The 56,701-nt window shown below is 60.9% G+C and carries 54 protein-coding genes and 2 pseudogenes (1 of these 56 cut by a window edge); 26 read left to right on the top strand and 30 right to left on the bottom strand.

Annotated features, from left to right (window positions below; translation table 11 throughout):
• Both VRS74_RS11505 and hpaH read right to left on the bottom strand, forming a co-directional pair.
• A protein-coding gene (locus tag VRS74_RS11505; protein ID WP_066762406.1) for an HpcH/HpaI aldolase family protein crosses the window boundary here: on the bottom strand, positions 1-460 show its 5' portion. The gene continues 329 nt to the left of window position 1, outside the view; 460 of the gene's 789 nt are visible here — the first part of the coding sequence; its start codon is at positions 458-460; its stop codon lies off the left edge, out of view.
• 9 nt (positions 461-469) lie between these two features.
• Positions 470-1,285, bottom strand: coding sequence for a 2-oxo-hept-4-ene-1,7-dioate hydratase (gene hpaH / locus VRS74_RS11500; protein ID WP_179406804.1), 816 nt, complete (start codon positions 1,283-1,285; stop codon positions 470-472).
• A gap of 139 nt (positions 1,286-1,424) precedes the next feature.
• Between hpaH and VRS74_RS11495 the strand changes: the two genes are divergently transcribed.
• Together VRS74_RS11495 and VRS74_RS11490 are read left to right on the top strand one after the other, a co-directional pair.
• Positions 1,425-2,285 (top strand): alpha/beta fold hydrolase, encoded by an 861-nt coding sequence (locus tag VRS74_RS11495; protein WP_354145388.1) that lies wholly within the window; start codon positions 1,425-1,427, stop codon positions 2,283-2,285.
• 115 nt (positions 2,286-2,400) lie between these two features.
• Positions 2,401-2,913, top strand: a complete 513-nt coding sequence (locus VRS74_RS11490) for a TIGR02444 family protein (RefSeq protein WP_354145387.1) — start codon at positions 2,401-2,403, stop codon at positions 2,911-2,913.
• 41 nt (positions 2,914-2,954) lie between these two features.
• Here the strand turns inward: VRS74_RS11490 and VRS74_RS11485 are convergent, their stop codons facing one another.
• The 17 genes from VRS74_RS11485 to bphC all read right to left on the bottom strand — a co-directional run bounded on the left by VRS74_RS11485 (position 2,955) and on the right by bphC (position 22,281).
• Positions 2,955-4,121, bottom strand: coding sequence for an MFS transporter (locus VRS74_RS11485; protein ID WP_354145386.1), 1,167 nt, complete (start codon positions 4,119-4,121; stop codon positions 2,955-2,957).
• A 126-nt stretch (positions 4,122-4,247) separates the two neighbouring features.
• On the bottom strand, positions 4,248-4,613 hold the full coding sequence (locus VRS74_RS11480) for a c-type cytochrome (protein ID WP_354145385.1): 366 nt from the start codon (positions 4,611-4,613) through the stop codon (positions 4,248-4,250).
• Between the two features lie 31 nt (positions 4,614-4,644).
• Positions 4,645-6,111, bottom strand: a complete 1,467-nt coding sequence (locus tag VRS74_RS11475) for an FAD-binding oxidoreductase (RefSeq protein ID WP_354145384.1) — start codon at positions 6,109-6,111, stop codon at positions 4,645-4,647.
• Between the two features lie 13 nt (positions 6,112-6,124).
• Positions 6,125-6,349 (bottom strand): non-oxidative hydroxyarylic acid decarboxylases subunit D, encoded by a 225-nt coding sequence (locus VRS74_RS11470; protein WP_354145383.1) that lies wholly within the window; start codon positions 6,347-6,349, stop codon positions 6,125-6,127.
• Positions 6,346-7,800: a non-oxidative hydroxyarylic acid decarboxylases subunit C gene (locus tag VRS74_RS11465; protein WP_354145382.1), complete on the bottom strand. Its 1,455-nt coding sequence runs from the start codon at positions 7,798-7,800 to the stop codon at positions 6,346-6,348. The genes VRS74_RS11470 and VRS74_RS11465 overlap by 4 nt, the downstream gene beginning before the upstream one ends.
• A 19-nt stretch (positions 7,801-7,819) precedes the next feature.
• A complete protein-coding gene (locus VRS74_RS11460; RefSeq protein WP_354145381.1) occupies positions 7,820-9,265 on the bottom strand; it encodes an aldehyde dehydrogenase family protein in 1,446 nt (481 codons plus the stop codon).
• A gap of 42 nt (positions 9,266-9,307) precedes the next feature.
• A complete protein-coding gene (locus VRS74_RS11455) occupies positions 9,308-10,867 on the bottom strand; it encodes an FAD-binding oxidoreductase (RefSeq protein ID WP_354145380.1) in 1,560 nt (519 codons plus the stop codon).
• On the bottom strand, positions 10,864-11,403 hold the full coding sequence (locus VRS74_RS11450) for a hypothetical protein (protein ID WP_354145379.1): 540 nt from the start codon (positions 11,401-11,403) through the stop codon (positions 10,864-10,866). The genes VRS74_RS11455 and VRS74_RS11450 overlap by 4 nt, the downstream gene beginning before the upstream one ends.
• A 32-nt stretch (positions 11,404-11,435) precedes the next feature.
• The gene (locus tag VRS74_RS11445) at positions 11,436-12,041 is read right to left on the bottom strand and encodes a UbiX family flavin prenyltransferase (protein ID WP_276306934.1); all 606 of its coding nucleotides are present in this window, start codon (positions 12,039-12,041) and stop codon (positions 11,436-11,438) included.
• A 166-nt stretch (positions 12,042-12,207) separates the two neighbouring features.
• Positions 12,208-13,680, bottom strand: a complete 1,473-nt coding sequence (locus tag VRS74_RS11440) for an NAD-dependent succinate-semialdehyde dehydrogenase (RefSeq protein WP_354145378.1) — start codon at positions 13,678-13,680, stop codon at positions 12,208-12,210.
• A gap of 132 nt (positions 13,681-13,812) precedes the next feature.
• Positions 13,813-16,299, bottom strand: coding sequence for a TonB-dependent receptor (locus VRS74_RS11435; RefSeq protein WP_354145358.1), 2,487 nt, complete (start codon positions 16,297-16,299; stop codon positions 13,813-13,815).
• A gap of 114 nt (positions 16,300-16,413) precedes the next feature.
• Positions 16,414-18,456 (bottom strand): TonB-dependent receptor, encoded by a 2,043-nt coding sequence (locus tag VRS74_RS11430; protein WP_354145377.1) that lies wholly within the window; start codon positions 18,454-18,456, stop codon positions 16,414-16,416.
• Between the two features lie 195 nt (positions 18,457-18,651).
• Entirely contained in the window at positions 18,652-19,239 is a 588-nt protein-coding gene (locus VRS74_RS11425; RefSeq protein ID WP_354145376.1) for a 2-hydroxychromene-2-carboxylate isomerase, read from the bottom strand.
• A complete protein-coding gene (locus tag VRS74_RS11420) occupies positions 19,236-20,498 on the bottom strand; it encodes an aromatic ring-hydroxylating dioxygenase subunit alpha (protein ID WP_354145375.1) in 1,263 nt (420 codons plus the stop codon). Before VRS74_RS11420 ends, VRS74_RS11425 begins: the two co-directional genes overlap by 4 nt.
• 24 nt (positions 20,499-20,522) lie before the next feature.
• Positions 20,523-21,011, bottom strand: a complete 489-nt coding sequence (locus VRS74_RS11415; protein WP_354145374.1) for an aromatic-ring-hydroxylating dioxygenase subunit beta — start codon at positions 21,009-21,011, stop codon at positions 20,523-20,525.
• Positions 21,011-21,337 carry a non-heme iron oxygenase ferredoxin subunit gene (locus tag VRS74_RS11410; protein WP_354145373.1) on the bottom strand — a complete coding sequence of 109 codons (327 nt, stop codon included), beginning with the start codon at positions 21,335-21,337 and terminating at the stop codon, positions 21,011-21,013. The genes VRS74_RS11415 and VRS74_RS11410 overlap by 1 nt, the downstream gene beginning before the upstream one ends.
• Before the next feature lie 44 nt (positions 21,338-21,381).
• Positions 21,382-22,281, bottom strand: a complete 900-nt coding sequence (gene bphC / locus VRS74_RS11405) for a biphenyl-2,3-diol 1,2-dioxygenase (RefSeq protein ID WP_354145372.1) — start codon at positions 22,279-22,281, stop codon at positions 21,382-21,384.
• Between the two features lie 230 nt (positions 22,282-22,511).
• Between bphC and VRS74_RS11400 the strand changes: the two genes are divergently transcribed.
• The 18 genes from VRS74_RS11400 to hcaB all read left to right on the top strand — a co-directional run bounded on the left by VRS74_RS11400 (position 22,512) and on the right by hcaB (position 38,159).
• On the top strand, positions 22,512-23,927 hold the full coding sequence (locus tag VRS74_RS11400) for an SRPBCC family protein (RefSeq protein ID WP_354145371.1): 1,416 nt from the start codon (positions 22,512-22,514) through the stop codon (positions 23,925-23,927).
• Positions 23,924-24,421, top strand: coding sequence for an aromatic-ring-hydroxylating dioxygenase subunit beta (locus VRS74_RS11395; RefSeq protein ID WP_354145370.1), 498 nt, complete (start codon positions 23,924-23,926; stop codon positions 24,419-24,421). Before VRS74_RS11400 ends, VRS74_RS11395 begins: the two co-directional genes overlap by 4 nt.
• Positions 24,405-25,397: a PdxA family dehydrogenase gene (locus VRS74_RS11390; protein ID WP_354145369.1), complete on the top strand. Its 993-nt coding sequence runs from the start codon at positions 24,405-24,407 to the stop codon at positions 25,395-25,397. Before VRS74_RS11395 ends, VRS74_RS11390 begins: the two co-directional genes overlap by 17 nt.
• A gap of 11 nt (positions 25,398-25,408) precedes the next feature.
• Positions 25,409-26,689, top strand: a complete 1,281-nt coding sequence (locus VRS74_RS11385; RefSeq protein WP_354145368.1) for an aromatic ring-hydroxylating dioxygenase subunit alpha — start codon at positions 25,409-25,411, stop codon at positions 26,687-26,689.
• Positions 26,686-27,165: an aromatic-ring-hydroxylating dioxygenase subunit beta gene (locus tag VRS74_RS11380; protein WP_354145367.1), complete on the top strand. Its 480-nt coding sequence runs from the start codon at positions 26,686-26,688 to the stop codon at positions 27,163-27,165. The genes VRS74_RS11385 and VRS74_RS11380 overlap by 4 nt, the downstream gene beginning before the upstream one ends.
• Before the next feature lie 42 nt (positions 27,166-27,207).
• The gene (gstA, locus tag VRS74_RS11375) at positions 27,208-27,813 is read left to right on the top strand and encodes a glutathione transferase GstA (protein ID WP_354145366.1); all 606 of its coding nucleotides are present in this window, start codon (positions 27,208-27,210) and stop codon (positions 27,811-27,813) included.
• Positions 27,814-27,981: 168 nt separating this feature from the next.
• Positions 27,982-28,833 carry an alpha/beta fold hydrolase gene (locus tag VRS74_RS11370; protein ID WP_066762510.1) on the top strand — a complete coding sequence of 284 codons (852 nt, stop codon included), beginning with the start codon at positions 27,982-27,984 and terminating at the stop codon, positions 28,831-28,833.
• A 19-nt stretch (positions 28,834-28,852) separates the two neighbouring features.
• Positions 28,853-29,776, top strand: a complete 924-nt coding sequence (locus VRS74_RS11365) for a catechol 2,3-dioxygenase (RefSeq protein ID WP_354145365.1) — start codon at positions 28,853-28,855, stop codon at positions 29,774-29,776.
• Between the two features lie 2 nt (positions 29,777-29,778).
• Positions 29,779-30,210, top strand: a complete 432-nt coding sequence (locus VRS74_RS11360; RefSeq protein ID WP_010891019.1) for a GlcG/HbpS family heme-binding protein — start codon at positions 29,779-29,781, stop codon at positions 30,208-30,210.
• A gap of 39 nt (positions 30,211-30,249) precedes the next feature.
• Positions 30,250-31,734, top strand: coding sequence for a 2-hydroxymuconic semialdehyde dehydrogenase (locus VRS74_RS11355; RefSeq protein ID WP_011906647.1), 1,485 nt, complete (start codon positions 30,250-30,252; stop codon positions 31,732-31,734).
• Positions 31,735-31,738: 4 nt separating this feature from the next.
• Positions 31,739-32,533: a fumarylacetoacetate hydrolase family protein gene (locus VRS74_RS11350; protein ID WP_354145364.1), complete on the top strand. Its 795-nt coding sequence runs from the start codon at positions 31,739-31,741 to the stop codon at positions 32,531-32,533.
• Positions 32,534-32,555: 22 nt separating this feature from the next.
• Positions 32,556-33,494 (top strand): acetaldehyde dehydrogenase (acetylating), encoded by a 939-nt coding sequence (locus VRS74_RS11345; RefSeq protein WP_066762514.1) that lies wholly within the window; start codon positions 32,556-32,558, stop codon positions 33,492-33,494.
• Complete coding sequence (dmpG, locus tag VRS74_RS11340; protein ID WP_010891015.1) at positions 33,491-34,522, top strand: 4-hydroxy-2-oxovalerate aldolase; 1,032 nt, start codon at positions 33,491-33,493, stop codon at positions 34,520-34,522. The genes VRS74_RS11345 and dmpG overlap by 4 nt, the downstream gene beginning before the upstream one ends.
• A 1-nt stretch (position 34,523) precedes the next feature.
• Positions 34,524-35,294: a 2-keto-4-pentenoate hydratase gene (locus tag VRS74_RS11335; RefSeq protein ID WP_354145363.1), complete on the top strand. Its 771-nt coding sequence runs from the start codon at positions 34,524-34,526 to the stop codon at positions 35,292-35,294.
• A 1-nt stretch (position 35,295) separates the two neighbouring features.
• Entirely contained in the window at positions 35,296-35,532 is a 237-nt protein-coding gene (gene thmT / locus VRS74_RS11330; RefSeq protein WP_066762519.1) for a 2-hydroxymuconate tautomerase, read from the top strand.
• A complete protein-coding gene (locus VRS74_RS11325; protein ID WP_082924270.1) occupies positions 35,522-35,803 on the top strand; it encodes a 2Fe-2S iron-sulfur cluster-binding protein in 282 nt (93 codons plus the stop codon). The genes thmT and VRS74_RS11325 overlap by 11 nt, the downstream gene beginning before the upstream one ends.
• An 18-nt stretch (positions 35,804-35,821) precedes the next feature.
• Entirely contained in the window at positions 35,822-37,327 is a 1,506-nt protein-coding gene (locus VRS74_RS11320; RefSeq protein WP_354145362.1) for an aldehyde dehydrogenase family protein, read from the top strand.
• A 31-nt stretch (positions 37,328-37,358) separates the two neighbouring features.
• Positions 37,359-38,159: a 3-(cis-5,6-dihydroxycyclohexa-1,3-dien-1-yl)propanoate dehydrogenase gene (gene hcaB / locus VRS74_RS11315; protein ID WP_354145361.1), complete on the top strand. Its 801-nt coding sequence runs from the start codon at positions 37,359-37,361 to the stop codon at positions 38,157-38,159.
• Positions 38,160-38,219: 60 nt separating this feature from the next.
• On the opposite strand, the gene VRS74_RS11310 is transcribed toward hcaB, so the two are convergent.
• The 7 genes from VRS74_RS11310 to VRS74_RS11280 all read right to left on the bottom strand — a co-directional run bounded on the left by VRS74_RS11310 (position 38,220) and on the right by VRS74_RS11280 (position 47,005).
• The gene (locus tag VRS74_RS11310; RefSeq protein WP_354145360.1) at positions 38,220-39,260 is read right to left on the bottom strand and encodes a 2Fe-2S iron-sulfur cluster-binding protein; all 1,041 of its coding nucleotides are present in this window, start codon (positions 39,258-39,260) and stop codon (positions 38,220-38,222) included.
• An 82-nt stretch (positions 39,261-39,342) separates the two neighbouring features.
• Positions 39,343-40,413 carry an alkane 1-monooxygenase gene (locus VRS74_RS11305; RefSeq protein WP_354145359.1) on the bottom strand — a complete coding sequence of 357 codons (1,071 nt, stop codon included), beginning with the start codon at positions 40,411-40,413 and terminating at the stop codon, positions 39,343-39,345.
• Positions 40,414-40,537: 124 nt separating this feature from the next.
• Complete coding sequence (locus VRS74_RS11300) at positions 40,538-43,024, bottom strand: TonB-dependent receptor (RefSeq protein ID WP_354145358.1); 2,487 nt, start codon at positions 43,022-43,024, stop codon at positions 40,538-40,540.
• 136 nt (positions 43,025-43,160) lie between these two features.
• Positions 43,161-43,712 (bottom strand): 3-phenylpropionate/cinnamic acid dioxygenase subunit beta, encoded by a 552-nt coding sequence (locus tag VRS74_RS11295; protein WP_179406839.1) that lies wholly within the window; start codon positions 43,710-43,712, stop codon positions 43,161-43,163.
• 14 nt (positions 43,713-43,726) lie between these two features.
• On the bottom strand, positions 43,727-45,094 hold the full coding sequence (locus VRS74_RS11290) for an aromatic ring-hydroxylating dioxygenase subunit alpha (protein ID WP_179406840.1): 1,368 nt from the start codon (positions 45,092-45,094) through the stop codon (positions 43,727-43,729).
• Between the two features lie 38 nt (positions 45,095-45,132).
• On the bottom strand, positions 45,133-45,660 hold the full coding sequence (locus tag VRS74_RS11285; RefSeq protein ID WP_179406841.1) for an aromatic-ring-hydroxylating dioxygenase subunit beta: 528 nt from the start codon (positions 45,658-45,660) through the stop codon (positions 45,133-45,135).
• Complete coding sequence (locus VRS74_RS11280; protein WP_179407403.1) at positions 45,653-47,005, bottom strand: aromatic ring-hydroxylating dioxygenase subunit alpha; 1,353 nt, start codon at positions 47,003-47,005, stop codon at positions 45,653-45,655. Before VRS74_RS11280 ends, VRS74_RS11285 begins: the two co-directional genes overlap by 8 nt.
• Positions 47,006-47,213: 208 nt before the next feature.
• On the opposite strand from VRS74_RS11280, the gene VRS74_RS11275 reads away from it, so the two are divergent.
• Both VRS74_RS11275 and VRS74_RS11270 read left to right on the top strand, forming a co-directional pair.
• Entirely contained in the window at positions 47,214-48,860 is a 1,647-nt protein-coding gene (locus VRS74_RS11275; protein WP_179407404.1) for a sigma-54-dependent Fis family transcriptional regulator, read from the top strand.
• A 107-nt stretch (positions 48,861-48,967) separates the two neighbouring features.
• Positions 48,968-50,191 (top strand): NAD(P)/FAD-dependent oxidoreductase, encoded by a 1,224-nt coding sequence (locus tag VRS74_RS11270; protein WP_179406842.1) that lies wholly within the window; start codon positions 48,968-48,970, stop codon positions 50,189-50,191.
• A 19-nt stretch (positions 50,192-50,210) separates the two neighbouring features.
• Here VRS74_RS11270 and VRS74_RS11265 read toward each other — a convergent pair whose 3' ends face one another.
• Positions 50,211-50,999: a 1,6-dihydroxycyclohexa-2,4-diene-1-carboxylate dehydrogenase gene (locus tag VRS74_RS11265; protein WP_066762559.1), complete on the bottom strand. Its 789-nt coding sequence runs from the start codon at positions 50,997-50,999 to the stop codon at positions 50,211-50,213.
• 151 nt (positions 51,000-51,150) lie between these two features.
• On the opposite strand from VRS74_RS11265, the gene VRS74_RS11260 reads away from it, so the two are divergent.
• From VRS74_RS11260 to VRS74_RS11250, 3 genes are read left to right on the top strand one after another with little or no spacing between them, the layout of a single operon-like run.
• On the top strand, positions 51,151-52,137 hold the full coding sequence (locus VRS74_RS11260) for a dihydrodipicolinate synthase family protein (protein ID WP_179406843.1): 987 nt from the start codon (positions 51,151-51,153) through the stop codon (positions 52,135-52,137).
• 42 nt (positions 52,138-52,179) lie between these two features.
• On the top strand, positions 52,180-53,355 hold the full coding sequence (locus VRS74_RS11255) for an aromatic ring-hydroxylating oxygenase subunit alpha (protein ID WP_179406844.1): 1,176 nt from the start codon (positions 52,180-52,182) through the stop codon (positions 53,353-53,355).
• A complete protein-coding gene (locus VRS74_RS11250) occupies positions 53,352-53,849 on the top strand; it encodes an aromatic-ring-hydroxylating dioxygenase subunit beta (RefSeq protein WP_179406845.1) in 498 nt (165 codons plus the stop codon). The genes VRS74_RS11255 and VRS74_RS11250 overlap by 4 nt, the downstream gene beginning before the upstream one ends.
• 227 nt (positions 53,850-54,076) lie before the next feature.
• On the opposite strand, the pseudogene VRS74_RS11245 reads toward VRS74_RS11250, so the two are convergent.
• The 3 genes and pseudogenes from VRS74_RS11245 to VRS74_RS11235 all read right to left on the bottom strand — a co-directional run.
• Positions 54,077-54,655: pseudogene (locus tag VRS74_RS11245) on the bottom strand (IS256 family transposase); the annotation flags it as partial.
• A 63-nt stretch (positions 54,656-54,718) separates the two neighbouring features.
• A pseudogene (locus VRS74_RS11240) lies at positions 54,719-54,916 on the bottom strand (transposase); the annotation flags it as partial.
• Positions 54,917-55,231: 315 nt separating this feature from the next.
• Complete coding sequence (locus VRS74_RS11235) at positions 55,232-56,263, bottom strand: IS110 family RNA-guided transposase (RefSeq protein ID WP_179406846.1); 1,032 nt, start codon at positions 56,261-56,263, stop codon at positions 55,232-55,234.
• A gap of 172 nt (positions 56,264-56,435) precedes the next feature.
• Between VRS74_RS11235 and VRS74_RS11230 the strand changes: the two genes are divergently transcribed.
• Positions 56,436-56,564, top strand: coding sequence for a hypothetical protein (locus tag VRS74_RS11230; RefSeq protein WP_268234555.1), 129 nt, complete (start codon positions 56,436-56,438; stop codon positions 56,562-56,564).
• Positions 56,565-56,701 lie beyond the last annotated feature (137 nt).

Here is a 56,701-nt window from a genome sequence, read left to right as displayed (position 1 = left end):
TCGCGGTCTCGATCTGGGCGATGATGCAAACCTGCGCATTGGCTTCTGCGACATAGGCAGGATAGCCACCCCAGCGCGCGGCACGGGCGCCACCGAGGCCGCGTTCGCCTGCAGGCGGATAGCGGGACGCAGTTACGATGGCCTGGGCCTGTTCGGCGGTTTCGACCATCGGAACCATCAGAGTCTGCGCTCCAAGATCGAGAACCTGCTTGATTGCTACCGGATCGTGGCCGGCAATCCGGACGATCGCCGAACACGGCGGCGTCGCCTCGATCGCACGCAGCTGCGCGACGATGCCGGGCAGGGTCTGCGGGCCATGTTCGCCATCGATCAGCAGCCAGTCATAGCCATGGCCCGCGCAGATTTCGGCAATGTCTGGATGGGCCAGGGCCAACCAGAAGCCAAGCTGGACCGGACCTTCGCGCAAGGCCGCCTTGAAGCGGTTGACGGGTGTTTGCATTTTCGCCCCCTAAACGAACCGGAACCCGATTGAACCAAACTCGCCGAAATCGGCATTGAAGACATCGCCCGGCGCCGCTTCGACCGGGCGCGTGAACGATCCGCCGAGCACGACTTCTCCGGCTTCTAGCCCTTGCCCCCAGGGCGCGAGCCGCCTTACCAGCCACGCGACGCCGTTGGCGGGATGGTTGAGCACCCCTGCCGCAAGGCCGGTCTCCTCGATCACCCCGTTGCGGCTGAGCAGGGCGCCGATGCGGCGCAGGTCGAGCCCGTCGGGTTTCGCCGGCAGACCGCCGACAATGATTCCGGCATTGGCGGCATTGTCGCTGATCGTGTCCAGGACCTTGCGCGCGGCCCCGGTTTCGGCATCCTTGGGATGCACCCGTGTGTCGATGATTTCGATTGCCGGAACCACATAGTCGGTGGCGCTCAGGACATCGAAAATCGTCGTCTGTGCTCCTTCCAGGCGGCGCCCGAGCACAAAGGCCAACTCGACCTCGACCTTGGGCGTGATGAACCGCGCGGCCGGAACGTCGCTGCCCTGTTCGAACACCATGTCATCCAGCAAGGTGCCGTAATCGGGTTCGGTGATCCCGGCTGCCTGTTGCATCGCGCGCGAGGTCAGGCCGATCTTGTGGCCATACACAGTCCGCCCCCGCGCCAGCTTGAGATCGACCCAGGCCTGGTTGATTCGGTAGGCATCCTCGATCCGCATGCCGGGGAAGCGCACGGAGAACGGCCGGATCCGTTCACGGGTCTGCTCGGCATGGTCGAGTTCCTGCGCCAATTGCGCGACCAGTCGACCGTCGAATGTCTCGCCTGTCATGTGTTCTGCTCCCAATGCGTAACACTTGAGAAAACTCATTGCACAATGTCAAACGATATCTTAGGCTCCGGCAAAATTGACTGTGAACTCCGGCGAGGAGTCGTGCGGATATTTCGTCAGGATCACATGGGAGAATGTAATGGCTGCTGAAGGGGTTATCAGGGAAGAAAAGATCACGGGCCGGGGCTTGACCTCGCACACCCTCTTGGCGGGCGATCCGTCCAAGCCGGCAATTCTGCTGCTTCACGGTGCGGGTCCGGGCGCACATGCCGCATCCAACTGGTATCACCTGATGCCGGACCTCGCCGAAAACTTCTTCGTGATCGCGCCCGACCTGATCGGTTTCGGCCAGTCGGTGATTCCCGATCCGTGGCCTGACAGCGTGATGGGCTGGATCGGCACCCGGGTCGACCAGTGCTTTGGCCTGCTTGAGGCGCTCGGTGTGAAGAAGGCCCACGTTGTCGGCAATTCGATGGGCGGCGCGCTGACCCTGCAGATGATGAGCGAGGAGCCCGACACGATCGACAAGGTGGTGCTGATGGGTTCGATCGGAGCCCCCGGCCCGCGCACCCCGGAACTGATCCGCCTGCTCTCGTTCTATTCCGATCCACGATATGCCCGCTATCGCCAGGTGATGCACAGCTTCGCCTACGATGCAGAGAAGTTCGAAGGCATGGAGGAAATCGTCGAGAACCGTTACAAGATCGCCACCGATCCAGACATCATGAAGACCGCGGTCAAGATGATCGATTCGATGAAGAACGGCATTGAGACGCTCAACATGCCGCCCGAACTGCTGGGCAAAATGCCGCACGAAGTGCTGATCTTCCATGGCCGCCAAGACCGGGTGGTGCCGCTCGACACCAGCCTCTACCTGATCCAGCATCTCAAGCATGCCGAGCTGTACGTTCTCGACCGTTCGGGCCACTGGTCGCAGCTGGAACGGTGGGATGTCATGCGCCCGATGATGGAAATCCACTTCGGTGCCCGAGCTTTCTGAGCGGGCTGGCCCCGGCCCGCCCTTGGGCGGTATTTCGGCGCTTCAGGCAGTTTCGTTTTCGAGCTGACCAAGCAGATGACTTGGCCAGCTCGAGCAGCTTGACGGAGAATGCGGGATGAAGCCGACCGACGCGGATCCAGCTGCGTTTTGGGACTACTCGCTTCGCATTTACGCCAATCCGGGGGTCGCCGATGCGTGCATATCATTGCAGGATCGGCATGGTTGCGATGTCAATGTCCTGCTCTTGTGTCTCTGGCTGGCTGAGACGCGACGTCTGGTCCTGCAGGTTTCGGACTTCGAAGCAATCCTACGTTCTGCTGCCGCACCGAATGAACGCCTCGTCCAACCGGTTCGCGAAGTTCGGCGCTGGTTCAAGCTGTGGAGCGAGGATGCCATCGCGGCCGAGCCCCACGCCTCGGCCTACAAGGCGCTGAAAGAGGCGGAGCTGCATGGCGAACGCATGGTCCAGTCGCAGTTGATTGCCGGTATGAACCTAGCTGCACTCGGCAGCGCCCCAACCGCCGAAGCTGCTGCTCGAGCAAGTTTCGACAATTATCGCAAGACGTTTCCAGAAACGGACGGAGCGGCCAGTGAACTGGATGGCCTGGTCGCCAAGGTTTGGCACTGACCCGAGCCGATGCGGCACCAAGGGGACATGGCTTTGCCCCATCACGCGCCCGCTGTGTCTTGGTTCCGCCCGTAACGCGCCGCGATCCGTCCAATGACGATGAAGACAAGCGCCGGCAACATGGCGAATACCGCCACCACCGGAAACAGCTCAGCCGGTTGGAATTGCAAGGCAAGCAAGGCACCGCCCAGAAGCGGGCCGATAATCGATCCGATCCGTCCCATGCTCAGGGCCCAACCCAACCCGCTGGCGCGCAGGGCCGTGGGATAGGCAAACATCGCGAAGGCGTTGCTCCCCATCTGGGCGCCCATTGTGCCGAACCCGGCCAGCAGGATCGCAAAAACCATGGGGATTGACGCTGCTGGAACCAATCCGATCGCCAGGATCGCCGTTGCGCTCAGTCCGAACACCAGCGGCATGACCTTGATCGCGCCGAAGCGATCGACCAGGGGGGTGACCGCGAGGCATCCGACGATTCCGCCAAGATTGAGCAAGACGCTGGTCATGGTGGATTTTCCCAGATCCGCGCCTCCGGCCGCGAAAAGGATCGGCAGCCAGTTGATCAGGAAGTACATGGCGAGCAGATTGGCGATGAATGCCAGCCACAACAGCGGTGTGATTATGGCCAGTTCCTGCCCAAAAAGACTGCGCAGGGGAATCAACCGACGGCTCTTTTGAACATCGCGTGCCTGCCATTCGGGCGATTCCACCAATAGCAAGAACAGTGGCACCACCATCGCCAACGGCAACACACCGCCCCAGAAGAACAGCCCTTGCCAGCCCGATTCTTCGATCACGCTGGGGGCTGCCAGTCCACCGAGCAAGGCGCCAAGGGGGAAGCCGCAAAACATCGCGCCCGCAGCAAAAGCCCGGCGGTTGCCGGGAGCATGTTCGGCGGTTAACGTCATCAGATTGGGGATCGCTGCGCCAAGGCCGATGCCGGTCAGAAATCGGAAACCAGCGAGTTCCAGGAGCGTTGTCGCCAACGGAGTCAGCAAGGCGAACAGCCCGAACACGAAGCACGCGGTGCAGATTATGGGTTTGCGGCCAAAGCGATCCGCAAGGGCGCCAAAGGCGATGCTGCCGAGCATGAGACCCACCAGGCCCGCGGCGAAGACCGGTCCGAATGCGCTCTTGTCAAGATTCCAAGCGGAACCCAGAACGGGCGCGACGAGGGCGATCACCTGCGTGTCATAGCCATCAAGCATGGCAACTATCACGCACAGGGCGAGGACCCGCCAGAATGCGGGACTACCCTTTCGATGGGTCGGAATGCCTGTAGTGCCAGCCACGATAGATCCTTGTCCGGCTCGGTTCCCTCGCCATGACCGATATTAGCGATTCTTGCTTTTGGAATGCTCGGCCGCGTTAGCAGGCAATTTCTGAGCCATAATATGATCGTAAATCTGCTTGATTTCCGCATCCGACAATTCGGTCGGGCGGAACGGCGGCATTTCGATCAGGCCCTGGCGAACGACCGAATGTAGGTAATCGTAATCTAAGTCCTTGCGACCGATGAGCGAAGGCACCGGAGCCCCTTTTTCGGCCAGCATCATGGTGCCACCGTGGCCCGGGCCGGGGTTGTGGCAACCTGCGCAGTAACGCTCATAATTCTCCGCGCCATCCGCGACCACTTCTCCTTGCTTGGACGAACAGGCGCCAAGAGTGGCGAGGAACGAAAGGACGAGGAGCTTGTTCATTGTACCTCCGCAGGCATGGCGACGCATCGGCTCAGACCGAGGCAAAGATCGAGTTGGGATCGAGCGCCTGCTTGACCCGCGCATGCAGGGCCGAGCGGCCACCCTTTTCATAGGTCTTGGCAACCGCCGCCCCCAGCCCGGGGTCGGTCAGGATCTGGCCGAAGCCGGCCTCGGCCTGCGCGGCGATCAGGGCTTCGGCGCAAGTCTTGGCCCGTGCCGCATCCTCGGCCTTCCCGGCGGCATGGGACAGCACTTGGCGATGGTTGGCCGAACGCCAGATCGCGGTGGTTTCGCCAACGAAGTCGAAGCCGTTCTTGGCACAGATATCGCGCGACAGTTCATAAAGCTTGACGGCTTCCTCGCCACCCACAGGGCTGACCGGGTTGACCGTAAGCGCCATGTCGCCGCTCCAGCCCGCGGTCCTGGCCGGGGGATCGGTCACGACGCCGGTCATCGAGCCCATCCGCCATGCCCACAGCTTGGGATCCACGCCCTTGCCATCGACGATGACCCTGGCGCCGCTGATCGACGAAAACGCGCCCTTGACCATGTCCCACAGGATCGCGACGTTGTCTGGCAACCCATAGAGCGAGCCGTAGAGGTTCCAGTAGCCAAGGCCGAGTGATTCGCCCGCGGCTTTGACCGCGCTCGCCGCCATCGGCCCCTGGCCTTCAAAGTCGGCGCGGCGCTTGCCGAGCAGGGCCGCTTCGTGAAGCGCATTGCCCACCGCGACGCCATTGGCCACCACCATGTTGAGCTTGAGTGGCCCGAGCACATCCAGCAATGCGCCAAGATCGTCCTCTTTGGGAACCGCGACCATGAAGGTCTGGTGCGCCGGGGGCTGCGGCATCATCCACGTGCCCACCTTGGTCACCACCCCGAAATCGGACTGGGTGAACAGCCCATCAACCCACGGGCCATAGCCGAACTTGAACAGCTGCCAGCAGGTGCTCTTGGGCATGGCACCCATGCCGGTTCGCACCATCTTGCCATCAGCCAGCATCACCTCGAGCCCGCACTGCATCAGGAAGTGATCGGAATAGGGGGTGTAGCCGGGGCGCCGGTTGATGAAACTGGCCGCCACGCTTTCATCGGGATTGCCGGGAAAATCCACCCACAGCTTAATCCCCTTTTCCTTGATATGGGCATCGAGCTGGCGAAAGGTCACGCCCGGTTCGACCAGGCAGGTCGCCAGTTGCTCGTTGACCTCGAGAACCTTGTTCATCTTCTGCAGGTCAAGCACGATCACATTGTCCTGTACGGCTTTTTCAAGTCCGTAGGCGCCGTTGCAGACCGTCTGGACCACACCGCCGCTGGTGCGCGCGGCTTCCAGCACCTTGGCGAGCTGGGCTTCATCGGCCGGAAGCACCACGCCTGCCGGTACCATCCCCGGGGCAGCATAGCGGGCCAGGGTCTGCGGGCTGGTATCGACGGTCTCCTTACCCAGTGCCTGGGCGAGGGTGCCGAGCGTGGCCGTCTGGCGGTCTTGATCTATCATGGCGTTGGGAGCCTTATTGCTGGAGAATCTTGGGATAACGCTGGAGATCGCCGGCATCGACGGCAAAATCGGGCGAGCGCGCAGCAGGGTCGATCGCGCGGGCCGGTTCGCTGTCGCGCCAGGAAAAGTTGCAGGTCGGGCAGCGCAGGATCGTCCACACGACCGCGCCGTCCTGCCTGCCCTGATGATCGGTGACAGCGCCGCTCGATTTGCAGCGCCCGCAGACGGTGGTGGTCATGACAGGGCTCCCAGCTGCATTTCGCGGATCCGCTTGCTCAGGGCGTCGATCTCGTCCCCGGTTGGCGGGGTGACAAGGTGCGCTTCACCCACCGGATCGGGCGGGAGATAGCTGGTCGCGTCGATGATAAGGCGGTGCCCCTTGCCTGGGATCACTGCCGAAGGATCGATCGGAACGGCAGGCATGTTGGGCAGCACGATGATATCGTCTGCACGGGTGCGGGTCGAAAGCGCCCACATCACCTGGTTCAGATCGAACGGATCGACATCGGCATCGACCATGATCAGGTTCTTGAGGTACATCACGCCGTGCGGCGTGCTCAGCGCGCGCAGCGCGACCGTCTTGGCAAAGCCGGCCATGCGGTTCTTGACCGAGATGATCCCGGTCAGGCCGTGCTGGTAAAGCGCGTTGACCGCAGTGACTTCGGGGAAGTTCTCGCGCAGCTGGGCATAGATCGGGGCGGAGGTGTGCAGGCCGATCAGGGTATCGTGCTCGGTCCAGCCGCGCCCGATGTAGATGTTCTCGAAGATTGGATCGCGCCGGTGGGACACCGCCGTGACCTTGAAGATCGGCGCCTTGCGCACGCCGCTGTAGGAACCGGGAAATTCGCCGAACGGCCCCTCCAGCGCGCGCTCGCCCAGTTGCAGCTCGGCCTCGATTACGATTTCGCTGTCGGCCAGGATGTCGATCCCGTTGCCCGATTTGGTCAGCCGGATCGGCGCGCCCATCATCGCCGAGGCATAGGAATATTCCGATTCCTCGTAGCCGATCGGGGTGGCAGCAAACACCGCAAGGCCGGGATGATTGCCCAGCATGACCGCAATCTTGAGCGGAACGCCTTCCCGTTCGGCCGCCATGATCTGACGTCCCATGTCGTGGGAGGGGATCGTCATCAGGGTGAAACTGTCCGGCCCCTGGATCTGCAGGCGATAGATGCCGACATTCTGCTTGCCGAAATTGTCTGGATCGAGCGGATCGCGCGAGGCGACCGAGGCCTTGCCGATGTAGAACCCGCCATCATATTCGTTGATCCGATAGACCGGGAGGACATCGTAAAGGTTGATGTCCTGTTCGATCCGGCATTCGTGCACCGGGGCCTGGGCTTCGGGAACAGAGCTGATCTGCGCTTCCTGATCGCCCCAGCGGCCGGCGATCTCGAAGAACAGCTCGCGGATGGTGGTACCTTTGGGTCGGCCCAGCAGCAGGGCGATGTTGTCCCACGAACCATGAACGCCCACCGCCAGGCGCTTGCCGGGATAGCCGGTGATGTTGTCGAACACGATCGCCGGCGCGCCGTTGGCATCGCGCGAGGCGGCAACCGCAATGTTGCGCACGCCGGGTTCGGGCATCACCGGATCGCTCCAGGTGATGGCCTGGCCCGAATCCTCGAGCAGTTCGAGGAAATCGCGCAGCGAGGAGATCGACCGGGCGCGGTTGGGAAGATCGTTCATTGCCGTTGCATCCCGCCTGTCAGTGTCCGCCCGCGCCCGCAGTCGCCGACTGCATCGTGACCCATTTCCATTCGGTCATGATTTCGAGATCGGCTTCGGTCCCTTCGCGGCCAAAACCCGATGCCTTGGTCCCGCCGAACGGAACGTGCGGCTCGTCGTGCAGGGTCGGCGCGTTGATGTGGACCATCCCCGCTTCGGCCCGCTGGGCAAAGGCCAGCGCCTTGTCGAGATCGCGGGTGAAGATCGAGGCGCTGAGGCCGTATTCGGTGTTGTTGGCAAGTTCGAGCGCTTCCTCGAGCGAATCGAACGGATAGAGCGAGGTCACCGGTCCGAAGGTCTCTTCTTCGAAGACCGTCATTTCCGACGTGACTCCACGCAGCACCGTGGCGGAACAGCAGTTCCCGTCCCATTCGCCGCCGGCAAGTACCTCGGCGCCCTTGGCGCGGGCATCGTCGATGTGGCGGCGGACGCGGTCGCGCTGGCGCTCCGAAATGATCGGCCCCAGCATGGTGGTCGGCTCGCGCAGTTCGCCGCTCTTGGCGCGGCTCGTCGCGGCGGCGAAAGCTTCAGCGAACTTATCGAAGATCGACCGTTCCACATAGATCCGCGAAGCCCCCATGCAGACCTGGCCCTGGTACATGAAGATGCTGAACAGCGCGGCGTTGACCGCCTTGTCCAGATCGGCATCGGCGCAGATCACCAGCGGGCTCTTGCCGCCCAGCTCCAGCGTGTACTTCTTGAGGTTGCGGGCCGCGATTTCGGCAATGTGCTTGCCGACGCGCGAGGACCCGGTGAAGGTTATCGATGCGACCTTGGGATGGCCGGTCAGCACGTCGCCGATCTCCGCGCCATTGCCGTAGACCACGTTGAACAAGCCGTCGGGAACGCCGGCCTCCTTCCACAATTTAGCGAGCAGATCGGCGATCATTGGCGCGGATTCCGAGGGTAGCAGCACGAAGGCGTTGCCTGTAGCCAGGGCCATGGCCGACTGTTTGATCCCCTTGATCAGCGGCACGTTGAACGGGGTAATCCCGGCGACCACACCGACCGGCTGGCGCAGGCTCATGCTGAACCGCCCAAGGGTGTCCGAAGGGATCGTTTCCCCCCGAATCCGGCGCGGCACGCCGATCGCCGCGCGCAGGAAGCTGACCGCGAAGCGGGTTTCGAACCCGGCCTTGGCGATCGGCGAACCGATTTCGTCGACCAGCACGTCGGCGAATTTGGCGGTATCGCGCTCCATGATTTCGGCGGCTTTCGCGATCCACCCTTCGCGCACTGCGGCGGGCAGATCGCGATGTTTCAGATAAGCCTGATAGGCGGTTTCGACCGCGCGGTTCACGTCATCGGCGGTGCCGGCCGGCACCCGCGAATAGACCGAATCGTCGACCGGATTGAGGTCGTCGAAGTAGGCACCGTTCGATGCGGCAACGGCGCCTCCGCCAATCCAGTGTTCAAGTTGGGTCATGGTCTCTCGATCCTTGTATTCGTCTTGCAGGCGGTCGTACGCTCACCCCTGCTTGCGCATCGCCTTGGGCCAGATCCCCTGCTTGCCCGGGGAAAGGATGCCGTTGGGGTCGAGCACATCCTTGAGGCGATGGTGCAAATCCCACAGCGCCCCATCGTTGTGCTTATAGGTCTTGGCGATCTGGTCCATGAAGGCGAGGTGCGTTCGATACTCGCCAAAGCCAGCATCCGCCGCTTCGTCGACCAGCTTGGCGAACAGATCGTAGGCTCCCTTGCGCATGACCTCGTCGGCGCGGTCGTACATGATCATCAGGATGTGGTGCATGTCGCGCCACCCCACGAGGAACTCGCCGATGTAGTCGAAACCGTAATCATGGCAGCGTTGCTTGATCAGGTTGTACTGGCTCAGCGCTTCCTTGCCGTCGGGTGCCGAGATCGGCGAGAAGTTGATATGCCCGCCGCCGCCGATCCAGTTCATGATGCTGAACTCGGTCATGTTCGGCTCGCCGCGCATGAGCTGAATTCGATAATCCCAGGCGGGATCGTTCTCGCGGCTGAGGTGCAGTTTTGCGCCGGGAATGCTCATCATCGCTTCCTCGACGAGCTTCCAGTTGTTCTCGATGATCGGAGGCGGGCCGTACAGCGCGGCATAGAAGTTCCACATGCCCAGGTCATGGTCCGAAGCGATCTTCTTGCGGATCGAGTCTGGGATAGGGCCCTTGCCGTCGAAGTAATGGCGGCGCGTGGTCTTGGCGGAGACTTCCCACAGGAGGTCGACCGCCACAGCGGCGTTGGGGATCACCTGGTTGATCTTCAGCGGCAGCACCGCGTCGAAGATCGCAGCAAGGTCTTCCTCGCGCTCGTAGGTGATCATGAACGGCTTGTAGCCCGGCGGTTCAGGCATCAGCCAGATGCCCATCTTGGTCACTACGCCGAAATTGGACTGGGTGAACATGCCATCAAAATGCGGGCCCGCTGCATGCTTGGTGGATTGCCAGTGCGGCGATCCCTCGATTGCGCCCTGGCCGGTGCGGACGACCTGGCCATCGGCCAGAACCACTTCCATGCCACATTGCATGATGAAGTGATCGCCATAAGGCGTGTAGCCGGCACCGTGTTCGAGCGCGTTGCCCATCACGCCGCCCCAGCCCGGAGCCGCCGGATCAACCCAAAGCTTGCTGCCGATCTGGCGCAAATGGCGGTGAAGCTGATAATAGGAAACGCCTGGTTCGACCAGCGCATAGCCGTATTTCTCGTTCACCTCAAGTATGCGGTCCATCCGCTTGAGGTCGAACATGATATAACCGGACTGGCGCGGGGCCGGGCCGCCATAGGCGAAATTGCGGCCGTTGCCGAACGTCCAGATCGGCAGCTGGTAAGCGTTGAATACCTTCAGCGCCTGCTGAATCTGTTCCATGTTGGCCGGTGCCACAGCAGCCGAGGGCAGCAGCTCGCCATCGGCTAGCGGTGAATAGGCATCGCGGTAGGTCGACAGCGGAAGCTCATCGACAAAGACCCATTCTTTGCCGACGATCGCGGCCAGTTCGTCAAGCGCCTTGCGAAAGGTCGGGGCATCGACGCCTTGGGGCATGCGCGTGCTCACGAGTGTTGTACTCCTGCTTCGAATGCCCATGAAACGAGCATGCCGGGGCTCTTGCCATCGAGGCCGCAATGTCCTGACTGGCACCGCATTTCGGCATCCTGGCGATCGCCGACGAGCGCATCCTGCATGTGGTGGGCAAGAACGCTGGGCCAGCCGACGCTGGCCCGCGCAAGCAGCGTCGGCGCGCCAACAGTCTGGTGTTCCCAGCGCAGCTTGCGGTATTGATGGGTCCACTGCAGTAGCGGGCGGGCGCCGCCAGCCACCAGGATCTGCTCGGCGATCATCGCCGCGGGATCGGAAGTAAGGCCGACCAGCACGCCTTCAATCGCTTCAAGTTCATGCAGCAGGCCGTTGAGCGAGCGGTCGATCCGGATCACTCTTGCGGCTCGCCCCGAGTTGACGAAAGTTTCGGCAAAGAGCCTGCTTTCGGGAACTTCCGTCTCCTCGATGACGATGATCTTGCGCGGCCGCTGCGCCAAAGCGCTGCGGCCGATTCCCAGACCGGCAACGATAGTACCCACGGCGCCACCGCTCATGACCGTGCGACGGCTGACATCCCACGCCATTCTCAATTCCCTTCCATTTGGCCAGCACCAGAAACAAGGCTTGCCGCCTCTTTGCTAAGGCCTTGCCAGCGTTTCTCCGACTTCGCATGAAGCCCGAACAGATCCAGTACCCGCATGCAGCTGTGATCGACCACGTCGGCCAGCGAGCTCGGCCGCGCATAGAAGGCCGGCACCGGAGGGAAGATCACCGCCCCCATTTCGGTGCAGGCCGTCATGTTGCGCAGGTGCGCCAGGTTGAGCGGCGCTTCGCGGGTGATCATCACCAGGCGGCGCCGTTCCTTCAGCATCACGTCGGCCGCGCGGGTGATGAGGTTGTCGGACAGGGCGTGCGCCACCGCGCCCAGCGTGCGCATCGAACATGGCGCGATCGCCATGCCTTCGCACACGAACGAACCGCTGGCGATCGAGGCGCCGACGTTGCGGACGTTGTGCACCACATCGGCCAGCGCTTCGAGCCGGGCTTTGCCTTCGGGCAGTTCCTCGCGAATGTTGAGCAGCGCCGCCGGAGACATCACCAGATGGGTTTCCCAACCGCCCGTCTCGCGCAGCAGCTCAAGCAGGCGAAGACCATAGACCGAGCCGGTTGCGCCGGTAATCCCCACGACCATGCGCTTCAAGGCAGGAGACCTTCCTGCGCGTTTTGGGCGGTCAAGGTCGCGTAAGGCCTAGCCTTGAAGGGCATGCTGAATTCCATCTCCCGATCTTTTTTCGACATCATACAATGCATTCCGCATTGAGCAACAACAATCTTGACTCCTTGGGACCGCATTCCGCTTACACCGGACTCTCGGGCCGGACCCCAGCACTTATAGTCTTCATCTCCAGGAATTCTTCAATACCGTGTCGCGAACCTTCTCGGCCCAGTCCCGATTCCTTGATGCCGCCAAACGGGGCGGTCTCGGTCGAGACGATGCCGCTGTTCAAGCCGACCATCCCGGTCTCAAGGCCTTCGGAAACCCGCCAGGCGCGGTCAATGTCGCGGGTGAAGGCATAAGCCGCCAGCCCCGAGTGCGTGGCGTTGGCAAGCGCCAGCGCTTCGGCCTCGGTTTCGAAACGGAACACCGGGGCAACCGGCCCGAAGGTCTCCTCGTCCGCCAGTCGCATCGCCGGGCTCGCTCCGGTCAGAACGGTTGGTTGGAAGAACAGATCTCCGGCCTCGTGTCTCTTGCCGCCGGTGACCAGCTGGGCACCATGCGCCGCGGCATCGGCGACATGCCCCTGAACCTTGGCCAAGGCTGATGCGGTGATTAACGGTCCCTGGTCGGTTGCGCCTTCAAGGCCGTTGCCGACCCGGAACGCGGACACCCTGGCGGCCAGCGCCTCGACGAAGCGGTCATGAATGCCGCTCTGCACGAGGATCCGGTTGGCGCAAACGCAGGTCTGTCCGGTGTTACGGAATTTCGAGGCAATCGCCCCCTCGACAGCCTGATCGAGATCGGCATCGTCGAACACCAGCAGCGGGGCATTGCCGCCCAGTTCCATCGAAACCCGCTTGAGCGTGGTAGCGCATTGTGCGGTCAACAACTTGCCAATCGCGGTCGAACCGGTGAAGGTGAACTTCGTAACATCGGGATGGCTGGTCAGGACCGATCCGATTGCGGGCGCATCCCCGCAGACCACGTTGAACACGCCGGGCGGAATGCCCGCTTCGAGGGCGAGCTTCGCCAGAGCGAAAGCGGTCATGGGGGTGAGTTCGGACGGTTTGAGGGTCACGGTGCAGCCCGCCGCCAGTGCAGGCGCGACCTTGCGGGTGATCATCGCGGCGGGAAAGTTCCACGGCGTAATGGCGCCCACCACGCCGACTGGCTGACGGATCACGACGATCCGCCGGTCAGCGCTGGCCGGAATGACCTCGCCATAGACACGGCGCGCCTCTTCGGCGAACCACTGGATGAAGCTTGCGGCGTAATCGACCTCGCCCAGCGCTTCGGCCAGCGGTTTGCCCTGTTCGGCGGTCATCAGCAAACCAAGATCGTGGCGATGGAGCCGGACCAGCGCCAGCCAGTCATGCAGCAGGCGCGCGCGTTCCTGAGCGGGCCGCTTGCGCCAATCGATGAAGGCGCGGGAATTGCTTTCAATTGCCCGGCGCGTCTGGGCAGCGCCCAGCTTGACGACATTCGCCAGCGTTTTGCCGGTTGCCGGGTTAGTGACCGCGTAGGTAGAGTCGGCACAGATCTCGGCGCCGTCGACAAGCGGTTGGCCGGTCAGGAAATCGCTGCGCTCGAGCGGGGGGATCGTAACGCCCAAGACATTGCTCCTTTAGCCGCAAGACAAGTTGCCAATACCAAATTGGGCGGCGAGGTGTCTGGCAGGCTCTTGGTCGGTGCCACCAGAAGGGTGAGGGCGGCGGCGGACCGCCGCCCTCGGGGGTGGTAAGTGTCAGTACTGATAGGCGAGCTTGAGGAACCATTCGCGCGGACGCGAGAAGCTTGCGGTGGCGGCGCCGCCGATGTCGAGATCGACGTACCCGCCTTGGATGTATCGTTTATCGGTCAAGTTGGTGACGCCGCCAGTCACGGTGAAGTGTTCGCTTTTGTCAGTGAACGACGCGCTCGCACCGAACACGCTATATGCTGGCTGAAACAATTGCGGGCTATTTACCGCATCCTTGAAGGTGCCGCTTTGATGGAACCAGTCACCACGAAGCGTCAGTTTGCCGGCTTGCCCTTCATAGACATCCGCATTGATAGCTGCCGAAGCTGTCCACTCGGGTACGAAAGCAAATTTCGAATCCGTGGTGACGGGGGCGGCTGCTAAGTCGATGTCGGTGTAATAGGCATCCAGATAACCTACACCAAAGGTCAACTGAACCTGATCGATTGGAGCCGCTTCGCCCTCGACCTCAAATCCCTTGATCCGGCCGGTGCCCGCATTTCGTACCTTCGGTGCGATTCCCTCATTAACAACGATCTGCATATCGGAATAATCGGAGAGGAACGCAGCCAGGTTAAGGCGAAGCCGCCGGTCGAAGAACTCGTTCTTGAGGCCGATTTCGTAGGATTCAACGAATTCCGGCGTGAACGAGGGGGTCGCGATTTCCGCCGGGAAGATGCGTTGGCTGAACCCGCCGTTCTTGAACCCCTTCGAATACGAAGCATAAATCAGTGTATCGTCGGTGATCTTGTAGTCCGCCGAAATCGCCGGGGTCCATTCCTTCGCCTTTGCCTGGACCTGGACAGCCGGCATCGTGTGGTTGCCTCCGGGGTTGGTTGCCGAAGGCTCGCACCCGCCTGGAAGCGGGAAGCCGGCAAAGGCTTCGAACCCCGGAACTCCTGGTGGGATCACGCCCGGCACGGCCTGCCCGACGAGGCACTGGCTGAAGGCAATGAAAGCGCCATCGGGATAAAGCGAAGAAAGCACCGGATCGAACCGCGACCGATCATTGTAAATGACCTGTAGCGACGGATCGAACCGCTTGGTTTCGTTGGTGTAACGAATGCCTGGCGTGATTGAGAACCGGTCGGTTACTTTGAATGTCGCTTGCAAGTAGGAAGCGTAACTGTCGTTGTCGATCTCACCCCCGGAGAAGAACTGGGCGAACCCGAATTCGAGCGGCTCTTTGTCAATGCCCTTTTCTTTCAAATAATAAGCGCCCAAAACAAAATTCACGCGATCATCCAATATGCTGCCAGTCAGCTGCAACTCCTGTGATGCCTGCCAAAGATCAATATTGTTGGTAAGTTGGAGAACATCGTGCGGGGTGCCATCGAAATCGTATTCGAAGACAGACTTCTGATCGCGGTAAGAGCTGATCGACTTCAGGCTGATGTCGCCGAAGTCATAGTCCAGGGTCAGGTTGACCCCCCACAGATCGAAGTCCGAACGGTTGTTGCCGCCAGCCCAGGTGGTGTCGGGATCGCCTGTGATCCAGCGCGTGCTGGCGCAATCCGGGTTGCTGGTCGGCGCTAGTGTACCAGGTATCGGACCGGTGGGCCCGAACCCGCCCCAAGCCGCGCCGCAGGCGCCCGTAGCGGCTCCGGCCGCAGAGATCTTGTTCCAAAAATACATCGAGCTCGGCGCGGCGATCAGACGATTGGAACCGCCCGGCGGCGCACTGTTCGGAATTTCGACAAAGCGCAGCGGGACGGCCTGGTCCTGCAGTTCGATCAATGAGATAGCCGTTTGTTCCTCGCGGCGGATGTTGACGTCACCGCTCAGGTTGACGGTCAGCTTGTCCGTCGGCTCCCACTTGAACGCAAGCCGGGCACCGAAGCTGTCTTTGTTGCCCTGGCGTCCGCCGTCGAACAAACGCTTCTGGTAGCCGTCGCGGGTTTCATAGGACGCGACGGCCCGCATTGCGAGATTGTTGCTAAGGGGCACGTTGACCATGCCTTTGAAGTCGGCGCGGTTGAACCGGCCGGTCGCCGCTTCGAGCTTCATGTCGAAATCGTACTGCGGTTCGACGGAATTGACGACGATCGCGCCGCCGATGGTGTTCTTGCCGAACAGTGTGCCCTGCGGCCCGCGCAGGACCTGGACGCTCGAAATGTCGGCCATGTCGAGCAGCGCGCCAACCGAGCGGGCGACATAGACGCCATCGACATAGACGCCCACGCCCGGGTCGACGGTGATATTGAAATCGGTCTGGCCCACGCCGCGGATGAACGAGGTGATCGAGGCGCTCGAACCCGAAATGTTGGCGACCGGCGAGATGTTCACGTTCGGCGCGAATTTTGCGACTTCGGCCACGTTGGTGATCTGGCGTTCCTCGAGCATTCCGCCGGTCAACGCGGTGATCGCGACCGGCGTTTCCTGCAGGTTCTCGTCCCGCTTGCGCGCAGTCACGATGATTACATCTAGACCGCCGGTCTGTTGCTCCTCAGCCTGAGGCTCACTTGTTGCGGCGTCCTGCGCATGCGCCGCCATCGGTGCGAGCCCGATTGATCCGACGATCGCCGAGGCGCTGGCGCGCAGGACGACCTTCCTGAAATTGATCGATTGCTTTGTCATTGGCATCATCCTCCCTATTGTTATGTCACTTTACAACTTGGTCTCGATTGAAATTCCAATCTTACGAGGCTGCTCGTAGAAGCCGTCGGTGCTGAGTGCGCCGGGCCGGACCGTCTGCAGCACCTTCTCGTTGGTGAGGTTGGTGACCCACAACCCGATCTTGAATCGCTCGCTCTCGGGCGTCCAACTGACCGACCCGTTGATGAGCGTATAGGACGGTTGCGAGAAGATGTTCGCGAAGTCGTAATAGACCCGTGAGCTCCAGGACAGGTTACCTGCGAAAGTGATACGACCGTTACCGATATCGTGTCCCCAATCGAACCCGACATTGCCCGACCATTCGGGGGCCCGGGTCATGACATTGTCCGAAGCGTCGAATGTCACCACGTCGTTGCCGCCGTCGGCGCGCGGAAAGAAGCCTTGGGCATTGGGGAAATCCTCATAACGGGCGTGGGTATACGCTACCGCGCTCCGCAGCGTCAGGTCTGCTACGGGACGGACGAAAACCTCGAACTCGCCGCCGTAGATTTCCGCGTTGGCGGCGTTTTGCAGGATGTAACTAGCACCGATGGCGTCTCTCGCCTGTAGCTGGAGATCCTGGTAATCGTAGTAGTAAATCGACAGGTTCGTCCGCAACCAGTCGAGCGGATCAGATTTGATACCGAATTCAGCTGCCTTGATGTTTTCTGGATTGACCGGCGTAGTGCTGAGCGCCGCCATGTTGAATACGCCGCTCTTGAAAGCCGTGCTGTAAGTGGCATAAACGTTCGTCTTGTCGCTCACCTCATAGCGGACGCCGACTTTGTAGTTGAACTTGTTGAACGTCTTCTCGGCATCATCGATCCGCAGCACGCCGTTTAGCGTCTGGCTGTAACTGCGCTTTTCGGTCGTGTAGCGCCCACCAAGGGTGAGAAACAGGCCGGGCTGGACTTCATAGGTTCCCTCCGCGAACCCCGCGAACGAACGGCCGTCGAGCTGCGGGGTCAATGTAGGGCCGGCCAGAGGCAGCGTGGGATTGGCGGCAGTCAAGGGTTGCAGGAAGGAACTGCCGCCGAATTGGTAGAAGTAACCGCCGACCAGCCATTGGAACGGCCCGGGAGTTGCCGAACTCAGCTTTATCTCCTGGCTGCCTGATTCGGTGTTGAAAGTTGCCGGGAAGTTTCCAAGCCTCAGGTTCGATGCGTCCGAATCGGTGGTCTGGTTCCAGCGCAGAAGCTGGTATCCGCTCGTGGTTTCGAGCAGGACACTGCCCAGATCTAGACGGGTGTGCAGCGCGCCGCTCCACCGCCTCAAATTCAACAAAGGAACCTCGGTCAGCGACGCCTGCCAGGCATCGGTCGGTAGGATCACGCCGGGAAAGCGGCGACCCGCCGTATTTCCGTCCAACGGTTGTGGGGAGTTGGTGGTGCTTTCCTGGTTGAAGTACTCGCCCGTCAGGACAACCTTGAAATTGTCGGTCGGCTCGAACAGCAGTTTGCTGCGCAAGTCGATCACACGCTGATTGCCGAGCGTTCCTCCCCGAACCAGATCGTCGATGTATCCGTCGTTCTTCCGGAACAAGCCGGCGAAGTCGGCGGCGGCGTTTTCGCTCAAGGGGCCAGTAAAATAGACGCGGGCATCATAGTCGCCCGCGTCGCGGCGCATCCGCCCCACCCGCAGCGATGCCTTGCCTCGAAAATCGAAGCTGGGATCGGGGGTGATGACATTGATCAGACCGCCGGTGGCATTGCGTCCGAAGGTTGTACCCTGCGGGCCGCGCAACACCTCGACGCGTTCGACCTCGACCAGATCGATCCAGTTGGCGGCGGATTCAGGCTGATAGACGCCATCGACATAGGTAGCGATGTTGGGCTCGTCGCCGATCGAAATCCCCGTCGAACCGACACCGCGCACGACCGGCTGGAACACGCCCATGTTGCGGCTGCCGATGAAGCCGGGAACAACCTGCGTCAGTGAGCGGACTGTCGACACGTCGGCCGCGGCAAGTGTATCGCCGGTCACCGCAGTAACCGCAATCGGCACATCCTGCAGCTTCGCCTCGCGCCGGGTGGCTGTCACCACGATATCGCCCAAGCCTGTTTCTGCTTCTTGCGATGCCTCCGGTCCGGTTGAGGAGTTCTGTTCTTGCGAGGTGTTGACACTCTGGGCCAAGACCGTCTGCGGGGCTGGGCCAAGACCGTCTGCGGGGTCAATGCAGTCGCGCAAAGCAGGGTAATTGAATGAGCTTTCAGCCACGCCATTTCAGTACTCCCATCTTAGTTTATGTATTTATTTAGTAAGGTAATCAGAAAGAAAATCTATTCGATCGTTGCCCCAGAATATTTGGTCGTCGACAAACATCATTGGGGCACCGAACACGCCGCGCTGGATCGCTTGGGAACGTGCCTTGCGATATTCGTTCTGTCCGATCGGAGAATCGACGAATGCCAGCAGCGCATCGGCATCGAGGCCTGCCGCTGTCGCGCAAGCGGCGAGTTCGCCGCGGTCACGCGGATCGATGCCCTGGCCCCAGATCCGGCGATACGCGTCGGTCACGAACTCTTCAGCCCTGCCGTGCTTTCGGGCGTACAGGACCGCGCAATTCCAGTGTGCGCAGTCGAAGCTGGCCGGAAAGTTGAGGGGCACGCCATAGCGATCCGCCCAACGTTCGAGATCGGCTTTCATCACCTTGATCTTGGGCAGGACCTCGCGATTGGACGGGCCATAGTTGCCGGCGGCAATCTTGGCTTCGGGTATGTCGATCGGCCAGTAGTCGACCTCGCACCCCGCCGCCCGGGCGATTTCCGGCAGCTTCAGCTGCGCGAGGTAGCTGAACGGGCTGATGAAATCGAAATAAAAGTCGATAGTGCGGGTCATGCGGGCTCAAGGTCGAATCCGACCATCTCCCGATAGTTGTCCCAGAAGCCGATGATCGCGCCCTCGGTGACGAGATGGTCGGCATCCTCCGCTCGGCCGCCACCCATCGCGATGTAGGACGTCGCGCTTGCCTCGCCGACGATGGCGTCCTGGACAATTTCCACCGCTTCGCCGTCTTCCATCGAAATGAGCCCGGCGGGGCCGATCAGGTTGGCTTGCTTGAGCCGGATGGCCTGCATTTCCGCATCGTCGTCCTGGTAGCCGAAATGGGTCCAGACGAGCTCGAATTCATCCGGCCCGTAGGTCACCGTCTGGCGCACCGCGAGCGTGTTCTGGATCTGCTGAAGGACCAGATTGGGGTAGACCGCAAGGATCACCAGCGTGACGTTATCCGCGAACTCCTGCCGACCTTTCAGCAGCGACATGTCCTGCAGCTTGAATTCGGTGTCGAAGGTGCGCGAATCGCCATAGGCCTGCTTGTCGGCGGCATCGTCGTTGCTGGCCGCGATCGAATAGAGCAGCGAGTGGCGTTTGTTGGCATCCATCAATGCCTCACCTGTCTGGGTCGAGCGATAGAGACCAAACGTGTTGTGGAACAGGTGCAGCAGGCTGGCGTGGTAGGGATCGCGGGTGTTCTCGGCGTAGAGCTTCCAGTTCCCGCGTATCCGCTGGCGCTGGTCGCCCAGCACGGTGATCGGCTTGCACATGATCCGCTCGATCTGCTCAACCACGATCGGACCCAGGAAATCGCGGCAGGATTCGACAGTTTCGGAGAAAGAGGCAAACACCAGACCGCCAACGGTTTCGGTGCGCAGCTGGCGAAGATTGTGCTGGGACATGTCGAAATCGCCCGGCATCCCGCCCTGTCCCTTAAGGCCGCGGCGGAAGGGAACCCCGATCAGGTTCCCCTTCAGATCGTAGGCCCATTGGTGGTAGACGCATTCCAGGCTTGCGCGGTTGCCGCGCATTTCGCGGCAGACCAGGGCACCGCGATGGGCGCAGCGATTGACCACGACATGCAACGAGCCGTCGCTGTCGCGCGTGAGGATCACCGGTGTTTCGCCCACGAAGGTCGATTTGAAATCACCCGCCTGCGGAACTTCAGCCTCAAGTCCGACGAAGGACCAGCAGTTACCCTTGAAAATGTTCTCCTGTTCGCGATCGTAGTACTGGCGATCGGTGAAAACGCGGTACGGAACCCGGCATCCTTCAGTGGACGGGGCTTGATCGAAGGCGTCTGTTTGCTGGCGAATGGACATAATTGGGTGCTTTCAACTTTGCAGCTAGATCGGGCGGACCATCATCGTATCGATGAGGTGGGTGTCGAAGATCGCGGTCTTGGAAAGGAAGCGCGGGGCAGCCCCGGAAACGTCGATTTCATCGACATATTTTCCGGAATTGTAGATCGACGTCTGACCGTCGTTGCGCGTCATCAGGACCACATAGTTGGTCTGTGTGGTGACGATCTGCCCGCTCGTCGACTTCACGCGGGTCGGACCGAGAATATGCCGGTAGCTGTGCGCGGGAAAAATGTTGGCGCGGCGCAAAGACACGATGCGATCGACCAGCATGCCGCGGCTGTCGCAGAACACCGCGGCCAGATTCAGCGAACGATTGTGGTTCTCCGCAGAGATCACACTGTATCGACAATTTTCCTCGAACAGGTCGGGCCATTCTTCCAACCGGTCGTCATCGATCAGTTCCGCGTGAAGCGCATTCACCTGCGCAGCGGCATGCTGTAACTGCATCTCCTCAAGGGTGGGAAGGCCCATCATGCTGCCCCTTCGGGCTTCGTGATGCAGACCCAGCCATCCTCGATTTCGACCGGATATGAGACGATCGCCACCTGGCAGGGAAAGGCCTTGGGCGCCCCCGTCTTGATGTCGAACGAGCCGCCGTGAAACGGACATTCGATGACATCGCCGTCCTGGTACCCGTCGGTAAGCATGGCATTGCCGTGGGTGCAGAGATTGTCGGTAACGAAGATCTCGCCCTCGACATTGTATACAGCGAGCGCAGGCAACCCTTCGGCGAAGGCCGCGAGAGGCTCACCGTCCTTCACGTCGGCGACTTCACAAAGGCGTAATTTTTTCGACATGGTCGATCTGTTTCCCTGTCAAGAACTGATTCAAATTGAGATTGTCAGAGCAGCGGAATGTCCATCCCGTATCCGGCTGCCTCGTTCCCGTGCCCGAAGATGTCGCGGGTGTAGTATTCCTGCTGGCTCGGCGCCTGGCGCGCACCCCAGCCAAATTCCCACAGCCAACCCGACGGGTTAGCGCAGTAAAACGTCAAGGCCTGGTCGTTGGCGTGCTTGCCCAACTGGAGCGCTACGTCGATCTTCTTCTCACGCACAATGTCATGGGCCATGCCGAGATCGTCGAGATCGGTGTATTCGAACATCAGGTGGTTGATGCGCTTTTCCATCGGTCCGAGGCCGAAGGCTATCGAGTGCTGGCGCTCGTTGCAGTGCATGAAATAGGGCTGGGCGACCATGCCGTTCGGCAGGTGAAGGTGGTATTCGACTGAACCGCGCAGACCCAGCAGTTCATAGAACTGGGCCGCCGCCTCGACATCGTCCTGGCGCAGGATGCAGTGCCCGATCCCTTGCGAGCCGGTCAGGAACTTGCCGAACATCGGACGGCCAGGATGAAACGGCTTGTGCGTATCCACCTGGGGGCCGAAGAAAATCTCGGTCGGGTTGCCGCCCGGATCGGCCAGCTTGAGCAGCCCGAGAACCCGGCGTTCGCGCGCCTCGGCTTCGGTGCCCACGGTGAAGGGGATTTCCGCCGCGCTCAGCTTTTCCTGCATCGCGGCGAATTCCTGCGGCCCGGCCACGCGCCAGCCCATGTAGGCCAGGTCATCGCTGCCATCAGCGTGCAGGACGATGCGGTGATGCCAAAGGTCCATCCGCAGATAGAGCCGGTCCCCTTCGCCTTCATCGACGACTTCCATGCCGGCAACCTCGGCGGCGTAAGCGCGCCAGGCAGCGAGATCGGAAACGGTAAGACCAAGATAGCCGAGTTCGGTGACGACCGACATAGTTCAAATTCTCCCAATTCACCCCAAAGCGGGGACATTTTGCGTTTTGCTGGCCGCCTTGCTTCGATTCGAGTCGCCGGTTTCAGCAATTTCCGTGCAATCATCTACCAGAGCGTTTTTCATTGTGCAATACGTTGCACGAAATGATGGGATGCGGTAATAGCCGTGTGCGATCTGCGGTTGATTCGCGGAGGTATTGGGTGCCCGACGCACAGAACGGGAGAGGATTGATGGAACTCACTGAGAAAATCGGCGGCAGGATTGCCGACTTGCAGGGCTTGAAAGAGCGCATGCGCGCTTGGCTCAAGAAGGATCACGAGCGCGGGATCTTCCAGCTGGACCGCGCCGCTTTCACCGAAGCTGCGCTGTTTGAGCTCGAGATGAAGTACATCTTCGAGCGCAACTGGGTCTATCTGGCGCATGAGAGCCAGATCGCTAAACCTAACGATTTCATCACGACCAAGATCGGGCGCGTTCCTATCCTGGTCACCCGTGACAAGACGGGAGAGGTCCGAGCCTTCGTCAATGCGTGTTCGCACCGTGGCGCGCGCATTTGCCGCGAGCGGGCCGGGAACAAGCGCAACCACATGTGCCCGTTCCATGGTTGGACGTTCTCGTCCGGGGGCGACCTGTTGGACGTCACCGATGAGAGCATCGGGGGCTATCCGGAGGCATTCAATCGCGCTGATTTCGGGCTTCAGCCGGTCGCCCGGGTGGAAAGCTACCGTGGCTTCATTTTTGCCAGCCTCTCCGCCGATGTCGTCCCGCTGGTCGATCACCTCGCCGGCGCGCGGGATTTCATCGATATCTTGGTGGACCAGTCGAAGTCCGGCGCAATGGAAGTTTTGCCCGGAACCAACCGCTACCGCTATCACGGCAACTGGAAGATGCAGGTCGAGAACGGGCTCGACGGCTATCACGTCATGACCACGCACGCCAACTACTTCATGACGGTTCAGCGCCGCGTCGAAGGCGTTTCGAAGAACGAAACCAAGGCGATTAGCTTCGACGGCTTCACCGCGCGCGATGGCGGGTCGTTCTCGTTCCACAACGGACACACTGTGTTGTGGGCCGACTATGCCAACTTCATGGATCGCCCCAATTTCGAGATCGTCGACTGGCTCGAAGAGTCCTACGGCGCCGAAAAGGCCAAGTGGATGAACAAGCGCATCCGCAACCTGCAGCTGTTTCCCAACGTCTTCCTGATGGACCAGACCAGCACTCAGATCCGCATCATCCAGCCGCTAGCCGTGGATGAGACCGAAGTCAGCACGGTGTGCATCGCCCCGGTCGGCGAAAGCGCCGAGGCGCGGGCCCTGCGGCTGCGTCAGTATGAGGATTTCTTCAATTCGACCGGCATGGCGACCCCGGACGACCTGACCGAATTCAACAACTGCCAGACCGGCTTTGCCGCCGGCGAAGGCCGCTACAACGAGATGTCGCGCGGTTCGACGCGTTGGGACACCGGCCCGGGCAAGTTCGGCGAGCCGCTCGATTTCAATGTGGTGCTGAGCAGCCCGGCGGTTGCCGACGAAGGCCTCTATGTGGCGATCCATGACGAGTGGCTCACGCTCATGGAAAAGGCCATCGACAGCGAGTGCAGCGAGCTTGCCGCCTTCCTTGAGCGTTCGCAGGAGAAGGCATGATGACCGCATTCCATTCGCGCTGGCTGGCGGTTTCCCGCTTCATCGGTCAGGAAGCCATGGCGCTTGACGACAAGGACTGGGATGCCTGGCTGGCGCTCTATCACGAAGAGGCGGAATACTGGGTTCCAGCCTGGGACGATCACGAACGGCCGACTGCGGATCCGCAGAACGAAGTCTCGCTGATCTACTATCCCAACCGGGGCGGGCTTGAAGATCGGGTGTTCCGGATCAGGACCCGGCGCTCGGCGGCGAGCACGCCGCAGCCACGCACGGTTCACCAGTTCTCCCTGCTGTCTGCTGACGAGAGCGATGGCCAGGTGCATGCGCGGACGTCGTGGACCACGGTTTCGGTGCTGGAAGGCAAAGTCTCCACGCTCAGCGGGTGGGCCTTCTATGACCTCGAACCTCGGGATGATACGTTCGTGATCCGCCGCAAGAAGACGGTTGTCGTCACCGACCTGTTCCAAGAAATAGCCGATGTCTACAGCCTCTGAGCGGAGGCGCCCCGTCGTCGGGACGATGATCGGCGATCCCGCCGGGATCGGACCGGAAGTGGCGGTCAGGGCGCTGGCCGACGGTGCCGTCCACTCGGATTCGATCCCCATGCTGGTCGGCTCTGCTGCGGCGGTAGAGCGGGCGCTCGATTTCACTGGCATCAAGGCACGGCTGCGGGTGATGCGCAGCTTCGAAAAACCCAGCGACGATCCCGCGATCATCGACGTCATCGATACCGGCGCGCTGCCCGATGGCGTTCTGCCCCTGGGCGAGGACACCGAGGCCGCCGGGCACGCCACCGCGCAATGGCTTGACGAGCTCGACGCGCTGGCGCGCGACGGCTCCTTCGCGGCGACGATCATGGGGCCGATCAGCACCGGCTCGCTGAAGCTGGCCAAGAAGCTCGACAAGGTCATCAGTCCGACCCCGGGCGAAAGCTATCTGGTGTTGCTGACCGGGCCGCTCAGGGTTGCGCACCTGACCGACCACATGTCGCTGCGCCAGGTGATCGACGTCATTTCAGCCGATCTCGTCGCCACGGCGGTGGGGCAATTGCACGAGGCCATGCAATCGTGGGGCATCGCCCAACCGCGGATCGCGGTTGCCGGTCTCAACCCACATGCCATGGGCGACGAGGATCGCCTTGAAATTGCGCCTGGGATTGAAGCGGCGCGGGCAAGGGGCATCGATGTCGAAGGGCCGATCGCGCCCGATTCGGTCTTCCGCCAGTGCATCGAGGGCCGTTACGACATGGTCCTCGCGATGTTCCACGATCAGGGTCACATCGCTGTCAAGACCTGGGGCTTTTCGGGCAACAGCGTCATCATCATGGGGCCACCGTACCTGCACATGTCGGTCGCGCATGGCACGGCTTACGACATTGTCGGAACCGGCAGAGCCGATGCAGCGATGATGCTGAGCGCGATGCGCACCTGCGGGCGTCTGGCCTCAGGCCAGGGTTTCGAACAAGCTTAGGGGGAAAGAACATGAACGCCAAAACCATGCCTGTCGCTGCGGGGTCGGAGCCGACTGCGGTCGATTACGCAGTCTATCACAGCCAGGCGATCTTCACTGCCGAACAGGAAAACATCTTTCGCGGACAGACCTGGTGCTACCTCGGCCTCGAAGCCGAGCTGGCCAACAGCGGCGATTTCCGTTCGACCCATGTCGGCAATACTCCGGTGGTGGTGACGCGGGCAACCGATGGCACCATCCATGCCTGGGTAAATCGCTGCGCCCACAAGGGCGCAACCGTGTGCCGCTCGCTGCGTGGTAACCAGGCCGACGGGGCGTTCGTCTGCGTCTATCACCAGTGGGCCTACGACGCGACCGGCGCGCTCGTCGGCGTGCCGTTCCGGCGCGGGCTGAAGGGCGTGGGCGGGTACCAGGCCGATTTCGATCCAGCCGAGCATTCGCTGGAAAGGCTGCGAGTGGAATCCTTTGCAGGCATGGTGTTCGGCACGTTCAGTCCGTCCATTGCCCCGCTTGAAGACTTTCTCGGTCCGTTGATGCGCAAGTATATTTCTCGCGTCTTCCAGCGTCCGGTCAAGGTGCTGGGTTATGCGCGACAGTTCATGGCCGGCAACTGGAAACTCTATTCGGAAAACAGCCGTGACAGCTATCACGGGGCACTGCTTCACCTGTTCTATCCGACCTTCGGCATATACCGTCAGAGCCAGGAAAGTGCAGGCGAGCTTTCGGAAGAAGGCTTCCACAACGTGTTCACGGTGTCGAAGCCCAAGGGCGATGTCGATTACGACTCGTTCGGTGACGAGGCCAACCGCGAGATGCAGGGTGAGGCCAAGTTGCAGGACGAGCGCCTGCTGGCATTCCGCCCGGAGATCGCTGATGATGTCGGACTGCACATCCAGTCGATCTTCCCGTCTGTCGTTGTCCAGCAGATCCAGAACACCCTCGCCACCAGGCAGATCGTGCCCCACGGGACCGACAGGACCGAGCTGGTCTGGACCTATTTCGGTTACGCCGACGACGACGAGGAAACGACCCGCCACCGGCTGCGCAACCTTAATTTGGTTGGGCCATCCGGGCTGATCTCGATGGAAGACGGAGAAGCGGTGGAGCTGTGCCAGCAGGGGACGATCGGCGCCGAAGGCAAACGCAGCTTCGTCGAAATGGGCGGCGACGACGTGCGCCAGTATTACGCGCCGATGGGCATGGATGAAAATTCGGTGCGGGGGTTCTGGAAGGGCTATCTCGGGCTGATGGGCAATGCCCTGGCCGATCTCGCAGCGGAGGGCCGGGCATGAGCGCCACTTCCGAAAACGTTCAAGGTTCGATTGACGATTTCAACGCCGCCTATGGACTGTGCCTTGACGACGACCGGTTGGAGCAATGGCCCGACCTGTTCGTGGATGATTGCCTTTACCAGGTGATTGCGCGCGAAAATGTCGATAACGGCTTGCCGGCGGCGGTGATGTATTGCGACAGCAGGGCGATGCTGGTCGATCGGGTGGTCGCGCTGCGCAAGGCGAACGTGTTCCCCGAACATTTCAACCGCCACCTGATCGGGCGCGCGGTAATCACCGGCGTGGAAGGCGACGAGGTTTCGGCTGAAGCCAGCTACGTCGTGTTCCAGACCCGCAACGATGGTGAGACGCGCATCTACAATGCCGGCAAATATGTCGATCGGTTCGATCTTAGCGGTGGAACCGTTCGACTGAAAAGCCGGACCTGCATCTATGACACGCTGCGCATCGCCACGCTGTTGGCGACCCCGATCTGAGCCAATCCCTAATTTCCTGTTTTCCCCAGAAGGAGACTATCCATGAAGCTGTTCATTAGCCCTGGTGCCTGTTCGCTCGCTCCGCATATCGCCCTGCGCGAAACCGGCGCCACTTTCGATGCGGTGAAGGTCGATCTGGCGACCCGCAAGGTTGAGACCGGCGAGGACTTCCTAACCGTCAACCCGTCGGGCAAGGTTCCGGCGCTGACCCTCGACAGCGGCGAAACCCTGACCGAAAATCCCGCGATCCTGCTTTACATCGCCGACCAGAAGCCGGAAGCCGGCCTGGCGCCGCGCGACGGCACCATGGACCGGTACCGCCTGCTCAGCCGGCTGAGCTTCCTGGGTTCGGAGTTCCACAAGGCCTTCGTGCCCCTGTTTACGCCCGGCACCAGCGATGAAGCCAAGGCAGCCGCTACGACCGCAGTCAAGCATCACTTGGCCGCGCTCGATAAGGATCTTGCCGGCAAAGAGCACTATGTGGGCGCCGATTTTAGCGTGGCCGACATCTACCTGTTCGTGATGCTGGGCTGGCCTGCCCATGTCGGGATCGACATGAGCGCCTATCCCGCGCTGGGCGCCTATTGCAGTCGGATTGCGCAGCGGCCAGCGGTGGGGGCGGCGCTCAAGGCTGAAGGTCTCATCTGATCGAAGAGCGCGGGGCGGCGGCGATTGCCGTCGCCCACGTCGTTCTTCATTTGCAAATGCGTTTCAAATAGTGCAATGGATGAGGCTGCTGGCGACAGAGACGGCGATTCGGCGTCCAGGTCCAGCCGAATGCAAAATCATCGAGGCGGGAAAGGATCGGAGGACAGCATGGCAGACGCGACTTTGGACACGACCCGTCCGGAAATTGGCAAATCGCTGGTTGTCGGCGGAAGCTCGACCAATTACCACGACGTCGGCGAAGGCGACCCGGTGCTGCTGGTCCACGGATCGGGCCCCGGTGTGACAGCCTGGGCCAACTGGCGGCTGAATATGCCGATCCTCGCCGAGGATTTCCGGGTCATCGCGCCCGACATGTTCGGCTTCGGCTATTCGGACAGCAAGGGCCGGATCGAGGACAAGCAGGTCTGGGTCGATCAGCTCGCCGGCTTTCTCGACGGTCTGGGCATCGACAAGGTTTCGATCGTCGGCAATTCTTTCGGCGGCGGGATCACGCTGGCGTTCATGATCGCCCACCCCGATCGGGTGGAGCGCGCCGTTCTGATGGGACCTGCAGGGCTCAACTTTCCGATTACCCCTGCGCTCGACAAGGTCTGGGGCTATGAACCCTCGGTCGAAGCGATGCGCGAATCGCTCAAGTACCTTGCCTGGGATCACAGCCGCCTGACCGAGGATCTGATTCAGTCGCGCTATGTCGCCAGCGCCCGGCCCGAAGCACATGAACCCTATCATGCAACGTTCGGCGGCGCCGACCGCCAGGCCAACGTGGCGATGCTCGCCAGCCGCGAAGAAGACATCGCCGCGATTGAGCACGAAACCCTGATTTTGCACGGGATTGCCGATCAGGTGATCCCGCTGGATTCGACCGTGCGCCTCGCCACGTTGTTGAAGCGGGCCGACCTCCACCTTTTTGCCGAATGTGGCCACTGGGTCCAGATCGAGCGGATGGCGAGTTTCAATCGGACTGTCGCAGAGTTCTTTAAAAGTGGCCTCAAGGCCTGATCGGAGAGGAGTAAACGTCATGGCTCTAACAGGTGTCATTCGTCCTGGTTACGTGCAACTCAGGGTTCTCGACCTGGACGAAGCCATTTCCCATTATCGGGATCGGATTGGTTTGAATTTGGTCAATCGCGACGGCGACCGCGCCTTTTTCCAGGCGTTTGACGAATTCGATCGCCATAGCATCATCCTGCGCGAGGCCGATCATCCCGGCATGGACGTCATGGGCTTCAAGGTCGCCAAGGATTCAGATCTCGATCACTTCGCGGAACGCCTGCTCGATTTGGGTGTGCATGTCGATGTGGTCCCGGCTGGCGAAGATCCAGGGGTTGGCCGCAAGATCAGGTTCAATACGCCCACAGAGCATGTGTTCGAACTTTACGCCGAAATGGAACTTTCGGCCACCGGTCCGGCGACCAAGAACCCGGATGTTTGGGTGGTTGAGCCACGCGGGATGCGTGCCACCCGATTCGATCACTGCGCACTGAATGGCGTGGACATATCCGCATCCGCAAAAATCTTCGTCGATGCGCTGGATTTCTCGGTGACCGAGGAATTGGTCGATGAGGGCAGCGGCACCCGCCTAGGCATTTTCTTGAGCTGCAGCAACAAGGCGCATGACGTCGCCTTCCTCCACTATCCCGAAGACGGCAAGATCCACCATACGTCGTTCAATCTGGAATCGTGGCACGACGTCGGTCACGCAGCCGACATTATCAGCCGCTACGACATTTCGCTCGATATCGGGCCGACGCGTCACGGGATCACCCGCGGCCAGACGATCTACTTCTTCGATCCCTCGGGTAACCGCAACGAAACCTTCAGCGGCGGTTACATCTATTATCCCGACAATCCGCAGCGCATGTGGCAGGCAGAGAGCGCTGGCAAGGCGATCTTCTACTACGAAAAGGCGCTGAACGACCGCTTCATGACGGTGAACACCTGATCATGGACGGGGTGGTTTCGGTCCGGACGGTAGGCCACGAACTGGCGCTCAAGGCAGCGGCTGCCGCCGTTGCCACGGGTGCGGCGGCGGGCTGTCCGGTCGTTGCCGCGGTGGTCGGCGCCGGGGGAGATCTGGTCGCGTTCGTCCGCGCCAGCGGCTCCCCTTCGCCATCCGCAAAGATCGCGCAAGATAAGGCTTACAGCGCCGCCAGCTTCCGCGTCCCGACGCCGGATCTCTATGCGATGGTTTCCGGCAATCCGGCCCTGCGCGACGGAATCGTCGCGCAGCCGGGATTAGCAATGTTCGGCGGCGGCTTGCCGATCGAAATCGCCGGTGTATTCGTCGGTGCGATCGGTGTTTCCGGCGGGAGCGAAGCGATGGACGTCGAATACGCCAACGCCGGTCTCGCTGCGATCGGCGCAAGGCAATTCTGACGCACCATGGCCTCCGGCCAACTTAGGTATTATGCACCAATGACCTCAACTTCCTCCTCTCCGGTCACCGAAACTATCCTGAACTTCATTGACGGCTCCTATCGCAAAGGTAGCGAGGGTAAGTCGTTTCCCAACGTCAATCCGGCCACCGGCACCGCGATCGGGGTTGTGCACGAAGCAAGCCAGGCCGACGTCGCAGACGCCGTGGCTGCGGCCAAGGCAGCGCTTACCGGGCCATGGGGCAAGATGACCACAGCCGAGCGGGTCAAGCTGATCGCCGCCGTGGCGACCGAGATCGAACGCCGAGCGGATGATTTCCTGGCTGCCGAAGTGGCCGACACCGGCAAGCCGCGCCATGTCGCGTCCCATATCGACATTCCGCGCGGGGCCGCCAACTTCCGCATGTTCGCGGATGTCGTCTCGACAATGCCGGGCGAAAGCTTCAACACATCGACCCCCGATGGCGGCCAGGCGCTCAACTATACCGTGCGCAAGCCCAAGGGTGTGGTCGCGGTGGTCTGCCCGTGGAACTTCCCGCTGCTGCTGATGACCTGGAAGGTTGGCCCGGCGCTGGCCTGCGGCAATACCGTGGTGGTCAAGCCGTCCGAGGAAACGCCTCGGACTGCTGCCCTGCTGGGTGAAGTAATGAACGCGGTGGGCATGCCCAAGGGTGTCTACAACGTCGTCCACGGATTCGGTCCGGGTTCGGCCGGCGAATTCCTCACGTCCAACCCCGATGTCGATGCCATCACCTTCACCGGCGAGACCGGCACCGGACAGGCGATCATGCAGAAGGCCGCGATCGGCGTTCGCGACATTTCGTTCGAACTCGGTGGCAAGAACCCGGCGATTGTGTTCGCCGATGCCGACCTCGACAAGGCGGTCGAGGGTCTGTCGCGCTCGGTCTTCCTGAACACCGGGCAGGTCTGCCTCGGAACCGAGCGGGTCTATGTCGAACGACCGATCTTCGACGCCTTCGTGGCGCGGATGGCGGCGGCGGCGCAGGGCTTCAAGCCGGGCGTGACCGGTGATCGCGCCTATCTCGGCCCGCTGATCAGCGCCGAGCACCGCGAGAAAGTGCTGGGTTACTATCGCCGTGCGGTCGAGGACGGGGCCACCGTGGTCACCGGCGGCGGCGTTCCCGAAATCTCGGGCGCGGAAGCCGGTGGGTTCTTCGTGGAACCGACGCTGTGGATCGACGTCGCCCACGGCGATACCGTGATGCGCGAGGAAATCTTCGGACCGTGCTGCGGTATCGTGCCGTTCGACAGCGAGGACGAGGTGATCGCACTTGCAAACGATACGGTTTACGGCCTGTGCGCCTCGATCTGGACCGAAAACATGTCCCGCGGACACCGCGTGGCGGCGGCGATGGACGTGGGGGTGTGCTGGGTCAATTCCTGGTTCCTGCGCGATCTGCGCACGGCTTTCGGCGGGTCCGGCCATTCCGGCATCGGCCGGGAAGGCGGGGTGCACAGCCTCGAATTCTACACCGAGATCACCAACATTTGCGTGAAGCTGTAAGACGATGACAATTGACTCCAAGACTATCGAACAAGCGGCCTTGGCCCTGCGCGGCGCGGCCGAAACGGGGAAGCCTGTCAGCCCGATCCGCGACCTGATTTCGGCTGGTGGCGTCGAAGCCGCCTATGCCGTGCAGGAAGCCAACACCAAGCACTACCTCGCCAATGGACGGCGCCTGGTCGGCCGCAAGATCGGGTTGACCTCGATCGCGGTCCAGCGCCAGCTTGGGGTGGATCAGCCCGACTATGGGATGCTGTTCGCTGACATGGACGTGCCGGAAGGCATCCCGGTGTCGCTCGACCAGGTGATCCAGCCCAAGGTTGAGGCCGAGATTGCGATCGTCGTTGGGCGGGATTTGCCCCACCCCGACATGACGACCGCCGAAATGATTCGCGCGGTCGAATATGTCGTTCCGGCAATCGAGATCGTCGACAGCCGCGTCGCAAACTGGGACATCAAGATCTGGGACACGATCGCCGATAATGCCTCGAGCGGGCTGTTCGTGCTCGGCGCGGTGCCGCGCAAGCTCGACGGGCTCGATCTGCGCAGCTGCGGCATGGTCATGGAAGCCAAGGGTGAGCCGATTTCGGTCGGTGCCGGGATCGCCTGTCTGGGCAGCCCGATCACCGCCTCGCTGTGGCTGGCGCGGGTGATGGCCAAAGCGGGGCGTCCGTTACTCGAAGGCGATGTAATCCTGTCGGGCGCGCTCGGGCCGATGGCCGGGGTTGCGCGCGGCGATGTGATCGAAGCCCGGATCAACGGAATCGGAACGGTCCGCGCCGCGTTCGCCGCTGACTGAATTTAAATTGGAGGCTGGTCAAATGGCCAAGATGAAGTGCGCAATTATCGGCTCCGGCAATATCGGGACCGACCTGATGATCAAGCTGCTCAAGGGTTCGGATACACTGGAGCTAGCGGCGGTTGTCGGAATCGATCCGGCCTCCGAAGGGCTGGCGATGGCCAGCGAACGCGGCGTCCCGACGACCCACGAAGGAATCGAGGGCCTGTGCCGGATGCCGCAATATGCCGATATCGGCATCGCCTTCGATGCGACCTCGGCCTATGCGCACAAGGCGCACGACGAAATCCTCGCCCGTGACGGCAAGCTGATGGTCGACCTTACCCCGGCCGCGATCGGCCCGGCGACCATTCCCCCGGTCAACCCGGCGGTCGATGCCGCGGTGCGCAACATCAACATGGTGACCTGTGGTGGGCAGGCGACGATCCCGATCGTCGCGGCGGTCTCGCAGGTCGCCAAGGTGCACTACGCCGAAATCGTCGCGTCGGTTTCGTCGCGCTCCGCCGGTCCCGGCACCCGTGCCAACATTGATGAGTTCACCCGCACAACGGCGCGGGCGATCGAAACTGTCGGCGGCGCGGCCAAGGGCCGGGCTGTGATCATCCTTAATCCCGCCGAACCGCCGATGATCATGCGTGATACGATCTTCACGCTGTCGGAAATGGTCGATGAGGACAAGGTGCGCGATTCGGTCCTGGCTATGATTGCAAGGGTGCAGTCGTACGTGCCGGGCTACCGGCTCAAGCAGGAAGTACAGTTCGAACGCTTCGGTTCGAACCGGCCGCTCAATATCCCCGGCTACGGTGAATTCGAAGGACTCAAGACCAGCGTGTTCCTCGAGGTCGAGGGCGCGGGCGATTATCTGCCCAACTATTCCGGCAACCTCGACATCATGACCGCTGCCGCCAAGGCGGCAGGCGAGAGCCTGGCCAAGACTCATATGGAAAAGACTGCAGCATGACCTTTGATCCAACATCTGATCGGCTCTACATCCAGGACGTGACCTTGCGCGACGGGATGCACGCCATCCTGCATATGTATGGCACCGACAGCGTCCGCACGATCGCTAAGGCGCTTGACGAGGCAGGGGTGGATGCGATCGAGGTCTCGCACGGCGATGGCCTGAACGGTTCGACCTTCAATTACGGATTTGGCGCCCATACCGACTGGGACTGGATCGAGGCTGCCGCCGACGTAATCAAGAACGCGGTGCTGACAACGCTTCTGGTGCCCGGTATCGGCACCGCCGAAGAACTCAAGCGGGCCTATTCGATGGGAGTGCGCTCGGTCAGGGTCGCGACCCACTGCACCGAGGCCGACGTCGGCAAGCAGCACATCGGCATCGCGCGCGATCTGGGCATGGACGTATCGGGCTTCCTGATGATGAGCCACATGATCGAGCCCGAGGCGCTCGCCCAGCAGGCGCTGCTGATGGAAAGCTATGGCGCGCATTGCGTCTATGTCACCGACAGCGGCGGGGCGCTCGACATGGATGGCGTGATTGCACGTCTCCAAGCCTATGACCGGGTGCTCAAACCTGAAACCCAACGCGGCATCCACGCGCACCACAACCTGTCGCTGGGCGTGGCCAACTCGATCGTCGCCGCTCAGGCCGGCGCGGTGCGGATCGACGCCAGCCTTGCCGGGATGGGCGCGGGCGCCGGCAACGCGCCGCTCGAGGTGTTCATCGCCGCGGCCAACCGCAAGGGCTGGAAGCACGGCTGCGACGTGATGGCGCTGATGGACGCGGCGGACGACATCATACGCCCGCTTCAGGACCGTCCGGTGAGGGTCGATCGCGAGACGCTCAGCCTGGGCTATGCAGGCGTCTATTCAAGCTTCCTGCGCCATGCGGAAAAGGCAGCGGAACAGTACGGAATCGATACCCGCGAGATCCTCGTCGAATTGGGCAACCGCCGGATGGTCGGAGGCCAGGAAGACATGATCATCGACGTTGCACTTGATCTGATCAAAGCCAAGGCGAACTGAGATGGACAGGCTTGCACGCTACGCCGAAACCCTCGACACCGCTGCTCGCGAGGCGAATGCTACGCCGCAGATCACGCCTGTAAATACGGAGTTCTCCGTTACCGAGGCGTACCAGGTGCAGAAGCTCTCGGTCGATCGACGCCTGTCGCGCGGCGAGCGACGCATCGGCGTGAAGATGGGGCTGACCAGCCGGGCCAAGATGCAGCAGGTCGGTGTCGATGAGGTGGCTTGGGGGCGGCTGACCGATGCCATGCTGATCGAGGAGGGCTCGGCCATGTCGCGCGCTCGCTACGTCCATCCCCGGGTTGAACCCGAAGTGGCTTTCCTGATGAAGGCACCTCTGGTCGGCAAGGTGACGGCCGCCGCAGCACTGGCGGCGGTCGAGGCGATCGCCCCTGCAATGGAGATCATCGACAGCCGATACGAGAATTTCAAGTTCGCGCTGGAAGACGTGATCGCCGACAACACTTCCTCGTCGGGGCTGGTGATCGGATCCTGGCACGATCCCCGGATCGATTTTTCGAATCTGGGCGTGATCCTCGAAATCGATGGCGAAGTGGTACAGGTCGGGTCGACCGCGGCGATCCTTGGCCACCCCATCCGTTCGTTGGTTGCTGCGGCCCGGCTGGTTGCCGAAGCGGGCGAACAGATCAACGCCGGTGACATCGTCATGGCGGGGGGCATTACCGCAGCGCCCAACCTGGCACCGGGTCAGACTGTGCGGACGACAGTGCAGAATCTCGGCGCGGTCATGTTCCAGGTGGAAGACTGACATGCCGATCATTGAGGTCAACCTGCTCGAAGGGCGTCCGCCCGAAGCCAAGGAACGACTGATCCAGGCGCTGACCGACGCGGCCATCGACGCGATTGGAGCGCCGCGGGAATCGGTTCGGGTAATCCTGCGTGAAATGGCGCCGGCCCATTTCGCGGTAGGCGGGCAGAGTCTTGCAGCCAAGGCCGCCGGTGCGAAGCAAGTCAAGGTCGAAGAAGATTGGTCGGATGACAGCTGATTCACATCAAATCACATTGGTCGGTGGCGGACAGTTCCCTTGCCGGGGGGATGAACGCGTACTGACCGCGATGGAACGTAGAGGGGCTGACCACATAAGCATTGGATGTCGCGGTGGTGGTTGCGGAGTTTGCCGAGTTCGCGTCGTCGAAGGCAAGTACCGGACAGGGAAGATGAGCGCCGCCAAAGTTTCCGCGGCAGACCTGCGCCAAGGCTATGCGCTCGCCTGTCGGCTCTACCCATTGGATAACCTACTGATCGAAGTTTCATGAATTGAAGGGAGAATTGTGATGGCTACGCAGTTGAAGAGTGCAGACAACGAATACGGAATCAAGTCCGAGTACGGCCACTATATCGGCGGCGAATGGGTCGCCGGGGACAGCGGCAAGACCATCGATCTGCTCAACCCCTCGACGGGCAAGGTGCTGACCAAGATTCAGGCCGGCAACGCTAAGGACATCGAGCGGGCAATCGCCGCCGCCAAGGCGGCGTTTCCCAAATGGTCGCAGAGTCTGCCGAACGAGCGTCAGGACATCCTGATCGAAATCGCACGCCGCCTGAAGGCGCGTCATTCGCACTACGCAACGCTCGAAACGCTCAACAACGGCAAGCCGATGCGCGAATCGATGTTCTTCGACATGCCGCAGGCAATTGGCCAGTTCGAACTGTTCGCTGGTGCAGCTTATGGCCTGCATGGCCAGACGCTCGATTATCCCGACGCGATCGGCATCGTCCACCGCGAACCGCTCGGCGTCTGCGCGCAGATTATCCCATGGAACGTGCCGATGTTGATGATGGCGTGCAAGATCGCGCCCGCGCTGGCCTCGGGCAACACTGTCGTTCTGAAGCCGGCCGAAACGGTCTGCCTTTCGGTGATTGAATTCTTCGTGGAAATGGCTGATCTGCTGCCGCCGGGTGTGATCAACGTCGTCACCGGCTATGGCGCGGACGTGGGCGAGGCGCTGGTCACCAGCCCCGATGTCGCCAAGGTCGCCTTCACCGGGTCAGTAGCGACTGCGCGCCGGATCATCCAGTACGCCTCGGCCAACATCATCCCGCAGACGCTCGAACTCGGCGGCAAGTCTGCACATATCGTTTGCGGCGATGCCGACATCGACGCGGCGGTGGAAAGCGCGACCATGTCGACCGTCCTCAACAAGGGCGAAGTGTGCCTGGCCGGTTCGCGCCTGTTCCTGCACGAGTCGATCCAGGACGAGTTCCTGGCCAAGTTCAAGACCGCGCTGGAAGGGATCCGACAGGGGGATCCGCTCGACATGGCGACCCAGCTGGGTGCCCAGGCATCGAAGATGCAATTCGACAAGGTTGAAAGCTACCTGCGCCTGGCCACCGAGGAAGGGGCCGAGGTCCTGACCGGCGGCAGCCGCTCGGATGCCGCAGATCTGGCCGATGGCAATTTTATCAAGCCGACCGTGTTCACCAACGTCAACAACTCCATGCGGATCGCGCAGGAAGAGATCTTCGGACCGGTCACCAGCGTCATCACCTGGAGCGACGAAGACGACATGATGAAGCAGGCCAACAATACAACTTACGGCCTCGCTGGCGGCGTCTGGACCAAGGACATCGCCCGAGCCCACCGGATTGCGCGCAAGCTCGAAACTGGCACGGTCTGGATCAATCGCTACTACAACCTGAAGGCCAACATGCCGCTGGGCGGTTACAAGCAAAGCGGCTTCGGGCGTGAATTCAGCCATGAAGTGCTGAATCACTACACCCAGACCAAGTCGGTGGTGGTCAACCTCCAGGAAGGTCGCACCGGAATGTTCGATCAGTGATCGGCAAGCAACGATCATTGGGAGAAACGATGTGACTGCAAGACTCGAAGGACAGGTGGCGCTGCTGACCGGCGGCGCCACCGGGATCGGCGCGGCGGTCGTCGCCCGCTATCTCGAAGAAGGTGCAAAGGTAGGCGTCCTGGTCAGAGACGCCGACCAAGCTGACATGGTGCGCATGCGGCATGGCAAAGAAATAGTCGTGGTTGAGGGTGATGTCCGCAACTATTCCGACAACCAGAACGCGATTGCGGCGACCGTGGCTACCTTCGGCAAGCTCGACGTGTTTGTCGGCAATGTCGGCATCTGGGATTTTATGACCCCGCTGGCGGACATGGATCCGGACAAGCTCTCCGAAACGCTGGACGAGATTTTTGGGGTCAACGTCAAGGGCTACTTCTTCGGTGCCCGCGCTGCAATCCCGGAACTCAGGAAGACCAAGGGCAGCATCATTTTCACGGCCTCGACCTCGAGCTTCTATACCGGCGGCGGTGGCACGCCCTATGTGGCATCGAAGCACGCGGTCATTGGTCTGATCCGCCAGCTGGCATGGGAACTTACCCCCGATGTCAGGGTCAACGGCGTGGCTCCGGGCGGCACCAGGACACCCCTGGGCGGCACCAAGGCGGGCGGAACGGCCGATGTCCACCTGGAGGACATGGAAGGCCTCGACGCGATGATTGCCGGGATGACGCCGCTCGCGCGGATCGCTGAACCGGATGATCACACAGGGCTCTATGCCTTGCTAGCCTCGCGTCGGGACTCGGCCTACATGACAGGAACGGTTTTGCTCAGCGATGGTGGCATCGGCATTGGCAAGCGTCCCGAAGGCTGAAGCGGCTTAAATCTCTCCACCCTTGGCGGCTGCTCGCTTCGTCGAGCGCCCGTCTTTTTTTTACGTGCGATTGCTGCGATCGAGAAAGCGGTCAGCCGAAATGACCGAACGTGAGATGCCGGCGGCGAGCAATTGCGCTTCGGCAAGGTCGATCATCGCCGGTGGGCCACACAGATAGGCTTCGTGCGCCGCGAGATCTGCCACGCTCGCAATCTGCTCGGTGATCAGCCCACGCGCTCCTGCCCAGTCGCTGTCTGGCTCTTCATCCGACAAGGCCGGGACGAATTCGAAAGGGGCCATCCAGCGTTGACGAAGGGCCGCAATTTTGTCGAGGGCATAGAGATTGGACTGACGGCGCGCACCGTACAGCAGGTGCACCGCCCGGTCTGCGCCCCGGTCAAGCGCCTGCTCCAGAATCGAGATTATCGGCGCTAGACCACTACCCCCTGCGATGCAAAGAATGGGGGCAGTGCTGTCCTTGAGGGCGAATTGCCCATAGGGGGCGGTAACCTTCAGCTCCATTCCGGTGCGATCGGTGCAGAACAGCCAGTCGGTAAATGCGCCGCCCGGAACGTGCCGGATGTGAAAATGCAGTTGCTGGGTGGGTTCGCCAGCCGTCGCGAAGGCGAATGAATAACTGCGTGCACCTTCGATGCCGGGAGCGGTCAGATCAGCGTATTGTCCGGGAGTGAAGGCCAATGGCCGATCCAGTTCGATAGTCAGCCCGATGATATCCTCGCACAGCCGTTGTGCAGCGACGATGGTGCCGCGATATGTAGCAATGGCGATCCCTTGCGAGAGTGGCGCATCAACCGCGATTGTGAGATCCGAGCGCGGAATGGCCTGGCAGGCGAGGCGAAAGCCGCTGCGCAGTTCGTCGCCCTCAAGTGCAAGGGCCGACGGGCTCAATTCGCCGATCTTGCCAGACACGAGCTTGAACTTGCAGGTACCGCACGAGCCAACCTTGCAATCGTGCGGCATGGCCAAACCCGCGTCCAGCATCGCTTCAAGAAGTGTCTTGCCCGCCGGTATGTCTAGCGTGGTCGGCGATCCTTCCACGGTTACGGTGTTCATCTTGGATTTGCGCAGGAAAGAAAACATTGTCGGGTTTGTCCGAAATGGGCGGGCGGAATCCGCAGTTGCGGATTGTCGCCCGAATGAGGGTGGACGATTGGCCTGGCGTTCAAGTGCTGGCCAGCCACCGCGGCCAGCCGGCACGGGCATTTGCCTGGTCGGCCAACGCACGTTCCCCGGCATTGGCGAAGCGTTCGTCCCAGTCCTTCAGCCGCGGTTGCGCGATGAAGCGGAACCAGACCGGCGGGATCAGTCCGGCGGCGAAGCACAGGAACAGTGAGGGCATCTGCGGTGCCTGCGGTTCGGGCTTCAGCGCATAGAAGGGGATATGCCCGTCAAGGTGATGGTTGATGTGGTTTGTGATTTCCGCACCGATCGGCCGGACGATCGCTCCGAGATGGTTCCAGGCGTGATGGAGCTCGATCGGCGCCCCTTCGACCCGGATCAGGCCATAGTGCTGGAAATAATTGAACCCTTCCACGAACATCTTTGCCAAAAGCATGGCACCGATGGCAGTCAACGCAGCGGCAAGCCCCGCCGTCAGACCCACATAGGCGACAATGCCGCCCGAAAGCAGCGGAAACAACCACATCACATTCCGCCAACCGAGCCGAGGATGGCCCAGCTTGCCGAGGATTTCGACCGTCTTCTCCCATGAGTCCTTGTAAGAACCCCAGGTCGCCTGGAACACGAAGCTGTAGATGGTCTGCCCGCGCCGAGGGGTATCGCTATCCTTTGCCGTGTCGAGATGTACGTGGTGGGTGACGATATGGGCGATATCGCGATTGGGGTCGCCGTAGAATGCGCTCAGACACTTGGCGACATAGCGGGGGAACCAGTGGCGGCGGTGCATCAGCTCGTGCGCTACCGGCAGGGTCGGCACCGCCGAGAGCCAGCCCAGGCTGAGCAGCGATCCGGCCAGTTGCCAGCTTGAATTGTCGGCGCCGGTGATCGGGTTGATCGCGGTCGCAACCGATCGGGCAAAGGCCCAGACGAGCAGGATCATCAGGGGCAGTTGCAGGTACATCGCGATGTCACCGAGCATGGCGGCGCCCTTCGCGCGGACTTTGTGATCGGGCGGCAGCAGCAGGTCCAGAGCCATTAGAACCGGGAATGTAGCCGCGCCCAGCCAGACGTAGCTACCGCCGAGCATGAATCCGATAACGCCCGCCAAGGTCATGACTGGGATGAGAAAATAGCGTAGTCCGTCCATCGGATTTCTTCCGAGTTATTTTGCTCTGGCCTTGACCGTCGAGGCAAGGGTGAGGGCGGCGGCGGACCGCCGCCCTCGGGGGTGGTAAGTGTCAGTACTGATAGGCGAGCTTGAGGAACCATTCGCGCGGACGCGAGAAGCTTGCGGTGGCGGCGCCGCCGATGTCGAGATCGACGTACCCGCCTTGGATGTATCGTTTATCGGTCAAGTTGGTGACGCCGCCAGTCACGGTGAAGTGTTCGCTTTTGTCAGTGAACGACGCGCTCGCACCGAACACGCTATATGCTGGCTGAAACAATTGCGGGCTATTTACCGCATCCTTGAAGGTGCCGCTTTGATGGAACCAGTCACCACGAAGCGTCAGTTTGCCGGCTTGCCCTTCATAGACATCCGCATTGATAGCTGCCGAAGCTGTCCACTCGGGTACGAAAGCAAATTTCGAATCCGTGGTGACGGGGGCGGCTGCTAAGTCGATGTCGGTGTAATAGGCATCCAGATAACCTACACCAAAGGTCAACTGAACCTGATCGATTGGAGCCGCTTCGCCCTCGACCTCAAATCCCTTGATCCGGCCGGTGCCCGCATTTCGTACCTTCGGTGCGATTCCCTCATTAACAACGATCTGCATATCGGAATAATCGGAGAGGAACGCAGCCAGGTTAAGGCGAAGCCGCCGGTCGAAGAACTCGTTCTTGAGGCCGATTTCGTAGGATTCAACGAATTCCGGCGTGAACGAGGGGGTCGCGATTTCCGCCGGGAAGATGCGTTGGCTGAACCCGCCGTTCTTGAACCCCTTCGAATACGAAGCATAAATCAGTGTATCGTCGGTGATCTTGTAGTCCGCCGAAATCGCCGGGGTCCATTCCTTCGCCTTTGCCTGGACCTGGACAGCCGGCATCGTGTGGTTGCCTCCGGGGTTGGTTGCCGAAGGCTCGCACCCGCCTGGAAGCGGGAAGCCGGCAAAGGCTTCGAACCCCGGAACTCCTGGTGGGATCACGCCCGGCACGGCCTGCCCGACGAGGCACTGGCTGAAGGCAATGAAAGCGCCATCGGGATAAAGCGAAGAAAGCACCGGATCGAACCGCGACCGATCATTGTAAATGACCTGTAGCGACGGATCGAACCGCTTGGTTTCGTTGGTGTAACGAATGCCTGGCGTGATTGAGAACCGGTCGGTTACTTTGAATGTCGCTTGCAAGTAGGAAGCGTAACTGTCGTTGTCGATCTCACCCCCGGAGAAGAACTGGGCGAACCCGAATTCGAGCGGCTCTTTGTCAATGCCCTTTTCTTTCAAATAATAAGCGCCCAAAACAAAATTCACGCGATCATCCAATATGCTGCCAGTCAGCTGCAACTCCTGTGATGCCTGCCAAAGATCAATATTGTTGGTAAGTTGGAGAACATCGTGCGGGGTGCCATCGAAATCGTATTCGAAGACAGACTTCTGATCGCGGTAAGAGCTGATCGACTTCAGGCTGATGTCGCCGAAGTCATAGTCCAGGGTCAGGTTGACCCCCCACAGATCGAAGTCCGAACGGTTGTTGCCGCCAGCCCAGGTGGTGTCGGGATCGCCTGTGATCCAGCGCGTGCTGGCGCAATCCGGGTTGCTGGTCGGCGCTAGTGTACCAGGTATCGGACCGGTGGGCCCGAACCCGCCCCAAGCCGCGCCGCAGGCGCCCGTAGCGGCTCCGGCCGCAGAGATCTTGTTCCAAAAATACATCGAGCTCGGCGCGGCGATCAGACGATTGGAACCGCCCGGCGGCGCACTGTTCGGAATTTCGACAAAGCGCAGCGGGACGGCCTGGTCCTGCAGTTCGATCAATGAGATAGCCGTTTGTTCCTCGCGGCGGATGTTGACGTCACCGCTCAGGTTGACGGTCAGCTTGTCCGTCGGCTCCCACTTGAACGCAAGCCGGGCACCGAAGCTGTCTTTGTTGCCCTGGCGTCCGCCGTCGAACAAACGCTTCTGGTAGCCGTCGCGGGTTTCATAGGACGCGACGGCCCGCATTGCGAGATTGTTGCTAAGGGGCACGTTGACCATGCCTTTGAAGTCGGCGCGGTTGAACCGGCCGGTCGCCGCTTCGAGCTTCATGTCGAAATCGTACTGCGGTTCGACGGAATTGACGACGATCGCGCCGCCGATGGTGTTCTTGCCGAACAGTGTGCCCTGCGGCCCGCGCAGGACCTGGACGCTCGAAATGTCGGCCATGTCGAGCAGCGCGCCAACCGAGCGGGCGACATAGACGCCATCGACATAGACGCCCACGCCCGGGTCGACGGTGATATTGAAATCGGTCTGGCCCACGCCGCGGATGAACGAGGTGATCGAGGCGCTCGAACCCGAAATGTTGGCGACCGGCGAGATGTTCACGTTCGGCGCGAATTTTGCGACTTCGGCCACGTTGGTGATCTGGCGTTCCTCGAGCATTCCGCCGGTCAACGCGGTGATCGCGACCGGCGTTTCCTGCAGGTTCTCGTCCCGCTTGCGCGCAGTCACGATGATTACATCTAGACCGCCGGTCTGTTGCTCCTCAGCCTGAGGCTCACTTGTTGCGGCGTCCTGCGCATGCGCCGCCATCGGTGCGAGCCCGATTGATCCGACGATCGCCGAGGCGCTGGCGCGCAGGACGACCTTCCTGAAATTGATCGATTGCTTTGTCATTGGCATCATCCTCCCTATTGTTGATGTATTTTTATTTATAAGCGTGGATAGACTAAACGTAGATGTTGAGGTTCTTGCTCAGCAGCACGTTGTGCTTGAGGATCGCACGGCGTTTGACCAGTTGAAAGCTGTTGCCGACCTGGCGCCAGATATCGATACGGTTGCCGATCAGCGAATCCTCGTCGCGTTCGTTGCGATTGCGATAGGCATAGAAGTTCGAATAGACCCGGAACTCGTCGGCGTTTTCGGTAAGCTCCACCTCGACGTTGGTGATGATATGGGTGTAGCGCGTCGCCGGATCCTCCGACCAGGCCGTTCCGGTCTCGAGCCGCGAAAGCCGCTTGAGGATTTCGGGCTTGCTGTCGTTGTAATAGGCCATCCGGGTCAGGTCGGTCACCTGATCGGTCTTGTCCCGGCGGTAGCGGGTTTCGATTCCCGGCATGTGGTAATGCAGGTCTTCCGCCAGCATCTCTGCCCAGTCGGCATAGTTCTCGGTGTCGAGCAGGCGCGCTTCGCGATAAAGCGTCTGGGCCAGCGCGTGGGTCAGTTCGAGCGATGCGGCAGTGCCTTGGCGTGTGCGCTCGAGGGTTGCGGTGTCGGTCATGGTTGTGATTCCTCTCAGAGCGCGAACAGGCCGGGCAGGTCGCGGGTTTCGGCCACGTTGCCAAGCCGCGGTTCGGGGCGTGTCGGCATCTTACTGAAATCGTCATGGGTCATCATGTCGAGCCAGCGCTGGTAGAAGCCGCGCTGGTTGGCGTCGTTGTACTGGCCGCGATAGACGATGCCCGGCAGGGTATCATGTTCGATCTGGCGGCCGATGCCGCAGCGATAGTGCAGGCGCTCGTGCCTGGTGACGACTCCGCGGTTGACGGTGGTGCAGTTTTCCCAGTTCTCCCCGTCATCCATCTCGAAGGTGCCACCGGGGCCGAAGGTCTGCATGACGCCCTTGGTGACTTCTTCCTTGATGTCATCAGGCATGTTCTTGTTGACGATCACCCAGGTCTTCAATTCGAACTGCATCGGTCCCTTGGGCTGCCATTGGCGGAAGGTGGAGATGCCGGGCAGGAACGAGACATTGGGGAAGATTGAGGCCGAGGCGACCGAGCCGAAGATCTTGGAGCGCATCTCGCCCAGGCGTTCTGCCATCTTGGGGCGGATCTTGTTGTAATAGTCCATGACCTTTGGACGGCCGAGCAGGACGAGATCGCCAACGCCCTCGGTGCCGAATTCCCAGCCGTGACCGTTCACGCTGGCATGATAGGAGTTTTCCATGTCGATCGGCGGGAAGGGCATGCCGTCGTTCATCGAACGGCAGCCGGAATCGTGCGTCCAGCCGGCGTGGTAAGCATCGCCGATGAAGTTCTCGACCCCGAACTTCCAGTTCGCGCTCATCACCGATTTGATGCAGCCGCCAATGAATTCGGTGCCACCTTCCTCGTTGTCGAGGATCATGTCGAGATACCAGCGGAAATCGCCCAACCATGCCTCCAGGCTCGGCGCATCGCCGTTGAAGGTGGCGAACACCAGGCCCTTGTAGCTGCTGACCTTGGCGACGTTCTTGAGGCCATGGTTCTTGAAGTCGATATCGCCATCGTCGTAGCAATATTCCTCGTGCATGCCTTTGAGGTCGCCTGCGGTGTCAAAGGCCCAGCCGTGGTAATTGCAGACGAACCGACGAGTGTTGCCGGCATCGGCGAAGCAGACCTTGTTGCCGCGGTGCGGGCAGGAATTGAGCATGACCCGGATCGAACCATCGGCCTGACGCGCGACGATCACCGCGTCTTCGCCCATATGGGTGGTCAGGAAATCTCCGGCCTTGGGGATCTGGCTTTCGTGGGCGACGAACAGCCACGACCGGGCGAAGATCCGGTAAAGCTCTTCCTCATAAATATCGGCGTCGGAAAAGATCCGCCGGTCGAGCCAGCCTTCCTTGAGGTCCATGTAGCGTGAATAATCCGGCTCGCGGCCGATCCGTTCGAAGCGCATGATTTAACTCTCCCAATTGTGATGTTTGAAATTGCAGTTCAGAAGAAGGCGTTGAGATTGCTGTCGGGCAGCACGGAATGGTCGAGCACGATGTCGCGCGCCACGAGCAGCCAGGCCTGGCCTTCGCCGCGCCACAGGTCGGTGCGCGCGGCGGTGAGCACGCGGGTGGTGCCGTCGATCCGGTTGCGGTGCATGATCAGCACCGAATGGACCCGCACCTCGTTCTCCGCAGGTCTGGCCACTACCTCGACGTTGGAGATGGCGCGGCGAATGAAGTTGGGCGGGTCTTCGGCCCAAACGAAGCCGGATTTCAAGCGATCCACCCGCAGCTTGAGACGGCCAAGATCCTCGTTGAAGATCACGCCCGGGCCGACCGGCAAGGGGGGCGAACGATCCGCACGAAACCGGCGGCTCTTCAATTCCATGCGATAGCAGATGTCTTCGTCCAGCATGGCCAGCCAGCCGTCGAAGTCTTCATTGTCGAGCAGCCGCGCCTCGCAGTGGAGCGCCTGGGTGACTGCGACGATTACCTCGACCGGGGGAGGGGACAGGGGCCGGTCAAGCATGTTCGGCCTCCTGCGCTGTCAGCGAGTTGATGTTGTAGGTGGGCACCTCGGCCCAGTTTTCCGCCATCATGTGCTCTTGCCAGCGGCGGTAGAAATAACGCTGGTTGTGTTCGCTCACCAGGCCGGCGGCGATGTCGCCCGGAAAGCCTTCGCGTTTCCCGGAACGCCCCAGGGCCATATTGGTATAGACATCCATCTGCGCCGTGCGCCAGCCGCGCGATTGTTCAGTGCAGGCGGCAAGGTTGTCGCCGTCGTCGTTGTCGAACAGTCCGGCCAGGCCGAAGGTCAGGCACTGGTTCTCGAGGATTTGTGTCTTGACCGCCTCGGGCATGTCGTTTTCGGCCATGGCCCAGGTCCACTGCTCGATCTGCCCGGGGCCCTTGGGATGATAGACCCGAAACCAGTTGAGGCCGGGCAGCAGTTGCAGGTTGGGGAAGATGGTAATGTTGACCTGCGCACCCCAGACCTGCTTACCACGCACCTCGCCCAAGCGGTCGATCACCGTCTGGCGGTTGGCTTCCAGGTATTCGAGGATCGGTTTGGGATCGGGATAGAAGGCGTAGCCCGAAACACCGTCGAGCGCGCTCAGCACCATGTGGCCGTTCATTCCGGCTACTGAGAGCCCGCCATCAAGATCGACGCCCGAATTGCCGACGCTGAGCCCCGTGAGGTCCATGGACTGCACGGCTGACATCGCGCCGGCATGGGCCCAGCCAAGGTGATAGCCATCGCCGCAGACGTTCTCGACCGGCAGCTTCCAGTTGGTGCCTAGCACCATCTTCTGGGTTTCGCCGAGCAGCGCTGATCCGCCCGGCATGGCATCCAGCCAGACATCGAGGAAAAACTTTGCGTCGCCTAGATAGTCTTCGAGGCTGGGCGAATTTGCGTCCCAGCAGCCGAAGACAAGACCCTTGTATTCGGACACTTTAGTCACGGGAACCAGCCCGAACTTGCTGCGGTCTAGCTCACCAAAATAGGCCTCGTTTTCCAGCGGAACCCCGGCGAGCGCCCCATCGGGGGCGAACGACCAGCCGTGGTAGTTGCAGGTAAACGCCCTGGCGTTGCCGCGGTCGGCGCGGCAGACGCGGTTCCCGCGGTGGGTGCAACTGTTCAGGAACGCCTTGATCGACCCGTCCTTCTGGCGAATGACGATGACATCGTCTTCGCCCATGAACGTGCGGAAATAATCGCCTGGTTTGGGAATCTGGCTTGTATGGACTAGAAACAGCCAGCAGCGTCCAAAGATCCGTTCCAGTTCTTGCCGGTAGATTTCCTCGTTCGCGTAAATCAACCGTGATTGCCGACCGGTGCCGGTATCGACAAGACTGGCGATGTCCAAAGCCATGCAAACTGCTCCCATTAGTGCCGCCCGAGTCCCTTGCTCCCGGTGCCTACGCTGAACCCAAAGCACATTTCGTGCCAAGTGTCAAAAGGGTTGAAATTGCAGGATTCCGTAGTAATCCAATCACAAATGATTGAGAAAAATTTACGTATATGTCAAAAATGCTGCGATCAGGACTCGAAAAATGTGACAGATATGGCAAATTGCGGTGATGAAAGCACTGCCGGACTTTACCGACCTAGCTAGCAAGCTCCAGTTCTCACCCGAGATGGGCCGCATCTGGCGCGATGGCGAGCGTTGCGTCTTGCTAAGCAATTCTGCCCTTGCCGGGCTTCGGGGACACATGGTTTCCCAGTTAGGACTGGACGCGGCCAGCAAGTTCTTCTGGGAGCTCGGCTTTGCCGAAGGTGCGCGGTGTGCAGTCGGCGCGAAGGAACTACGACCCGATCGAGACTTTCTCGATGCATTTGCCGTAGGACCCCAGGCCCATGCTTTGACCGGTTTTGGCTGGACCCAGATCGAAGCCCTCGAAAACGACATGTCCCGCGGACACTTCGAAGGACGGTTCCTGGTCCACGATTCAATCGAAGCCGCCATTCACCTCAACGCCGAAGGCCGCGCCACCGATCCGGTCTGCTGGATGCAGACCGGCTTTGCCAGCGGTTTTGCCACTGCATTTGCCGGCCAGCCGATCATCATGCGCGAACTGGAGTGTGCCGGTATGGGCGATGCGGCATGTCTGCTGCATGCCAAGCCAGCCAAGGAATGGTCACACCTTGACAGCCCGGAAAAATCGGCCTCGCCGCTGGAACCGCCGGTCCTGGATTCCGGCGAAAACAGCATGGCCGTTGGCGTATCGGCTGGCTTCATTGCCGTGAAGACGATGATCGAGCGATCGGCGCCAAGCGACGCAACCTTGTTATTCACGGGAGAAACCGGGGTCGGCAAGGAGGTGCTGGCGAAATTCGCGCATCGCTTGAGCCGGCGGAAGGAAGCTCCTTTTGTCGCGCTCAATTGCGCCGCCATTCCTGAAGGGTTGATCGAATCCGAGCTTTTTGGCGTGGCCAAAGGCGCTTTCACCGGGGCCGTGGCTGCGCGACCGGGTCGCTTCGAACTTGCCCATGGTGGGACGCTCTTCCTCGATGAGATATCCACTCTCTCGCCTCTGGCCCAAAGCAAGATCCTGCGTGCGATCCAGGAAGGCGAATTCGAGCGTGTCGGCGACACGCGAACCATTAAGGTGGATGTTCGCCTGATGGCCGCTGCCAACGCCGATCTGACTCAGTCGATGCGCGATGGCCTGTTTCGCGCCGACCTGTTCTACCGGATTTCGACCTTGCCGATTCGGGTGCCGCCGCTGCGCCAGCGCCGCGAAGACATACCCGGGCTGATCGAGCATTTCCGTTTTCGTTTCTCGCGTCGTCACCAACGCGCGGTAGCTGGGTTCACCACGAGGGCGATCAATGCCTTGCTGGTCTACGATTACCCCGGCAACGTGCGCGAACTCGAGCGAATGGTGGAGCGGGCGGTGCTGCTGGCCGATGATGGGCAGGCGATCGACCTCCGGCATCTGTTTCTGGGTACCGATCTACCCGATCTAAAGCCGGCCATGGGATTGGCTAGTGACGGCAAGATTATGCCTGTTACCGATATCCATGATCGTTCGGAGTTGATTCGCCAGGTGCTCGATTTGATTGTCGAGGGTGGCGAAACTCTGTCGAACGTGGAGGGCCTCGTCATCCGGGAGGCGGTGGAAGCCTCGGGCGGAAATTATGCGCGAGCCGCCCGTACTTTGGGGCTGTCGCGTCGTCAGTTGGCGTTGAGAATGGAAAAGATCGGACCCACTGGCCGGACATAGAGCAATCACACATTTGCAACGCATTACATAATGTGGAAAGGTATGGAAGGAAGGTAGTCGAATGACAGCCGGCTGTTCCGGTATGCTTTCAAAGTTGGGAGAAGCACATGCGTTCCATAGTCGTCGTAGGGGCCAATCTTGCCGGTGGCAGGGCAGTCGAGGCCATGCGGCAGGCCGGCTTTGATGGCCGGATCACCCTGATCGGCGAGGAACCCTGGCGTCCCTATGAGCGCCCGCCGCTGTCCAAGGAAGTGCTGTGGGATCCGGCCAACGTACCGGACAACTTTTTCCTCCACGATGAAGCATGGTACGCGGACAACCGTATCGACATGCGGCTCGGGGTGCGGGCAGAAGCGCTCGATCTGACCGCAGGCGGCGTCCGCCTGGGCGGAGACCTGGTCCAGGCCGACCGCATCTTGCTGACCACCGGTGGTTCCGCCCGCAAGCTCAACATGGAGGGTGCCGATGCCGCTAACGTGCATTACCTGCGCACCCGGGACGATGCCACCCGGATGGCAACGGACCTCAAGGACGGCGCCCGCATCGTCATAATCGGCATGGGCGTGATCGGCGCGGAAGTGGCGGCCAGCGCGATCAAGCTGGGGTGCCGAGTGACCGCGATCGAGCCGCTTGCCGCGCCGATGATTCGCGCGCTCGGGCCGCAGTTCGGGCAATGGCTGGGCGAGGAACATCGCCAGCGCGGCGTCGATACCCGCTTCGGACGCGGCGTGAACGCGATGAGAGTCCTAGATGGTCGGGTGACTCAGGTCGAACTCGATGACGGGTCGCTGGTGGATTGCGATGCCGTTGTGGTCGGGGTCGGCATCGTGCCGGAAACTAGCCTTGCCAAGGACGCAGGCATCGTCACCAATAACGGCATTATCGTCGATAGGCAGTGCCGCACCAGCAATGAGAATGTCTTTGCCGCCGGCGACGTCGCCGAACAGGACAGCTTCTTCGGCGGTCATATCCGCCAGGAAACCTACCAGAACGCTGCCGACCAGGCCCAGGCCGCAGCGCTCGCGATGCTCGGGCAGGACGTCGATTACTGCAAGCCGGTTTGGTACTGGAGCGATCAGTTCGATCTCAACATCCAGTTCTGCGGCCATATCCCGGCGCAAGCCGAGGTAACCCTGCGCGGAGACATGGCAAGCAACCAGTTTACCGCATTCTTCCGGTCAGGCGAGACGATCGAGGGCATCCTGACTGTCAACCGCGCCCCGGACATGGGCATCGGCAAACGGCTGATAGAGCGCCGGGCCAAGGCGTCGGCCGCGCAGCTGGCCGATGCCGATGTGTCGCTCCGCGAAATCCTCAAGCAGGCTGGTTAGGCTCGCAAGGCGGGCGGGATCAGCCGATCCCGCCACCTGCGACGTAGAGCGTCTGGCCGGTGATGTAGGACGCCTCGTCAGCGGCGAGAAAGCAGATTGCGGCGGCCAGTTCTTCGGGCTCGCCGAAGCGGCCCAGCGGGGTATCGCGCAAGGTCTGCTCCATCACTTCGCCAAAGCCCTTGCGGTCCGCGTCGGAGGGCGGGGCAGGATTGCGCGGGGTGACACGGGTCACGTTGACCCCGCCGGGAGCCACGCAATTTACCCTGATGCCACAATCCTCCAATTCCAGAGACAACGCAGCGGTCAGCGCCGCCACGCCGCCTTTCGCAGCCGCGTAGGGCACGCGATTGACCCCGCGCGTTGCCACCGAGCCGATGTTGACAATCGCGCCGCGACCTGCCGCGCGCATGTGGGGCAGCACTGCATGGCAGCACCACAGCGTCGGCCACAGCGATCGATTAATCTCGGCGACGATTTCTTCGGTGGTGTATTCCCAATAGGGCTTGGCCCATATCGTGCCACCTACATTATGGACGGCCACGTCGATCCGCCCGAATTTATCGCTTACAGCGTTATACAGGGCAGCGGCTCCAGCCTGTTGCTCAAGGTCGTGGATGGCGGGGTGCGCGTCGACAGATTCGGCCATAAGTCGCGCAACCGCATCCAGTGTCGCCTGTTCTGCACGATCGGCAACCACGACCGTGGCCCCTTCTCGCCCTAGGCGCTGGGCGGTAGCAAAGCCGATCCCCTGGGCTGCTCCTGTGACAACTGCGATCTTGCCTGCAAATCTGCCGTTCGCGTCTGTCATCCCTGATTTCTCCCAACCCACACCGCATCCGGCCGGACGCGTGCAATCCTAGTGGCATTCGGCCTCATAAATCCGTATTCCACCCTTGCCAAGTCAATAGGCAATGCGTTACACATTGGCTAATGATTAAAGAGTCTTTGGGAGATATTTCTTGGCGCGTGAACTGCTGACTGCTGCTGATGTGAAGGGTGCCTGGGCGATCGTGCCGACGCCGGCCAAGGAAGGTGCTTCCGACTGGCGTGCCACTGATACTGTTAATGTCGACGAAGCGGCCCGCATGGTCGACGGCCTGATCGAGGCCGGGGTCGACGGCATTCTCAGTATGGGGACGCTGGGCGAGGCCGCGACCATGACACTTGACGAAAAGCTCGTCTTTATGAAGACTATCGTCGATACCGCCGCGGGCCGGGTGCCGGTGTTTGTCGGCACAACCTGCATCAACACCCGCGACACCATCGCGCTGACCCGCAAGGCAGTCGATATCGGCGCGACCGGGACGATGCTGGGCGTACCGATGTGGTGCGCGCCGAGCGTCGATGTCGCGGTCCAATTCTACAAGGATGTCGCTGAGGCGGTGCCCGATATCAATATTGCAATTTATGCCAATCCCGAAGCATTCAAGTTCGATTTCCCGCGCCATTTCTGGGGTCAGGTCGCCGAAATTCCCCAAGTTGTTACCGCCAAGTATATCGGTGTCGGCACACTGCTGCCCGATCTGGCCGCAATCAAGGGGCGGATCAAGCTGCTGCCGATCGACTTCGATTACTATGGCGCGGCGCGGATGGACGATTCGATCGATGCCTTCTGGACCAGCGGCGCGGTCTGCCATCCTCTCGTCAGTACGACATTGCGGGATCTCGTCGCGCAGGCCCGCGCCACCGGCGACTGGAGCAAGGCCAAGACATTCATGGGGCGGCTCGCGCCCACGGCAGCAACGCTGTTTCCCAACGGCAGCTTCAAGGAATTCTCCACCTACAACATTCCGCTGGAAAAGGCGCGGATGACCGCCGGTGGATGGATGAACGCCGGACCTTGCCGTCCGCCCTATCACCTGTGTCCCGAAAACTATCTCGAAGGTGCGCGTAATTCGGGCAGGATGTGGGCCGAACTGGGCAAGGCGCTCGAGGCAGAGCGTTGAAATGAGCTGAATTGCTGCAATCAAACCTGTGGGGAAACGAGGATGGCTGAAACAACACTGACCTGGCCCAAGAACTATAATGAAGTTCCCAAAGCGGCCTTTACTCGAGCGGATCTCTACGCTGACGAGATCAGGCGGATTTTTCACGGCCCGGAATGGCACCCGATTGCGCATGAAAGCGAATTGCCCAATCCCGGTGATTTCAAGACGATGCGGCTGGCCGGAATCCCGCTTCTGATCTCTCGCGACGAGGCCGGCGTGGTGCGGGTGTTTTACAACGCCTGCTCGCACCGCAGCAACCAGCTCGAAACCGCGGTGATGGGCAACAAGACCGAGTTTGAGTGCCCCTATCACCGCTGGCTGTTCAACGCCAAGGGGGACTTGGTCGGCTGCCCCAACCCGCGCGAATTCCTGCCCGGCTTCGACAAGGCCGATTACCCCTTGGGGCAACCGCGTTTCGAACTTTTCTATGGTCTGATCTTCGTCACGTTTTCGGCCGAGACTGAGCCACTTGACGAGTTCCTCGGCGAAGCCGGCGAAACACTGCGCGAACTGATGGCGGGCGACGGTCGCCTCAAACTGCTGGGTTACCAGAAGGTTCGCTACGACAGCAACTGGAAGGGTTACAACGACAACGACGGCTACCATGCCCCGCTGCTCCACGCGGCATTCAAGATGCTCAATTGGCAGGGCGGCAAAGGGCGGCAATACACCTGCACTAAGCGTGGGCACGTGTGCTTCGAATCGGCGCTCTCGGTGGCCAGTGGCCCCAGTGTTCTCAAGGACAAGGAACTGATCGCGTTCAAGGGGCAGGATCCATCGGTCGGGTCGCGGATCGTCCAGCTGTTCCCCACCTTCGTCTCGACCAAGCACCTCGATGTCATCAATCTGCGCTTTGCCAACCCGGTCGACGCAGAGACTACAGAAGTTCACTACGCCTATTTCGCCCACCAGGACGACGATGCGGACATGGTTCGCCACCGCTTGCGGCAGAGTTCCAACCTGTTGGGTCCCTGCGGGCTGATCAGTATGGAAGACGCCTCGATCTTCCACCGGATCCACATCGGCAGTCACACGCCGGGGAACGCTATCTTCCAGAAAGGCGTGCGTGATCCGGGCAAGCTGGAATCGGAGTTTCTGCAGAACGATGAAAGCGGCAATCTGCCCCGCTGGGAATATTACCGCTCGGCGATGGGTTTCGAGAGGGCAGAGGCATGACGGCCACCACTCCCGAGCTGGAAACAGCGATCGACCGATTGCTGCTGGCCGATGCCAACGCGCTTGACAGCAAGGACATGCCGGGCTGGCTGGCGAACTATGCCGAGGAAGACCAAGCATCCTATTATTGCCGCGCGGCTGAAAATACCGAGCACAACCTCGAGCTCGGATTCATGTTCGACGATTGCCGGGCACGGCTCGAAGATCGCGTCACCTATGTGAACGAGATCTGGGCCGGCACCTTTCAGGACTACCGCACCCGTCATTTCGTCCAGCGCGTCAGCCATCGCCAGGTCGATGCCCGAACGGTGGAAGTGGTTTCGAATTTCTCGGTGTTCATGACGCCGATGGATGCCGGCGTCACCCAAGTCCTAGCCGCCGGCCGCTATCTCGATACAATGCGACTGTCAGACGATGGTGGCGCCAAGTTGCTGTTCCGCCGCGCCGAGCTCGATACATCGGTTCTCCCCCGTTATCTGGTCTACCCGATTTGAGTTGCTGCACTCTGTCTTCAGCCCGAAAATGCGCTTAGACCAACGGGGGTAAGGATAGATGATCATCGACGCGCATGCCCATCTGGTTGCTCCGGCATCGCTTTATGTGCACAGAAGCAGTCTGATTGTTTCGGGGGGCAATACGGAGAGAGCAATAGTGTCCGTCGTCAGAACATTTGGCGCAACTCGCGGCGTAGATTAGCGGAGTGCGGGCCTCGTCTGGGGGTTTCCTTGGTTCCGTCGGGCAGGATGCCGAGCGCGATGTAGACCGCCTTGTTGCGAACGAAGCCTTCGTCGCGGACCTTCACGCGGATCGCGTCGAAGAACACCAAAGGATAGCAATCATCGAGCGGCCGGCCCTGCCATTCGGTCACCGTTTCCAGCACGGCGTCGGTGATCGTGGAGATCAGATCCGGCGACACGTTAATGCCGTACAGCTCTTCCAGGTGCCCCCGGATCTCACGCACCGTCATGCCGCGTGCGTACATCGAGATGATCTTCGTATCGAAGTCCGGGAAGCGGCGCTGATACCTGGCGATCAGCTTGGGATCGAATGTACCCGAACGGTCGCGCGGAATATCCAGCGTCACTTTCGACGTGCCGGTCAGCATCGTCTTCTTCGAGCTGCCGTTGCGCCGATTGGCGACGCCGGCCTCCGCTTCCGATTCGAGATGATCGTCCAGTTCTGCCCTCAGCATCCGTTCCGACAGCGCCTTCTTCAACTCGTCAATCAGTCCGTCCCGGGCGAATAACTCTTGCGGGTCACGTCCGTCCAGCTGGTCCAGTAACTCCTTGTCGATTGCCATATCGATGGTCCTTTCCATTCCATCTATATGACCTCGCGCACAAAATTACTGACAGTCCCCGACCGGAACGCCGGCACGCTTGCCGCTGTTCACCTCGGCATTCTTCACCCACTCCAGCAGCGTGTGACCCGAGCAGCCAATCATGGCCGCTTTGGATGTGATCGCTGCCCAACGGGAGGGATGCTCGCTCTCTTGATCCAGCGCCAGGCGAACAGCCCGTTCACGCACCTCAGGTGAAAACTTGTTCGTTGTCTTGCTCATCGTAGACCCTTCCTCTCAGGAGTTAGGGCCTCCGGCAATCCCGCAGCGGTTCAAGAACGTATGGCCCGCCCCGTCTGCAAGGACTATTTTGAGGCTGGCAACTGACTGGTCTGCATCAACGTATACGGCATATCAGCGTTGCGCTGTCGCCAAGATGGAGCTTCGCACGCTCTGAACCTCATAATGGGGGTGGCAGCAAAGTGCCGTTCTTGGTACCAGGCTTTCAGGGCGTCGATTTACCGTCAGGCCATCTTCAAAATTCCTCCCGCAGACATCGTGGTCACACAACCGGTCGAGGACCGGTGACCAGGATACTCAGATCGGCATTGCAGCACGGTCGATCGAGAACGTGTCTCCGCGACGCAGTGTGACCCAAGCGATCCGGGCCAGCTTGTTGGCCAGTGCCACCGTCACCGTGTTGTAGTGGCATCTGGCAAGCAAGCCGAGCAGCCAGCTCCCCAGCGGCGTCTCGCTCTTGGCAAGCGATGGCAGTGCAGCTCTTGCACCATGGATCAAAAGGGTTCGCGGGTACCTGTTTCCGCGTTTGCTTATTCCTCGAATCTTCGGTTTCCCGCCTGTCGTGTATTGCTTCGGTACCAAGCCCAGCCAAGCGCTGAGATCACGGCTCCGTTCAAAGGTCGACGCATCTCCGACTGCGGCTGCCAGGGCTGTCGCATTGAGCGAACCGATCCCTGGGATCGTCAAAAGCCTGCGCGCCAGTTCATCGGTTCGGGTGAGTTCTAGAAACTCCATATCAAGCGCCGCGATCCTGTCGTCCAGCGTCTTCCACTCCTCGCGTGTTTCCATCATGAACCGACGGATCCGACCCTCGGGAAGACGATCCGTATCGGCTAGCATCGCATCGAGTGCCCTCTCGAACTTCTGGCGGCCTTGGGGCACTACGATCCCGCGTTCCATTAGGATCGCTCGCGCCTGATTTATCAGGTTCGTACGCGCTCCCACGAGCCGCGACCGCACGCGATGGAGCGACTGAACATCGAGCTGATCCTGGGTCTTCATCTCGACGAACCGCATGGTCGGTCGCGTTGCGGCTTCCGCGATCGCCTCTGCGTCGCGATCATCGTTCTTTTGCGCCTTTACGTAGGGACGGACATATTCCGGCGACATCAACCAGACGGTATGGCCTTGAGCCGCCAGCAACCGACCCAGATGATGCGCCCCGTAACAGGCCTCCATCGCGATCACGCATGGCGCCAGCTTCGCTGTGAAGCCTGGAATTGTGGACGGGCGCATGAGTCTGCGCAGCACGACTTTGCCAGTCGTATCAAGCCCGGCAGCACTGCAGCTGTTCTCGCCCAGATCGACTCCAAGTGTACAAATAGTCATGGCTCGCTCCTTTCCTTTTCACCAACAACCGCATCCTATCAGATGCTGGAAAAGGGGCGGGCCATTCCATAATTGGTGGCGGGAAACGAGAATGAAGATAGTGTATATCGATGGCTCGATGTCGGCGTTCACAAGCCGAACTCGTTTTCGCGGGACATGTTCCGCAAAGGTCATGACAAAGCTGACGCAGGTTTATCCCGATGCGGAAATTGTCTACCGCGACCTCGCTGCTGATCCGCTTCCGCATCTTAGCGCGCATACGCTTCCGGCTATTTTCGGGCAGGCTGAAAGCGAAGACTGAGACACGGCGATCGAGCCTGGTCTGAGCAAGGAAGCTCTTGCGCAGTTCATGGATGCCGACGTTGAATAGCCCCTAGATTTGTGGACGCCTTCTTTCCTAAATTTGAGGACAGGAGGCGACGATGGGGAAAGCTAATT

The organism is Altererythrobacter litoralis, assembly GCF_036324225.1.
GTDB classification, from domain to species: domain Bacteria; phylum Pseudomonadota; class Alphaproteobacteria; order Sphingomonadales; family Sphingomonadaceae; genus Erythrobacter; species Erythrobacter litoralis_A.
Note: the sequence above shows the minus strand (reverse complement) of the source record. Positions and strands in the feature narration are given on the sequence as shown.

Bases quoted from the DNA above. Each gene is read 5' to 3' on its own strand.
- VRS74_RS11335 (WP_354145363.1), top strand. From the start codon at position 34,524: ATGGACAGGCTTGCACGCTACGCCGAAACCCTCGACACCGCTGCTCGC.
- VRS74_RS11355 (WP_011906647.1), top strand. From the start codon at position 30,250: ATGACCTCAACTTCCTCCTCTCCGGTCACCGAAACTATCCTGAACTTC.
- VRS74_RS11270 (WP_179406842.1), top strand. From the start codon at position 48,968: ATGCGTTCCATAGTCGTCGTAGGGGCCAATCTTGCCGGTGGCAGGGCA.
- VRS74_RS11325 (WP_082924270.1), top strand. From the start codon at position 35,522: ATGACAGCTGATTCACATCAAATCACATTGGTCGGTGGCGGACAGTTC.
- VRS74_RS11305 (WP_354145359.1), bottom strand. From the start codon at position 40,413: ATGACCTTGGCGGGCGTTATCGGATTCATGCTCGGCGGTAGCTACGTC.
- VRS74_RS11290 (WP_179406840.1), bottom strand. From the start codon at position 45,094: ATGCGCTTCGAACGGATCGGCCGCGAGCCGGATTATTCACGCTACATG.
- VRS74_RS11470 (WP_354145383.1), bottom strand. From the start codon at position 6,349: ATGACCACCACCGTCTGCGGGCGCTGCAAATCGAGCGGCGCTGTCACC.
- VRS74_RS11485 (WP_354145386.1), bottom strand. From the start codon at position 4,121: ATGCTTGATGGCTATGACACGCAGGTGATCGCCCTCGTCGCGCCCGTT.
- VRS74_RS11420 (WP_354145375.1), bottom strand. From the start codon at position 20,498: ATGTCCATTCGCCAGCAAACAGACGCCTTCGATCAAGCCCCGTCCACT.
- VRS74_RS11385 (WP_354145368.1), top strand. From the start codon at position 25,409: ATGAACGCCAAAACCATGCCTGTCGCTGCGGGGTCGGAGCCGACTGCG.
- VRS74_RS11275 (WP_179407404.1), top strand. From the start codon at position 47,214: ATGAAAGCACTGCCGGACTTTACCGACCTAGCTAGCAAGCTCCAGTTC.
- VRS74_RS11425 (WP_354145376.1), bottom strand. From the start codon at position 19,239: ATGACCCGCACTATCGACTTTTATTTCGATTTCATCAGCCCGTTCAGC.
- VRS74_RS11265 (WP_066762559.1), bottom strand. From the start codon at position 50,999: ATGACAGACGCGAACGGCAGATTTGCAGGCAAGATCGCAGTTGTCACA.
- VRS74_RS11255 (WP_179406844.1), top strand. From the start codon at position 52,180: ATGGCTGAAACAACACTGACCTGGCCCAAGAACTATAATGAAGTTCCC.
- dmpG (WP_010891015.1), top strand. From the start codon at position 33,491: ATGACCTTTGATCCAACATCTGATCGGCTCTACATCCAGGACGTGACC.
- VRS74_RS11450 (WP_354145379.1), bottom strand. From the start codon at position 11,403: ATGAGCGGTGGCGCCGTGGGTACTATCGTTGCCGGTCTGGGAATCGGC.
- VRS74_RS11370 (WP_066762510.1), top strand. From the start codon at position 27,982: ATGGCAGACGCGACTTTGGACACGACCCGTCCGGAAATTGGCAAATCG.
- VRS74_RS11345 (WP_066762514.1), top strand. From the start codon at position 32,556: ATGGCCAAGATGAAGTGCGCAATTATCGGCTCCGGCAATATCGGGACC.
- VRS74_RS11250 (WP_179406845.1), top strand. From the start codon at position 53,352: ATGACGGCCACCACTCCCGAGCTGGAAACAGCGATCGACCGATTGCTG.
- VRS74_RS11400 (WP_354145371.1), top strand. From the start codon at position 22,512: ATGGAACTCACTGAGAAAATCGGCGGCAGGATTGCCGACTTGCAGGGC.
- VRS74_RS11380 (WP_354145367.1), top strand. From the start codon at position 26,686: ATGAGCGCCACTTCCGAAAACGTTCAAGGTTCGATTGACGATTTCAAC.
- VRS74_RS11310 (WP_354145360.1), bottom strand. From the start codon at position 39,260: ATGTTTTCTTTCCTGCGCAAATCCAAGATGAACACCGTAACCGTGGAA.
- VRS74_RS11320 (WP_354145362.1), top strand. From the start codon at position 35,822: ATGGCTACGCAGTTGAAGAGTGCAGACAACGAATACGGAATCAAGTCC.
- VRS74_RS11295 (WP_179406839.1), bottom strand. From the start codon at position 43,712: ATGACCGACACCGCAACCCTCGAGCGCACACGCCAAGGCACTGCCGCA.
- VRS74_RS11390 (WP_354145369.1), top strand. From the start codon at position 24,405: ATGTCTACAGCCTCTGAGCGGAGGCGCCCCGTCGTCGGGACGATGATC.
- VRS74_RS11435 (WP_354145358.1), bottom strand. From the start codon at position 16,299: ATGGCGGCGCATGCGCAGGACGCCGCAACAAGTGAGCCTCAGGCTGAG.
- VRS74_RS11285 (WP_179406841.1), bottom strand. From the start codon at position 45,660: ATGCTTGACCGGCCCCTGTCCCCTCCCCCGGTCGAGGTAATCGTCGCA.
- VRS74_RS11460 (WP_354145381.1), bottom strand. From the start codon at position 9,265: ATGACCCAACTTGAACACTGGATTGGCGGAGGCGCCGTTGCCGCATCG.
- VRS74_RS11495 (WP_354145388.1), top strand. From the start codon at position 1,425: ATGGCTGCTGAAGGGGTTATCAGGGAAGAAAAGATCACGGGCCGGGGC.
- VRS74_RS11445 (WP_276306934.1), bottom strand. From the start codon at position 12,041: ATGGTCGTGGGGATTACCGGCGCAACCGGCTCGGTCTATGGTCTTCGC.
- VRS74_RS11395 (WP_354145370.1), top strand. From the start codon at position 23,924: ATGATGACCGCATTCCATTCGCGCTGGCTGGCGGTTTCCCGCTTCATC.
- bphC (WP_354145372.1), bottom strand. From the start codon at position 22,281: ATGTCGGTCGTCACCGAACTCGGCTATCTTGGTCTTACCGTTTCCGAT.
- VRS74_RS11280 (WP_179407403.1), bottom strand. From the start codon at position 47,005: ATGGCTTTGGACATCGCCAGTCTTGTCGATACCGGCACCGGTCGGCAA.
- VRS74_RS11415 (WP_354145374.1), bottom strand. From the start codon at position 21,011: ATGGGCCTTCCCACCCTTGAGGAGATGCAGTTACAGCATGCCGCTGCG.
- VRS74_RS11465 (WP_354145382.1), bottom strand. From the start codon at position 7,800: ATGAACGATCTTCCCAACCGCGCCCGGTCGATCTCCTCGCTGCGCGAT.
- VRS74_RS11360 (WP_010891019.1), top strand. From the start codon at position 29,779: ATGGACGGGGTGGTTTCGGTCCGGACGGTAGGCCACGAACTGGCGCTC.
- VRS74_RS11350 (WP_354145364.1), top strand. From the start codon at position 31,739: ATGACAATTGACTCCAAGACTATCGAACAAGCGGCCTTGGCCCTGCGC.
- VRS74_RS11230 (WP_268234555.1), top strand. From the start codon at position 56,436: ATGACAAAGCTGACGCAGGTTTATCCCGATGCGGAAATTGTCTACCGC.
- thmT (WP_066762519.1), top strand. From the start codon at position 35,296: ATGCCGATCATTGAGGTCAACCTGCTCGAAGGGCGTCCGCCCGAAGCC.
- VRS74_RS11300 (WP_354145358.1), bottom strand. From the start codon at position 43,024: ATGGCGGCGCATGCGCAGGACGCCGCAACAAGTGAGCCTCAGGCTGAG.
- hpaH (WP_179406804.1), bottom strand. From the start codon at position 1,285: ATGACAGGCGAGACATTCGACGGTCGACTGGTCGCGCAATTGGCGCAG.
- gstA (WP_354145366.1), top strand. From the start codon at position 27,208: ATGAAGCTGTTCATTAGCCCTGGTGCCTGTTCGCTCGCTCCGCATATC.
- VRS74_RS11475 (WP_354145384.1), bottom strand. From the start codon at position 6,111: ATGATAGATCAAGACCGCCAGACGGCCACGCTCGGCACCCTCGCCCAG.
- VRS74_RS11235 (WP_179406846.1), bottom strand. From the start codon at position 56,263: ATGACTATTTGTACACTTGGAGTCGATCTGGGCGAGAACAGCTGCAGT.
- VRS74_RS11490 (WP_354145387.1), top strand. From the start codon at position 2,401: ATGAAGCCGACCGACGCGGATCCAGCTGCGTTTTGGGACTACTCGCTT.
- VRS74_RS11365 (WP_354145365.1), top strand. From the start codon at position 28,853: ATGGCTCTAACAGGTGTCATTCGTCCTGGTTACGTGCAACTCAGGGTT.
- VRS74_RS11480 (WP_354145385.1), bottom strand. From the start codon at position 4,613: ATGAACAAGCTCCTCGTCCTTTCGTTCCTCGCCACTCTTGGCGCCTGT.
- VRS74_RS11410 (WP_354145373.1), bottom strand. From the start codon at position 21,337: ATGTCGAAAAAATTACGCCTTTGTGAAGTCGCCGACGTGAAGGACGGT.